The 41,006-nt window shown below is 72.1% G+C and carries 37 protein-coding genes, 1 tRNA gene and 1 pseudogene (1 of these 39 only partly in view); 21 read left to right on the forward strand and 18 right to left on the reverse strand.

The annotated features are described in order from the left end of the window. The 3 genes from Q4A22_RS07435 to Q4A22_RS07445 all read left to right on the forward strand — a co-directional run. Positions 1–385 carry the 3' end of an NAD(P)/FAD-dependent oxidoreductase gene (locus Q4A22_RS07435; protein ID WP_303178198.1) on the forward strand. 1,001 nt of this gene lie to the left of the window's left edge, so the window shows 385 of its 1,386 coding nt (coding positions 1,002–1,386); the start codon falls outside the window, past its left edge; it ends in the stop codon at positions 383–385. A gap of 67 nt (positions 386–452) precedes the next feature. After that, positions 453–529, forward strand: a tRNA-Leu gene (locus Q4A22_RS07440). Between the two features lie 151 nt (positions 530–680). Beyond that, positions 681–1,481, forward strand: a complete 801-nt coding sequence (locus tag Q4A22_RS07445) for a Bax inhibitor-1/YccA family protein (RefSeq protein ID WP_303178199.1) — start codon at positions 681–683, stop codon at positions 1,479–1,481. A 107-nt stretch (positions 1,482–1,588) separates the two neighbouring features. Here Q4A22_RS07445 and Q4A22_RS07450 read toward each other — a convergent pair whose 3' ends face one another. After that, positions 1,589–2,242, reverse strand: coding sequence for a hypothetical protein (locus Q4A22_RS07450; RefSeq protein ID WP_303178201.1), 654 nt, complete (start codon positions 2,240–2,242; stop codon positions 1,589–1,591). A gap of 23 nt (positions 2,243–2,265) precedes the next feature. Here Q4A22_RS07450 and Q4A22_RS07455 point away from each other — a divergent pair, with 23 nt between their 5' ends. Both Q4A22_RS07455 and ilvA read left to right on the forward strand, forming a co-directional pair. After that, positions 2,266–3,648 carry an AI-2E family transporter gene (locus Q4A22_RS07455; RefSeq protein WP_303178203.1) on the forward strand — a complete coding sequence of 461 codons (1,383 nt, stop codon included), beginning with the start codon at positions 2,266–2,268 and terminating at the stop codon, positions 3,646–3,648. 140 nt (positions 3,649–3,788) lie between these two features. Then, complete coding sequence (gene ilvA, locus Q4A22_RS07460; protein WP_303178204.1) at positions 3,789–5,054, forward strand: threonine ammonia-lyase; 1,266 nt, start codon at positions 3,789–3,791, stop codon at positions 5,052–5,054. A gap of 16 nt (positions 5,055–5,070) precedes the next feature. Here the strand turns inward: ilvA and Q4A22_RS07465 are convergent, their stop codons facing one another. From Q4A22_RS07465 to Q4A22_RS07475, 3 genes are all read right to left on the reverse strand, one after another. Then, positions 5,071–5,286: a hypothetical protein gene (locus Q4A22_RS07465; RefSeq protein ID WP_303178205.1), complete on the reverse strand. Its 216-nt coding sequence runs from the start codon at positions 5,284–5,286 to the stop codon at positions 5,071–5,073. A gap of 106 nt (positions 5,287–5,392) precedes the next feature. Next, a complete protein-coding gene (gene greA, locus Q4A22_RS07470; RefSeq protein ID WP_303178207.1) occupies positions 5,393–5,890 on the reverse strand; it encodes a transcription elongation factor GreA in 498 nt (165 codons plus the stop codon). Positions 5,891–6,055: 165 nt separating this feature from the next. Beyond that, positions 6,056–6,538 carry a DUF4307 domain-containing protein gene (locus Q4A22_RS07475; RefSeq protein ID WP_303178209.1) on the reverse strand — a complete coding sequence of 161 codons (483 nt, stop codon included), beginning with the start codon at positions 6,536–6,538 and terminating at the stop codon, positions 6,056–6,058. A gap of 82 nt (positions 6,539–6,620) precedes the next feature. On the opposite strand from Q4A22_RS07475, the gene mca reads away from it, so the two are divergent. The 3 genes from mca (at position 6,621) to Q4A22_RS07490 (ending at position 10,154) form a co-directional block, all read left to right on the forward strand. Beyond that, complete coding sequence (gene mca / locus Q4A22_RS07480; protein ID WP_303178210.1) at positions 6,621–7,583, forward strand: mycothiol conjugate amidase Mca; 963 nt, start codon at positions 6,621–6,623, stop codon at positions 7,581–7,583. Positions 7,584–7,590: 7 nt separating this feature from the next. Further along, positions 7,591–8,019, forward strand: coding sequence for a hypothetical protein (locus tag Q4A22_RS07485; protein WP_303178212.1), 429 nt, complete (start codon positions 7,591–7,593; stop codon positions 8,017–8,019). A gap of 89 nt (positions 8,020–8,108) precedes the next feature. After that, the gene (locus Q4A22_RS07490) at positions 8,109–10,154 is read left to right on the forward strand and encodes a thioredoxin domain-containing protein (RefSeq protein ID WP_303178214.1); all 2,046 of its coding nucleotides are present in this window, start codon (positions 8,109–8,111) and stop codon (positions 10,152–10,154) included. Between the two features lies 1 nt (position 10,155). On the opposite strand, the gene Q4A22_RS07495 is transcribed toward Q4A22_RS07490, so the two are convergent. Next, positions 10,156–10,866 carry a hemolysin III family protein gene (locus Q4A22_RS07495; protein WP_303178216.1) on the reverse strand — a complete coding sequence of 237 codons (711 nt, stop codon included), beginning with the start codon at positions 10,864–10,866 and terminating at the stop codon, positions 10,156–10,158. Positions 10,867–11,001: 135 nt separating this feature from the next. On the opposite strand from Q4A22_RS07495, the gene Q4A22_RS07500 reads away from it, so the two are divergent. From Q4A22_RS07500 to Q4A22_RS07515, 4 genes are all read left to right on the forward strand, one after another. Continuing rightward, positions 11,002–11,763, forward strand: coding sequence for an isoprenyl transferase (locus Q4A22_RS07500; RefSeq protein ID WP_303178259.1), 762 nt, complete (start codon positions 11,002–11,004; stop codon positions 11,761–11,763). A 142-nt stretch (positions 11,764–11,905) separates the two neighbouring features. Continuing rightward, positions 11,906–12,445 carry an A24 family peptidase gene (locus tag Q4A22_RS07505; RefSeq protein WP_303178218.1) on the forward strand — a complete coding sequence of 180 codons (540 nt, stop codon included), beginning with the start codon at positions 11,906–11,908 and terminating at the stop codon, positions 12,443–12,445. A gap of 131 nt (positions 12,446–12,576) precedes the next feature. Continuing rightward, positions 12,577–13,044, forward strand: a complete 468-nt coding sequence (locus Q4A22_RS07510; RefSeq protein WP_303178219.1) for an NUDIX domain-containing protein — start codon at positions 12,577–12,579, stop codon at positions 13,042–13,044. A 62-nt stretch (positions 13,045–13,106) separates the two neighbouring features. After that, a complete protein-coding gene (locus Q4A22_RS07515) occupies positions 13,107–14,639 on the forward strand; it encodes an FGGY-family carbohydrate kinase (RefSeq protein WP_303178220.1) in 1,533 nt (510 codons plus the stop codon). Here Q4A22_RS07515 and Q4A22_RS07520 read toward each other — a convergent pair. After that, positions 14,630–15,610: a sugar-binding transcriptional regulator gene (locus tag Q4A22_RS07520; RefSeq protein ID WP_303178222.1), complete on the reverse strand. Its 981-nt coding sequence runs from the start codon at positions 15,608–15,610 to the stop codon at positions 14,630–14,632. The genes Q4A22_RS07515 and Q4A22_RS07520 overlap by 10 nt on opposite strands. Before the next feature lie 200 nt (positions 15,611–15,810). Here Q4A22_RS07520 and Q4A22_RS07525 point away from each other — a divergent pair, with 200 nt between their 5' ends. The 6 genes from Q4A22_RS07525 to Q4A22_RS07550 all read left to right on the forward strand — a co-directional run bounded on the left by Q4A22_RS07525 (position 15,811) and on the right by Q4A22_RS07550 (position 22,962). Then, the gene (locus Q4A22_RS07525; protein WP_303178224.1) at positions 15,811–16,935 is read left to right on the forward strand and encodes an alcohol dehydrogenase catalytic domain-containing protein; all 1,125 of its coding nucleotides are present in this window, start codon (positions 15,811–15,813) and stop codon (positions 16,933–16,935) included. Next, entirely contained in the window at positions 16,932–18,266 is a 1,335-nt protein-coding gene (locus Q4A22_RS07530; protein WP_303178225.1) for an RbtT/DalT/CsbX family MFS transporter, read from the forward strand. Before Q4A22_RS07525 ends, Q4A22_RS07530 begins: the two co-directional genes overlap by 4 nt. Before the next feature lie 49 nt (positions 18,267–18,315). Continuing rightward, positions 18,316–20,043 (forward strand): dihydroxyacetone kinase family protein, encoded by a 1,728-nt coding sequence (locus tag Q4A22_RS07535; protein WP_303178227.1) that lies wholly within the window; start codon positions 18,316–18,318, stop codon positions 20,041–20,043. Between the two features lie 8 nt (positions 20,044–20,051). Continuing rightward, positions 20,052–20,543 (forward strand): ribose-5-phosphate isomerase, encoded by a 492-nt coding sequence (locus Q4A22_RS07540; protein ID WP_303178228.1) that lies wholly within the window; start codon positions 20,052–20,054, stop codon positions 20,541–20,543. A gap of 2 nt (positions 20,544–20,545) precedes the next feature. Next, positions 20,546–21,310: a GolD/DthD family dehydrogenase gene (locus Q4A22_RS07545; RefSeq protein WP_303178230.1), complete on the forward strand. Its 765-nt coding sequence runs from the start codon at positions 20,546–20,548 to the stop codon at positions 21,308–21,310. A gap of 119 nt (positions 21,311–21,429) precedes the next feature. Then, a complete protein-coding gene (locus tag Q4A22_RS07550) occupies positions 21,430–22,962 on the forward strand; it encodes a mannitol dehydrogenase family protein (protein ID WP_303178232.1) in 1,533 nt (510 codons plus the stop codon). A 121-nt stretch (positions 22,963–23,083) separates the two neighbouring features. Here Q4A22_RS07550 and xylB read toward each other — a convergent pair whose 3' ends face one another. The 7 genes from xylB to Q4A22_RS07585 all read right to left on the reverse strand — a co-directional run bounded on the left by xylB (position 23,084) and on the right by Q4A22_RS07585 (position 31,905). After that, complete coding sequence (gene xylB, locus Q4A22_RS07555) at positions 23,084–24,493, reverse strand: xylulokinase (protein WP_303178234.1); 1,410 nt, start codon at positions 24,491–24,493, stop codon at positions 23,084–23,086. 98 nt (positions 24,494–24,591) lie between these two features. Further along, positions 24,592–25,545, reverse strand: a complete 954-nt coding sequence (locus Q4A22_RS07560; protein ID WP_303178236.1) for a sugar-binding domain-containing protein — start codon at positions 25,543–25,545, stop codon at positions 24,592–24,594. Between the two features lie 85 nt (positions 25,546–25,630). Beyond that, the gene (locus Q4A22_RS07565; RefSeq protein WP_303178238.1) at positions 25,631–26,788 is read right to left on the reverse strand and encodes an ABC transporter ATP-binding protein; all 1,158 of its coding nucleotides are present in this window, start codon (positions 26,786–26,788) and stop codon (positions 25,631–25,633) included. Between the two features lie 205 nt (positions 26,789–26,993). Beyond that, positions 26,994–28,736, reverse strand: a complete 1,743-nt coding sequence (locus Q4A22_RS07570) for a pyruvate dehydrogenase (protein WP_303178240.1) — start codon at positions 28,734–28,736, stop codon at positions 26,994–26,996. A gap of 235 nt (positions 28,737–28,971) precedes the next feature. After that, positions 28,972–30,378, reverse strand: coding sequence for a class II fumarate hydratase (locus tag Q4A22_RS07575; protein WP_303178242.1), 1,407 nt, complete (start codon positions 30,376–30,378; stop codon positions 28,972–28,974). A 112-nt stretch (positions 30,379–30,490) separates the two neighbouring features. Beyond that, positions 30,491–31,141: a carbonic anhydrase gene (locus Q4A22_RS07580; RefSeq protein WP_303178244.1), complete on the reverse strand. Its 651-nt coding sequence runs from the start codon at positions 31,139–31,141 to the stop codon at positions 30,491–30,493. 92 nt (positions 31,142–31,233) lie between these two features. Beyond that, positions 31,234–31,905: a DUF4245 domain-containing protein gene (locus tag Q4A22_RS07585; RefSeq protein ID WP_303178246.1), complete on the reverse strand. Its 672-nt coding sequence runs from the start codon at positions 31,903–31,905 to the stop codon at positions 31,234–31,236. 137 nt (positions 31,906–32,042) lie between these two features. On the opposite strand from Q4A22_RS07585, the gene glpX reads away from it, so the two are divergent. After that, entirely contained in the window at positions 32,043–33,053 is a 1,011-nt protein-coding gene (gene glpX, locus Q4A22_RS07590) for a class II fructose-bisphosphatase (protein WP_303178247.1), read from the forward strand. A 115-nt stretch (positions 33,054–33,168) separates the two neighbouring features. After that, positions 33,169–34,707 (forward strand): hypothetical protein, encoded by a 1,539-nt coding sequence (locus Q4A22_RS07595; RefSeq protein ID WP_303178248.1) that lies wholly within the window; start codon positions 33,169–33,171, stop codon positions 34,705–34,707. 64 nt (positions 34,708–34,771) lie between these two features. Here Q4A22_RS07595 and Q4A22_RS07600 read toward each other — a convergent pair whose 3' ends face one another. The 5 genes and pseudogenes from Q4A22_RS07600 to Q4A22_RS07615 form a co-directional block, all read right to left on the reverse strand. Beyond that, positions 34,772–35,527 carry an SDR family oxidoreductase gene (locus tag Q4A22_RS07600; RefSeq protein WP_303178250.1) on the reverse strand — a complete coding sequence of 252 codons (756 nt, stop codon included), beginning with the start codon at positions 35,525–35,527 and terminating at the stop codon, positions 34,772–34,774. Further along, positions 35,524–36,516 (reverse strand): peptidoglycan bridge formation glycyltransferase FemA/FemB family protein, encoded by a 993-nt coding sequence (locus tag Q4A22_RS07605; protein ID WP_303178252.1) that lies wholly within the window; start codon positions 36,514–36,516, stop codon positions 35,524–35,526. Before Q4A22_RS07605 ends, Q4A22_RS07600 begins: the two co-directional genes overlap by 4 nt. An 89-nt stretch (positions 36,517–36,605) precedes the next feature. After that, a complete protein-coding gene (locus Q4A22_RS07610; protein WP_303178253.1) occupies positions 36,606–38,309 on the reverse strand; it encodes an LCP family protein in 1,704 nt (567 codons plus the stop codon). Positions 38,310–38,493: 184 nt separating this feature from the next. Beyond that, positions 38,494–38,997, reverse strand: coding sequence for a 5-(carboxyamino)imidazole ribonucleotide mutase (purE, locus tag Q4A22_RS11845; RefSeq protein WP_368410622.1), 504 nt, complete (start codon positions 38,995–38,997; stop codon positions 38,494–38,496). 96 nt (positions 38,998–39,093) lie between these two features. After that, positions 39,094–40,275: pseudogene (locus tag Q4A22_RS07615) on the reverse strand (5-(carboxyamino)imidazole ribonucleotide synthase); the annotation flags it as partial. A gap of 174 nt (positions 40,276–40,449) precedes the next feature. On the opposite strand from Q4A22_RS07615, the gene Q4A22_RS07620 reads away from it, so the two are divergent. Then, positions 40,450–41,006 (forward strand): GtrA family protein (locus Q4A22_RS07620; RefSeq protein ID WP_303178256.1); only part of this gene is annotated, 557 nt, incomplete at its 3' end.

Consider the following 41,006-nt stretch of genomic DNA (forward strand, 5'->3'; position numbering starts at 1 on the left):
CGGTGGCTTCTGCGTCCCCAACGCCCAGCACGCGGTGCGCCAGGCCGCCACCATGGCCAAGAACATCATGGCCGCCCACCAGGGCGCGCCCCTGGAGGACTACTACCACGAGGGCCTCGGCTCCGTGGCGGGCCTGGGCCTCTACAAGGGTGCGGCCACCATCCGCGGCGTGGACCTGGGCGGGCTGCCCGCCTGGGCCATGCACCGGCTCTACCACGGCTACGCGATCCCCACGGTGGAGCGGAAGGTGCGCGTGTTCACGGAGTGGGGCATCAACATGCTCTTCGGCCGGGACACCACTCCGCTGCGCCACCTGCACGACCCGCGTCTCGCGTTCCGCAAGGCCGCGGGGGAGAACGTGCCGGCGGCCCGCGCCCGCCTGTGACGCACTCCTGACCTGACACGCCCACGGTGGGGCCGCGCGACGTCGCGGCCCCACCGTGGGCGTGTGGGCCCCCATAGCCCAATCGGCAGAGGCAGCGGACTTAAAATCCGCTCAGTGTGGGTTCGAGTCCCACTGGGGGCACCATCCCGGGCGTCGCACCCCCGGCACGCGCACCGAGCCCCTGACTGGCAGGTGGCCGGGAGTCCGTTCGCTCTGCAGGAACCAGCCCGCCGCCGCGGGGTGCCACTGCTAGCCTGGAGGAACAGCTCGACTACGCCCTCGAAAGGACGTCACATTGGCCGGCGGAAATCCCCTCCTCAACGACTTCGGTAAGAAGAACGCCAGCACCGCCCCGGGTTCCCTGCAGGACTCCCGGTACTCGCCCGAGCAGCTCGAGCGCATGTACAGCGCTCCCGCGGCCGGACCCGCCCAGACGGGGCGCATGAGCTACGACGACGTCGTGGTGCGCACCTCGCTGGTCCTGGGCTGCGTGGTCGTGGCCGCCGCCGCCGGGTGGTTCGTGCCCGTCCTGGCCGTGCCCGGTGCGCTCGTGGGCCTGGTGCTGGGACTCGTGAACTCCTTCAAGCGCGAGCCGAGCCCCGTGCTCATCATCCTGTACGCCCTGGCCGAGGGGCTGTTCCTGGGCGGCATCTCCGGCTTGTTCGAGGCCAGCTACCCCGGCGTGGTGGTCCAGGCGGTCATCGGCACCCTCGCGGTGTTCGTCTCCGTCCTGGTGCTCTACAAAGTGGGAGTCCTGCGCTCCTCGCCGCGCGTGACCAAGTTCTTCATGGTGGCCCTGATGGCGTACGCGATCTTCGCGCTGGTCAACTTCGGCACCAGCCTCATCGGGGGCTTCGACATGCGCACCGAGGTCTCGGTGGCCGGCATCCCGCTGGGGCTCGTGGTGGGCGCGATCGCCATCCTGCTGGCCGTCTACAGCTTCGTGCTGGACTTCGAGAACATCACCGACGGCGTTCGGCGCGGCCTCCCGCGCCGGGCGGCCTGGTCCGCGGCGTTCGGCCTGACCGTGACCCTGATCTGGACCTACGTGGAGATTCTGCGGCTGCTCTCCATCATCCGCTCCATGAGCGAGTGATCCGCGGCCGTCCCGGGGGACCTCCCCGGCGCGGCACTCGACGACGGCCCGGTGCGCTCTCGCACCGGGCCGTCGTCGTGCGTGGGTCCCACCCCACAGACCCCGCCTCACAGGTAGCGGATCTCCAGGTCCCGCGGTGGGAGGTTGATGGCCCGGGCGGGCACGCTCTCGCTCGCCGCGCGGCCCACGAACAGCCACCCGAGGATCTCCTCGTGCTCGTCCAGGTCGTAGAACGCGCTGACGAGCTCGCGGTCGGAGGGTTCCCGGCGGGACCAGATGGTGGCCCACCCCTGGGCGTAGAAGGCCGCCTCCAGCACCCCGCGGGCCGCGTGGACGTCCCCGCGCTGCTCCTTCTTCGGCTCGGGAAGCTCCGGGTGGTGGCGGAAGATCAGTGCCAGGGCCACACCGCCGCGGGACGCCCACTGCAGCGTTCCACGGTAGGCGGCGAGCACCCGGATCTTCTTCCCCTTCAGCCGGGGCAACGGCCCGTCCAGGCTGGGCACGGAGGTCAGCCCCGCCATGGCCGCGGCGAGCTCGGGGGCGGCGCCGCGTCCGGTCACGCTCACGCGCCACCCCACGGGGCGGTCGTCGTACCTGGCGCCGGCGGCGGTGCGCAGCACATGCTCCAGGTCCTCCTTCCGAGGGCTCTCCTGCGTGAGCAGGCTCGCGGGACGGCGCTGGGAGAGGACACGCAGCAGTGTGGTGGACATGCACGCCATCTTGTCATCCCGGCGGCCCGAGAACTGGTCCGTGCGCGTCATTCTTTGATGCGATGATAGGAAGCATGTCTTCCAGTGTTTCGACGTCGCGCGCGGGCTCGCCCCCGGATCGCGCCCGAGACGTCCCCCAGACCAATTCCCGTCCCATCGACGACGCGCAGGACCTGGTCACGGCCCCGGTGCGGATCGCCGCGGCGTGGTCCTGGCGCGTGCTCCTCGTCATCGCGGCCGTGGGTGTGGTGGGCTGGCTGCTCAGCCACGTCACCACCGTCCTGATCCCCGTCCTGCTGGCGGCGCTGCTCGCGGGTCTGCTGAGCCCTGCCGTGCGGTGGCTGCGCTCCAAGCACTTCCCCTCTGCGCTGGCGGCCATCACCGTGGAGCTCGGTCTGATCGTGGTGGTCCTGGGGCTGCTCGCCCTGGCCGGCCAGCAGATGATCGTGGGCTTCGCGCAGCTCTCCACCAGCGCGGTGGCCGGTTTCCAGCAGCTCGTGGGCATGCTCGAGGACAGCCCGCTGCACCTGAACATGGACCAGATCCCGCAGTACATCTCCGAGCTGGGCAACACCCTGCAGCAGAACACGGGCACCATCCTCTCCAGCGCCATGACGTTCGGCTCCACCGCGGGCAACATTGCCACCGGCGCCATCATCATGCTGTTCGTGCTGCTGTTCTTCCTCATGGACGGCGAGAACATCTGGCTGTTCCTGGTCAAGCTGTTCCCCAGCCGGGCGCGTCCCGCTGTGAACGGGGCGGGCCGCAAGGGCTGGATCTCCCTGGCCCAGTACGTGCGGATCCAGGTCTTCGTGGCGTTCGTGGACGCCGTGGGCATCGGCCTGGGCGCATTCCTGCTGGGTGTGCCGCTGGCGCTGCCCATCGGCGTGCTCGTGTTCCTGGCCTCGTTCATCCCCATCGTGGGTGCCGTGCTCACCGGTGCAGTGGCGGTGCTGGTGGCGCTCGTGGCCGTGAGCCCGCTGGTCGCCCTGGCCATGCTGGGCGTGGTGCTGCTCGTCCAGCAAGTGGAGTCAAACGTCCTGCAGCCCCTGGTCATGGGCAAGGCCGTGTCCCTGCACCCCGTGGCCGTGTTCCTGGCCGTGGCCTCGGGCAGCGTGCTCTTCGGCATTGCCGGCGCGCTGTTCGCCGTGCCGCTGATGGCGGTACTCAACACCATCATCCGCTACCTGGCGAGCCGTTCGTGGGAGCACGACGCGGAGATCGCCTGGCAGCCGTTCCTCTACCCGTGGGAGATCAAGAAGGCCGCCAAGAAGGACGACCTCACCCGTGAGCAGGTCATGGCGCAGCTGCAGCGCTTCCGCGGCAAGCGCCAGCGTGAGCGTGAGGACGAGGAGCGCAAGCGCGAGGAGAAGCGGGAGGAGAAGCACAAGAAGGAGCTCCGTCACGAGGCCGCCGGCCTCTCCGGTGCGATCGGTTCGGAGGACTCCCACCGCTAGGTCGAGAGGTGTGATCCCCTCGTCATAGGATGGAACGCGGTGCCCCCACCCCGGGCACCGCGTTCCTTCCATCTGCGGAGAACCCCTCGGTCGTGATCCCGCCGGGGCCGGCACGAGTCGAGGAGCCGCCCCGAGCGGCGATGACGAAAGAAGTTCCTGTGGGCCACACTGCACTGTCCGTCTCGGTGGACGACGTCCGCGACGCCGCCCGGCTGCTGGACGGGGTGATCGAGCGGACGCCCCTGGCGCACTCCCGGGCGCTGTCCCGCATGCTGGGCTCCGAGGTGTACCTCAAGTGCGAGAACCTCCAACGCGCGGGCTCCTTCAAGGCCCGCGGCGCGTACGTGCGCATGGCCCAGCTCACCGAGGCCGAGAAGAGCCGGGGGGTGGTGGCGGCGTCGGCGGGCAACCACGCCCAGGGAGTGGCGCTCGCGGCCGCGAAGCTCGGCATCACCGCACGGATCTACATGCCGCGAGGCGCGGCCCTGCCCAAGATCGCGGCCACCCAGGACCACGGCGCGGAGGTGGTGCTCCACGGCTCCACCGTGGACGAGGCGCTGACGGAGGCGCAGCGCTACGCGGACCAGACCGGGGCGGTGTTCGTGCACCCGTTCGACCACCGGGACATCGTGGCCGGGCAGGGGACCATCGGCCTGGAGATCCTCGAGCAGCTGCCCACCGTGGACACCGTGATCGCCGGCGTGGGCGGCGGCGGGCTGCTCGCGGGCGTCTCCGTGGCGGTCAAGGCCAAGGCCGCGGAGCAGGGTCGGGACATCCGCGTGATCGGGGTGCAGGCGGAGAACGCCGCCGCCTACCCGCCGTCTCTGGCGGGGGACGCCATCGTGACCCTCTCCAAGGTCTCCACGATCGCAGACGGCATCGCCGTGGGGCGGCCCGGGCAGCTGCCCTTCAGCATCATCCGGGAGCTCGCGGACGACGTCGTCACAGTGTCCGAGGACGCCCTGGCCCAGGCGCTGATCTTCATGCTGGAGCGCAACAAGATGGTGGTGGAGCCCGCCGGTGCGGTGGGCGTGGCCGCCGTCCTGGAGGGTGAGCTGCGCCAGACCCACCCGGACCTGGGCACCACGGTGATCCTGCTCTCGGGCGGGAACATCGACCCCATGCTCATGCTCAAGGTGATCCAGCGGGGTCTCTCGGCGGCGGGGCGCTACATGACCATCAAGATGATGCTCACGGACCGCCCGGGCGAGCTGGCGCAGATCTCCCAGCTCATCGCGGGGATGGACGCGAACGTCACGGGCGTGAACCACACCCGGATCGGCGGCTCGCTGTCCATGGGGGACGTCTCCATCACCATCGACATGGAGACCAAGGGCCACGCGCACTGCGACCAGGTGCTCGCCGCGCTGGAGTCGGACGGCTACCACCCCGTGGTGGTGCACTGACCCGCCCGGGTGGGCATCAGCGGCGGCGCCGCCCGCGGGCCGAGAGGTAGGTGACGAAGCCCGCGACGAACGTGGCGAACCACAGGATGTTGCGGGGGCCGCCGGTCGCGTTCAGTGCGGGGTCGCGCTGACCCAGCAGGTGCACCGCGATCGCGGCCACCGCCAGCAGTGCCGTGAGCACCAGCAGGGGCACGGTCCAGCGCCCGGGCGTTCGGTGCCAGTGGGTGACCACGGCCCCTCCTCTCGACGAAGGCCGCCCCGCGCGTGCGGAGCGGCCTGCGGGGACGACGCCGCCGGGGCGCCCGGGCTCGTGGCCCGCGCCCCGGCGTGGTCCGGAATCAGCGGCTGAAGGGCTTGGCCTTCAGGATCTTCACGGTGATGTCCTTGCCGTTGGGGGCCTTGTAGCTCACCGTCTCGCCCACCTTGTGGCCGTTGATCGCGGCACCCATGGGGGAGCGCTCGGAGAAGACCTCCAGGTCCTCGCCACCGGTGAGGTCCTCGGCGACCTCGCGGTTGCCCATGAGGAACGTCATCTCGTCCCCGGCGATCTCCGCGGTGACCACCATGCCGGCCTCGATCACGCCGTCGTCCGCGGGAGCCTCGCCCACCTGGGCGCTGTCGAGCAGCTGGGTGAGCTGCTGGATGCGGCCCTCGTTCTTGCCCTGCTCCTCGCGGGCGGCGTGGTAGCCGCCGTTCTCCTTGAGGTCGCCCTCGGAGCGGGCCTGCTCGATGCGGTCCACGATCTCCTGGCGGTAGGGTCCGGCGAGGTAGTCGAGCTCCTTCTTGAGCCGGTCGTACGCTTCCTGGGTGAGCCAGGCTCCCTCGTGAGTGGCCACGGTGCCTCCGTTCTGAGGTGCCCGCCTCCCTGGCGGACACGTGTGAAAAACCCCGCCCCGGCGCGGGCCGTGCAGCCCAGTGCGTCCGGGTCGGGGATCTGATCTCCGCAGAAGTCTAGAGGACGCGCAGGGCGCTCCCCAAAGTGGTGCGCAACACGGGTGGCGTCAGCCGGACACGTTCCAGCAGGACTCCACCCCCGCAGTGGTGGCCGCGTTCGTGGTGCGCACCGCCACGCGGTGGGTGCTGGTGCGCCCGTTGAGCTCCTCGGGGGCCACCCGCCCGATGGTGACCTCGTTCCACCCCACCACGGCGTACTGCTCGTTCAGCGCCTGCACCGCGCACGTGACCGTCTGGTCCGGGTCCTTGGTGAGGTCGAAGTCCGCGTACACGTGGCCGGCGTCCGTGATGCCGAAGCTCACGTCCTTGAACACGGGCCGCTGGGAGTCCCCCCACACGATCCACACCACGAACAGGGCGGCCACCAGGGTGGCGGCCACCGCAATGGCGATCCAGCCGCGCTGCCCCGGACCCCGTCGCGGGGCGCGGGTGACGGTCCGGTGTCCCGCGCCGTAGCGCTGCGAGAGCACCCGGTGCGCCCCGGTCTCCTCGGATCCGCCGCGGGCCGGGTGGGGGGTCGCAGAACTCATGGTGCCCACTGTACTCAGCGCGGACGGGTGCCTGCTGGGGCGCGGCGGGTGGCCCGTCCGCCCGGGGGGGAGTCGGCGTAGGATGTGCGGGATTGCACTGTTCTCGACGACGTCTTGGAGGATCCGTTCGGTGACGGACTATTCGCAGCTTCGATTGTTGGCCGTTCACGCGCACCCGGACGACGAGTCCAGCAAGGGTGCCGCGACCATGGCCCACTACGCGCGCCTGGGTGCGCGGGTCATGGTGGCCACCTGCACCGGCGGCGAGCGGGGCTCGATCCTCAACGCCGAGATGGCGGGCGACGTCCGCGCGGAGCGGGACCTGCCGGGTCTGCGGCGCCACGAGATGGCGCAGGCCGCCGCGGCACTGGGCGTGGAGCACCGCTGGATCGGGTTCATGGACTCCGGTCTGCCGGAGGGTGACCCCCTTCCGCCGCTGCCGTGGGGCTGCTTCGCCCTGCAGCCGCTCGAGCGTGCGGCCGCGCCCCTGGTGCAGCTGGTGCGCGAGTTCCGTCCGCACGTGGTCCTCGGCTACGACGAGAACGGCGGCTACCCGCACCCGGACCACATCCAGGCCCACAACGTGGCCATGGAGGCGTACCGGCGCGCCGGGGACCCGCAGGCGTACCCGGGCACCGGCGAGGCCTGGGTCCCGCTGAAGCTCTACTACGACCGCGCGTTCAACCCGGAGCGCTTCATGGCCCTGCACGAGGCGCTCGAGGCCAAGGGCCTGAAGTCCCCGTACGCCGAGCGCATCGCCGCCATCCAGGAGTCCGACCCCGAGGGCCACCAGCCGCCCGTGCCGCGCCACGAGACCACCACCCGGGTGCAGTGCCCGGAGCAGTTCCCGGTCAGGGACCGCGCTCTGCTGAGCCACCGCACGCAGGTGGACCCCAAGGGCCTGTTCTTCGCGGTCTCCACCGAGACCCAGGCCGAGGTGTGGCCCTGGGAGGACTACACGCTGGCGGAGTCCCGCGTGGAGACCTCCCTGCCGGAGACCGACCTCTTCGCGGGGATCGACCCCTCCGCGACCCCGGGGGAGTGAGCAGCCCGTGCCCACCGTGCTGAGCGTCCTGACGGCCGCGACCCCCGCCCCGAGTCCCGAGAACACCCTGCGTCCCGGGCTGGACCCCAGTCAGGTGTCCCCGGGGCTCATCGGCTTCCTCATGACGTTCGTCCTGACCGCGGCCGTGGTCCTGCTCGTGATCGACTTCAACCGCCGCAACCGGCGGCTGCGCTACCGCGCGCAGTACGCCGAGCAGCGGGTTGCGCAGGAGCAGCAGGGTGGCCCCGGCACTCAGTCCCCGGGGTCGGAGCCTTCCGGCCGGTCGGAGCGTGGAACGGGACAGGGCGCCACGAGCGCGCGTCCCACCGCCGCGCCCCGCGGGAACGCGAGCACCGCGCAGGACGGGCCGGACGACGTCGTCCGCCCACCGCGCGCGGGTCGGGAACCCGGTGAACCGGGAGACACCGCCCGCTGACCGTCCGTGTCACGGGCGCACCGGGGCGGCGGGAGGCGACCGGACCCGTGCACACTGTGCCCGTCGGAGCGCCGTGAGACGGTAGGGGCATGACGAACCGTCTGGTCCACGCCACGAGCCCGTACCTGCTGCAGCACGCGGAGAACCCGGTGCAGTGGTGGGAGTTCACCCCGGAGGCGTTCGACTCCGCCCGCCAGCGGGACGTGCCCGTGCTGCTGTCCGTGGGATACGCCGCGTGCCACTGGTGCCACGTGATGGCCCACGAGTCCTTCGAGGACCCGGAGACCGCGCGGCAGATGAACGAGCAGTTCGTGTCCGTGAAGGTGGACCGCGAGCAGCGCCCGGACGTGGACGCCACCTACATGGCCGCCACGCAGCTGCTCACCGGTCAGGGCGGCTGGCCCATGACCGTGTTCCTCACCCCGGAGGGCAGGGTGTTCCACGCCGGGACCTACTACCCGCCGCGTCCCGTGCAGGGCCGCCCCTCGTTCCGGCAGGTCATGACGGCCGTCACCGAGGCGTGGACGCAGCGCCGGGACGAGGTGCTGCGCGGCGCCCAGGAGGTCTCCGAGGCGCTGTCCCGGCACCCGGACCTCGTGGAGCGTATGCTCGCGGACGCGGGCCCCTCCCTCGTCACCGAACCGGGCGCCGGATCCGCCACGGATCCCGTGGGGGACCTGGTGGGTGCCTGGCTCGACGGGCTGGAGGTCGCGCGCGACGCCGCCCACGAGGGCTTCGGGACCGGCGCCAAGTTCCCGCCCTCCCCGGCGCTCGACGCCCTGGTGCGCATCGCGGCCGGTCAGGGGGAGCGGGAGCAGCCGCGCGCCGCCCGCGAGCTGCTGTGCGCGACCCTCGACGCCATGGTCACCGGTGCGCTGCAGGACCACGTGGGCGGGGGTTTCTTCCGCTACTCGGTGACCCCGGACTGGTCCCTGCCGCACTACGAGAAGATGCTCTACGACAACGCCCAGCTGCTGGGGGTCCTGGCGCGCACGGCGCACCTGCTGGAGGAGCGCGGCATCGACCCCGCCCGCGCCGCGCGGTACCGGCACGCGGCCACCGCCCTGGTGGACTGGCTGCTCCGCGAGATGGTCACCCCCGAGGGGGCCCTCGCGGCGTCCCTGGACGCGGACAGCGACCCCGCTCCGGACGAGCCGCACGCCGAGCGGGAGGGCGCCTACTACACCTTCTCCCGGGCCGACGGGGGTGCGGCGGGCTCCCGCCCCGCCCCGGTCACCGCCGCGTGGGGCGAGGCGGGTGCCGTCACGGGCATCCTGGACGAGAGCCTGCGCTCCGCCCTGTGGGAGCGGCGCACCAGCCGGGCCGCCCCGCACCGGGACGACAAGGTGGTCACCGCCTGGAACGGCATGGCCCTCACCGCGCTCGCGGAGGCGGCAGTGCTGCTGGACCGGCCGGAGTGGCTGGAGCCCGCGGTTGCCGCGGCGGGGTTCCTGTGGGAGCACCACCGCCAGGCGGACACCGGCACCGTGGCGCGGACCTCGCGCGGCGGCGTCGTGGACCCGCACGAGGGCCAGCTCGAGGACTACGCGTGCCTGGGGGCGGGTCTGCTCGCCCTGTACCGCGCCAGCGGGGACACGCTCTGGTACGAGCGCAGCCTGGCGCTCGCCGGGGCCACCGTGGAGCGCTTCGTCAGGGGCGAGGCGGTGGTCGGGTCCGCTCGGGTGGACCCCGCGCTCGCGGCCGCGGGGGCCACGGGGCGCGCGGAGCCGTTCGACGACGTCGCCGCGGCGGCTCCCGCGGTCCTCGCGCGGTGGCTCGTGGAGCTCGCCCAGCCCGAGGTGGCGGGCCGGCGCCCCGGGGACGTGGTGTCCGCGGTGACGGCGCGGGTCACGGGCATGGTGCTCAAGGCCCCCACGGCGGCCGGGGGGACGGTCGCGGCCGTGCTGGCCGAGGCGCGCCCTCCGGAGGTGCTTCAGGTGGCCCACGCCACCGCCGAGCAGTGGGAGCAGGTGCTGGCTGCGGTGGGTTCGCGGCGCGTGCTGGACAGCCTGATCCTGGACGCCGCGGTGGCCCCGTACGGCACGCCCGCCTCGGAGGGCGGCTTCACGGTGTGGCGGTGCCGGGACGGGCGCTGCGAGCTGCCCGTGCACTCCGCGGCACAGCTGCGGGCGTGAGTCAGGCGGCGAACATCGCGAGCATGATCGAGATGTAGTGGCACACGAAGCCCACGATCGTGCAGGCGTGGAACACCTCGTGGAAGCTGAACGTGGCGGGCAGCAGGCGGGGCCGCTTGAGGGCGTAGCACACGGCCCCGGCGATGTACGCCGCACCGCCGCAGATCAGCAGTACGGTGGCGGGGACGTTCACGGCGAAGAACGCGGGCAGGTACAGCAGCGCGATGCACCCCATCACCACGTACAGGGGGGTGTAGAGCCAGCGGGGTGCACCCAGCCAGAACACCCGGAAGGCCACGAGCAGCGCGCCCAGGACCCAGATGACGGTGAGCAGCAGGGTGGCGCGGTCCTGCGGCAGGAAGCTGACCGCCAGGGGCGTGTAGGTGCCGGCGATGATCAGCGCGATGTTCGAGTGGTCCAGCCGCCGCAGCACGGCGTTCATGCGGGCGCCCCAGTAGAAGCGGTGGTACACGGCGGAGGTCCCGAACAGCATCGCCGCGGTGATCGTGTAGACCACGCACGCCAGGCGCAGGGCCGTGGTGGGCGCCGCCACGATCGCCACCAGGCCCATGGCGATGGCCAGCGGACTGAACCCCGCGTGGATCCAGCCGCGCCACGCGGGCTTCTTCTCCACGGTCACGGGCCCGTGGCGCGTGGTGCGCACCACGGTCACCGGGCCGGTGGTGGGCCTGCTCGCGCGGTCGTCTCGCATGGGGCTGCACCTGCCTTCCCTGACCGGCCCCGGGCGACGGGGGCCACGGACGCGTCTGGACCGCGCCCTGCCTGCGAGTAGTTTAGGGGGTGTGGATCCGCGTTGGCCGAGACGAACCAGGAGGACGGCAGCCCCATGAAGCTCCGCCGCTTGCTGTACTCCTTCTACGAGCACCGGCTGGCACGCAGGCTGCCCCCGGACGAGCTGCCGCACCACGTGGGCGTGCTCGTGGACGGCAACCGGCGGTGGGCCAAACAGTTCGGCGCCACCACCGAGGAGGGGCACCGGGCCGGTGCCCGCAAGATCGTGGAGTTCCTGCGCTGGTGCCAGGAGCTCGACATCCGCGTGGTCACCCTGTACATCCTCTCCACGGAGAACCTCAACCGGCCGCCGGAGGAGCTCGCCGCGCTGCTGGACATCATCACCAGGCTCATGGCGGAGCTGCAGGATGAGGGCATCTGCCGCATCCAGCCCGTGGGCGCCCTGTCCACGCTCCCGGAGGACCTCCAGGAGCAGCTCGCGTCCAGCGCCCGGCGCACCGCGTCCAACCCCGGCCCGCACCTGAACATCGCGGTGGGCTACGGCGGCCGCCAGGAGATCGTGGACGCGGTACGCGAGGTGTTCCTGGACGCCGACGCCCGCGGGGAGTCCCTCGCGCGCACGGCGGCGGCCCTGAGCGTCGAGGACATCTCCGACCACCTCTACACGCGCGGGCAGCCGGACCCCGACCTGCTGATCCGCACCTCCGGCGAGCAGCGGCTCTCAGGGTTCCTCATGTGGCAGTCCGCCTACAGCGAGTTCTACTTCTGCGAGGCCCTGTGGCCGGACTTCCGCCGGGTGGACTTCCTCCGCGCCCTGCGGGACTACGCGCGCCGCCAGCGCCGCTTCGGCGGCTGAGCACGGCCCGGGCCGCAGCGGTTCGGGGGACCGGGTGGCGGAACGAGCTGGGGAACGGGTAGCAGAACGCGCTGCGGGACGGAACTGCACAACCCCGCTGCAACACGGCGGGCGGTGCGCGGGGCGTGGCTACGATGACCCCATGATGCAGTCCAGTGCGGCGGGCATCGGGGGATTCGTGGGGGACAACCTGCAGGCCGGCACGCCCGGTGCGCTCGTGGCCGCGGTGCTGTGCGCCTTGGCGGTGCTTGTGCTCGCGTGCGCCGGTGTCTGGCTCGCGGCCACCGACATCCGCGAACACCGCCTCCCCGGTGCCGTGGTGCGCCCGCTCTACCCCGTCACCGCGGTCCTCCTGGGCGCCGCGGCGCTGCTCGCGCAGGACACCGACCGGCTGTGGTGGATGCTGTGGGGCCTGGGGATCATGGGTGGGATCTTCCTGGCGCTGCGGCTGCTCAACCCCGCCGGGATGGGCATGGGGGACGTGCGCCTGGCCGGGGTGTTGGGCCTCGTCACGGGATTCGCCTCCGTGACCCACACCGTGCTGGCCCTGGGCCTCACGTTCGTGCTGGCCGGGGTGTTCTGCGCAGCGCTCATCCTGCTGCGGCGCGCCGGTGCCAGCAGCCGGATTCCCCTGGGGCCCTTCATGATCGTGGGAAGCTTGGGGGTCGTGGCCTTCGGGTGATCCCGCCGTGCCACCCGGTCCGCCGCCCGCGCACCACCCCTGGGCGCTGCCCGTGGCGCATCCCCGCGCCACCCGGCCCGCCGGCGGGGACGCCAGTGGACCGCACCCACCCCGAGCCAGGAGACGAGAGCATGGCCACCCCTGAATTCATCCAGCACCTGCGACGCAGCATCGGCCACGAGCTGCTGTGGCTGCCCGGCTGCACCGCCGTGGTGGTGCACGAGGGCAGGGTGCTGCTCGGCAGGCGCGCGGACAACGGCGCCTGGGGTCTGATCACGGGGATCGTGGAGCCCGGGGAGGACCCTGGGGTGGCCGCCCGTCGCGAGTGCCTCGAGGAGACCGGGGTGGAGGTCACCGTGGATGCCCTCGTGCGGGTGCGGGCCGGGGGTGTGGTGGAGTTTCCCAACGGGGACCGCTGCCAGTTCCTGGACCACACGTTCCTGTGCAGCTACGTCTCCGGTGACGCGCGGGTCGCTGACGACGAGTCCCTCGAGGTCGGGTGGTACCCGCTGGAGGAGCTGCCGCCCCTGCCGGAGCACCAGGCGCAGCGGCTCCGCGCGGCCCTGGAGTTCACGGGGCGGACGGACTTCCTCGGCTGAGGAGGGCGCGGGGTAGTTTGGGCGGGCGCACCACGTTCGCGTTCCACAGAAGGAGTTTCCGGATGACACAGGCGTACATCGGGATGGACATCGGGACCGGCAGCACCAAGGCGGTGCTCTGCTCGACCGAGGGCCAGATCCTGCACTCGGCCACCCGCGGCCACGAGATGCTGATCCCCCGCCCCGGGTGGGCGGAGTTCGATCCGCAGGGCGTGTGGTGGGAGGAGATCTGCTCCCTGGGCCGGGAGCTCATGGCCCACGCCGAGGGCACCGAGATCCTGGGGATGTGCGTCAGCGGGATGGGGCCCTGCGTGGTGCTCACCGACGACCGGCTGGAGCCGGTGCGTCCCGCGATCCTCTACGGCATCGACATGCGGGCCCATCGCGAGATCCTGGAGCAGACCCGGCGCTACGGCGAGGAGACCATCCTGGCTGACTGCGGGACCGCACTGTCCTCGCAGGCGGTCGGGCCCAAGATCGAGTGGGTCCGCAACCACGAGCCGGAGGTCTTCGCCCGCGCCACGCGCGTCTTCGGCGTGAACTCCTACATCGCGGCGAAGCTCACCGGGGCGTACGTCCAGGACCACCACTCCGCGAGCCAGTCCGACCCCCTGTACTCCATGCCGCGGGGTGCCTCGGAGGGGGACACCGCGGACGGCGACGCCGATCGGGCGGGTCACTGGGACGCCGCGCGGTGGCAGGACATCTGCGGGCCCCTCGCGCAGCCCGAGCTCGTCTGGCCCCACGAGGTGGTGGGCACCGTCCACGAGGCCGCCGCCGAGGCCACCGGCATCCCTCGGGGGACGCCCGTCAGCGCGGGCAGCGTGGACGCCTGGGTCGAGGCCCTGAGTGCGGGGGTGCGGGCACCGGGCGAGCTGATGATGATGTACGGCTCCACCATGTTCCTCACCCACACCGTGTCCGAGGTCAGCGCCCACCCCCAGCTGTGGTCCACGAACGGCATCTTCCCGGGGACCCTCACCCTCGCGGCGGGCATGGCCACCTCCGGCTCGCTGCTCGGGTGGTGGCAGAAGCAGCTGGGGGACCTGTCCTTCCCGGAGCTCGACGCGCTGGCCCGTGAGGTCCCGCCGGGCGCGGACGGGCTGCTGTCGCTGCCGTACTACGCGGGGGAGCGGACCCCGATCTTCGATCCCAGGGCCCGCGGCGCCCTGGTGGGGCTCACGCTCTCCCACGGGCGGGGGCACATGATCAGGGCCCAGTACGAGGGCATCGGATTCGCGGTGCGCCAGGTGCTGGCGCTGCTGGAGTCCCAGACCGAGCCTGTGACCCGGATCGTGGCGGTGGGTGGCGGTGCGCAGTCCCCGGTGTGGACGCAGGCCGTCAGCGACATCACCGGGCGCGAGCAGGAGGTGCCCGAGCAGACGATCGGGGCGAGCTACGGGGACGCGCTGCTCGCGGCGATCGGCACGGGGCACGAGGATCCGGGCACCTCCTGGGCACGCACGGCGGACGTGGTGCGCCCGCGCGAGGAGCACCGGGAGCTCTACAACCGCCTCTTCCACGACTACGAGGCCCTCTACCCGGCGCTGAAGGACGTGATGCACGACCTCGCGGACGTCCAGGGTCAGAGCTGAGGCGCGCCGTCCGTGGTGGTGGGAAGCTCCAGCACGGCGCGGGCGGTCTCCTCGTCGGTGACGAGCCGGTTGAAGAACCCCAGACCGGCCCCTGCGACGATGCTGCGGGCCTTCTGGACGCCCGCCGCCACGGCCACGCGCCGGGGGATGGCGCGCAGCGCGTCGGTGCCGATGCTGATCATGCGGTCGCTGCCGGGGAACTCCACGAGGTTCCCCGCGGTGTCGTAGAAGTGCAGGCAGATGTCGCCCACGGCGCTGTGCAGGGACGGGTGGCGGTGGGGGACCGAGGACGCGAGTGAGGTGCGGGTGGCCGTGGGAGCCCCCACCCCCACGAGGCACGCGGAGGCGCGCTCCCACAGCTGCCTGATGCCGAGGAAGTCGGGGTCCTCCTGCAGCGCCCGGTAGACCCCGGCGGAGGGCATCGCCTGGGCGAACAGGAACCGGGGGGCGGCCCCGAGCTCAGAGGCCGCGAGGCGCAGGATCTCGTTCGTCTGGTGCCACGGCTCCGGCTCCGACTGCCCGCCGACCCCCGGCACCACCGTGACCGAGGAGAGGTCGTTGCCCGCCGTCTGCACCACCTGGTAGACGGACTGCCCGGACGAGAGGACCAGGATCTGCCCGGGCTGCAGGGCCATGTCCTGGATGGCTTCCCGCGCCGGGGCGGCGAGGCCCGTGCCGATGTGCTCCGACTGGGACCCGGGGCCCAGGTAGACGCGCTCCAGACCGAGGTGGGACTCCAGTGCGCGGGCGAGGTCCCCCAGGGGTGGGGAGGAGGGACGGACCACCGAGATGCGCACGATGCCCCGCCGGCGCGCCTCGGCCAGCAGCCGGGAGACCGTGGGGCGGGACACCTCGAGGTCCGCCGCGACCTGCGCCTGGGTGGCGCCCTCCTCGTAGTACAGCCAGGCCGCGCGGAAGAGCTCCTCCTGCGGGCGTTCGCCGCCGCGGGGTGTGAGTGGTGTCTGCGTCATGCCGGGGGTCCCATCGTGAACATATGTTCAGGGCAAACTAGCACGCCCCCGGGTGCCCGCCCGTGACATGGCGGCGGTGTCGCGCGCTGGGAGGCGAGGGGCGGCATCATTCTGAAAATGTGTTCTTGACATGTGTTCACGGGGTAGTAGTGTGCATCACATATTTCGCCTATGACGTGTGACACGAAGGAGTGGCCATCATGAGCCTGCCCGAAACCATGACCGCGGTGGTGTGCAACGGTCCCGAGGACTACACCCTGGAGGAGCGGGCCGTTCCGACCCCCGGGGCCGACGACCTCATCATCAGGGTGGAGGCGGTGGGGGTCTGCGCGAGCGACCTGAAGTGCTACCACGGCGCCGCCAAGTTCTGGGGGGACGAGAACCGCCCGGCGTGGGCCCAGAAGGGCGTGACCCCGGGCCACGAGCTCGTGGGCGAGATCGTGGCGGGCTCCGACAAGGCCCTCGCGCACCACGGCGTGTCTATGGGGGACCGCATCGTGTGCGAGCAGATCGTGCCCTGCGGCGAGTGCCTCTACTGCCGCCGTGGCCAGTACTGGATGTGCGGTCCGCACGACATGTTCGGCTTCCGCAACTTCGACGGCGCCATGGCGCAGTACATGCTCGTCCCGCGGATCGCGCGCGTCCACCGGGTCTCCAAGGACGTGGCCCCCGAGCACGCGGCGTTCGCCGAGCCGCTGTCCTGCTCGCTGCACGCCGTGGAGCGGGCGAACATCACGTTCAACGACGTGGTGGTCATCGCTGGCTGCGGGCCCATCGGCCTGGGGATGATCGCCGGGGCCAAGGCCAAGAGCCCGCTGAAGGTGATCGCGCTGGACATGTCCGACGACAAGCTCGCGCTCGCCGAGAAGTGCGGCGCGGACATGACCATCAACATCGCGCGCGAGGACGCCGTGGCCGTGGTCAAGGACCTCACCGAGGGCTACGGGGCGGACGTCTACATCGAGGGCACCGGTCACCCGTCGGCCGTGCCCCAGGGGCTCAACCTGCTGCGCAAGCTGGGCACCTACGTGGAGTACTCCGTGTTCGGCTCGGACGTGACCGTGGACTGGTCCATCATCTCGGACGACAAGGAGCTCAACGTGCTGGGCGCCCACCTGGGCCCCAACTGCTGGCCCGCCGCCATCCGCATGGTGGAGTCCGGCGACCTGCCCCTGGACGAGATCTGCACCGACCAGTTCCCCCTGGAGCAGTTCCAGGAGGCGCTGGACATGGTGGCGGACTCCGCGGGCTCCTCCGTGAAGGTCAGCATCCTCCCCGGTCTCGCGGCGCCCCGGCACCGCTCCGAGCAGGGACTGAACGCGTGAGCGCGGCAGCCTCCACGCCCGGGACCCCGGTGCGCGAGAACTTCCTGGACCGGATCGGCATCCCCTCCGTCCTGAAGTGGGGCTTCCTGGGTGTCCTGGTCTTCATGACAGGTCTGGGCGTCGAGTCGAACTTCCTCACGCCCCACCTGGTGAACATGCTGGGCTCCACCGAGGCCACCGTGGCGGTGGTCATCGGCTTCTACTCCGTGGCGGTGCTGATCGCCAGCTACCTCTCGGGGGCGCTCAGCGACCTGTGGGGCCCCCGCAGGGTCATGCTGCTGGGCTTCCTGATCTGGGTGGTCTTCGAGGTCGCCTTCCTGCTGGCCATCCAGACCGGCAGCCTGTGGCTCACCGGCATCAGCTACTTCCTGCGCGGCTTCGGCTTCCCGCTGTTCTCCTTCTCCTTCCTGGTGTGGATCAACATCACCACCCCGGTGGAGCGCAACGGCACCGCGGTGGGCTGGTTCTACGTGATGTTCACGGGTGGTCTGCCCACCCTCGGCTCGCTGGTGGCGATCGGTGCGATTCCCGCCTTCGGCGGGGGCACCGCCGGTGAGACGGGCGCCATGTGGCTGTCCATCGCGCTGGTCGTGGCGGGCTTCTGCATCGCCTGGTTCGGCGTGAAGGCCGAGAACGGCAACTCCCGGATCGCTCCGGCCGGGGAGAGCGCGGGCCGGGTCATCTCCTCCGGGCTGCGCCTGACCTTCACGAACCGGAAGGTCCTCCAGGGCTTCCTGGTCCGTCTGATCAACACGGCCCCCGAGTTCGGGATGTTCATCATCCTCCCCGCCGTCATCTCCACCACCCTCGAGTGGGGACTGGCGCGCTGGCTCACCATGACGGTGTGCGTCTACGCGGGCAACATCCTCTTCAATGCCATGTTCGGCGCCATCGGGGACAGGTTCGGCTGGCGCAAGACCGTGCAGTGGTGCGGCATCGTGGGATCGGCCCTCGGCCTGCTCCTGTGGTGGTACGTGCCGCACTGGGTGGAGCCCGGCTCCACCTGGGGCTTCGTGGTCTCCACGATCGCCGGCATGGTCTTCGGCATCATGCTTGCTGGGTTCGTGCCGATGGGCGCGATCATGCCGGCGCTGGTGCCCGAGCACAAGGGCGCGGCCATGGCCATGTACACCACCGCCGCGGGCGGCGCGTACTTCCTGGGCTCTGCCGTGGTGGCGGTCGTGCTCAACATCTGCAACGCGCTGGGCATGTCCTCGTTCGCGGCGAACTCCGCCGTGGTGTGGACCTTCGTGGCCCTCTACGCCTGCGCCTTCGTGATGGTGGACCACCTCCGCGTCCCCCAGGACGAGAAGGGCGCCCGCCACCACTGAGGCGGTGCCCGCACTGCCCACCACCCGACTCACAAGGAAGTGACTCCTCATGACAACGCTGTACGACGCACCCGAGGACTTCGCCGACGACCAGCTCGAGGGATTCCTGCAGCTCTACGCCGACCGCCTCCGCGGGGTCCCGGGCGGCGTGGTGGCACTGCCCCAGGGAGAGCCCACCGTGGCCGTGGTGGTGGGCGGCGGCTCCGGGCACTACCCGGCGTTCGCCGGCCTCGTGGGCCCTGGGTTCGCCTCGGGTGCGGTGGTGGGCAACATCTTCACGTCCCCGTCCGCGGCACACGTCTACTCCGTGGCCAAGGCCGCTCACCGCGGACGGGGCGTGGTCCTCACGTTCGGCAAGTACGCCGGGGACGTGATGAACTTCGGGATCGCGGCCGAGCGGCTCAACGCGGAGGGCATCGACACCCGGATCGTGCACGTTACGGACGACGTCGCCTCCGCCGAAGACCCCTCCCAGCGGCGCGGGATCGCCGGTGACTTCGTGGTCTTCAAGGCCATGGGCGCGGCCGCGGCCAGGGGCGACTCCCTGGACGAGGTCGAGCGGATCGGACGCGCGGTCAACGAGCACACCCGCACCATGGGCGTGGCCTTCAGCGGCTGCACCATGCCGGGTGCGGACAGCCCGCTGTTCACGGTGCCGGAGGGTCACCTGGGTCTGGGCCTGGGGATCCACGGCGAACCCGGGATCAGGGACGTGGCCATGCCGCGGGCGCGGGAGCTCGCGGACATGCTGGTGGAACCGCTGCTGGCGGACGCCGCCGCGGAGACGTCCCGCCGCGTGGGCGTGATCGTCAACGGGCTCGGGACCACCAAGTACGAGGAGCTTTTCCTGCTGTTCCGCCACGTCTCCGGGCTGCTCGCGGAAGCGGGCTACAGCCTGGTGGAGCCCGAGGTCGGCGAGCTCGTCACGAGCCTGGACATGGGCGGCTGCTCCGTGACCCTCGTGTGGCTCGACGACGAGTCGGAGCCGCTGTGGCGCGCGGACGCCTACACACCCGCCTACCGCAAGCACTCCGCCGCGCTCACGGGCATCGACCCCGCTGCGGCGGCCGCCCTGGAGGACGGCGGGGAGAACGAGGACGTGCCCGTGTACGGGGAGGCCTCGGCGGCGCTCGCGGAGAAGGTGCGCGCCGCCGTCGTGGCCGTGGCCGAGCTGATCGCCCGCGAGGAGACCACGCTCGGGGAGATCGACGCCGTGGCGGGGGACGGCGACCACGGCCGGGGCATGCGCAAGGGCACCACGGCGGCCTGGGACGCCGTCGAGTCGCTGGCGGGGCGTGCCGGGGCGTCCTTCGCGCTGCGGCGCGCGGGCCAGCAGTGGGCCGAGCGCGCCGGCGGCACCTCCGGCGTGCTGTGGGGCGCCGCGCTGGAAGCGGCGTCCCGCACCCTGGACGACTCCGCGACGGACTACGACGACGCGTCGCTGCGCCGCGGCGTCGTCGCCTTCACCGAGACCATCCAGGAGCTGGGCGGGGCGCAGAAGGGCGACAAGACCATGCTCGACGCGCTGCTGCCGTTCGTGGAGCGGCTCACGCGCGACGACTCCGAGCCCGTGGGCCGCGCGTGGGCGGAGGCCGCTGCCACGGCGGTGGCCGCCGCTCGGGACACGGCGCAGCTGCGGCCCCGCGTGGGGCGGGCGCGCCCGCTCGCCGAGAAGAGCCTCGGACACCCCGACGCCGGGGCCACGTCCATGGGGATGATCCTGCAGGAACTCACCGGCCTGGTGGCAGGTGGCCAGAACGAGACGAACGGGAAGTGAGCGCGGAGATGAATGACAAGCTGCGGGTCGTTGTCGGCAGCGACGACGCCGGGTACGAGTACAAGGAGGCCATCAAGCGGGACCTCCAGGCGGACGAGCGCGTGGCGGAGGTCATCGACGTGGGGGTGGGCCAGGACGGCCACACCCCGTACCCCACGGTGGCCATCGGCGCGGCCGAGAAGATCCGGGACGGTGAGGCGGACCGCGCCCTGCTGATCTGCGGGACCGGGCTCGGGGTGGCGATCAGCGCCAACAAGGTCTCCGGGATCCGTGCGGTCACGGCCCACGACCCGTTCTCCGTGGAGCGTTCCATCCTGTCCAACAACGCGCAGATCCTGTGCATGGGCCAGCGGGTGGTGGGCCTGGAGCTCGCCCGCCGGCTCGCCCGCGAGTGGCTCGGCTACCGCTTCGACCCGCAGTCCTCCTCCGCGGAGAAGGTGCGTGTCCTGGAGGACTACGAGGCGCAGCACCGGGTGGCCCCCGAGAGCCAGGGTTGCTGAGCGTGGCTGAAGCCGGGGAGGCGTCTTCGGTGCCGGAGCCGCGCGTCGTCGTCGTGACGGGTGGCGCCGCGGGCATCGGCTGGGAGTGCGCCCGGTACTTCGCCGAGCACGGTGACAGGGTGGTCGTGGTGGATCGGGCCGACGGCGCGGAGGCCGCGGCGCGGCTGCCGCACCCGGAACGGCACCAGGCCGTGACGGTGGACGTCACGGACCGTGCGGCCGTTGCCGTCCTGGCGGGCACGCTGCGCGCGGAGGCCGCTGGGCGGGTGGACGTGCTCGTCAACTGTGCGGGGATCGCCCTGCTGGCCCCCGCGGAGGAGCTCACGCCCGAGCAGTGGGACGCCACCCTGGCGGTGAACCTCACGGGCACCTTCACCGTGTGCCAGGCGCTCGGGTCCCTCATGCTCGAACGCGGCTCCGGCCGGATTGTGAACCTTGCCTCCCAGGCCGCCGCGGTGGCGCTGGAGCGCCACGTGGCGTACTGCGCCTCGAAGGCTGCGGTCGTGGGGATGACTCGTGTGCTCGCGGCCGAGTGGGCCTCGCGCGGGGTGACGGTGAACGCGGTGTCGCCCACGGTGGTCAACACGGCTCTGGGACGCGCGGCGTGGGAGGGCGCTCCCGGCGAGCGGATGCGCGCCGCCATCCCGGCGGGCCGATTCGCGGAGACGCACGAGGTGGCGGCGCTGGTGGGCTACCTCACCTCGCCGGAGGCCGCCATGGTCACCGGGCAGAACATCCTGATCGACGGCGGCTACACCGTCGTGTGACCGGGTCCGGAACTCGGGCCCCCGGGGTCTTGCGGGGTCCCGGCGGCCACGCATTCCACACCTGATATTTTGACGCGGTGCGGCCCAGACCGGGTTTCGCACCGATGATGGGAGCAGTCATGACGGAGAATCAGCCGGCCTCGAAGGCCACGGCGCTTTCCCAGGCCGCACTGGGGGACCTCGACGTCCCGGTCCCCGGGTACGACCGGGAGAAGGTCTCGGTGGGGATCGTCCACTTCGGGGTGGGGGGCTTCCACCGCGCGCACCAGGCCATGTACCTGGACCGTCTGATGAACGAGGGCAGGAACCTGGACTGGGGCATCTGCGGCATGGGAGTGCTGCCCGGGGACGCCACCATGAAGAAGGTCATGGACGAGCAGGACAACCTGTACACGCTCGTGCTGAAGCACCCGGACGGCACGCTGGAGCCGCGGGTCGTCGGCTCGATCGTGGACTACGTCTTCGCGCCGGACCAGCCGGAGGAGGCCATGGCCCGCCTCACGGATCCCGCGACTCGGATCGTGTCCCTCACCATCACCGAGGGTGGCTACAACTTCAGCCAGGCCACTGGCCTCTTCGACGACACGAACCCGGCGGTGGCCCGCGACCTCGACCAGGCGCGGGCCGCGGCCCGTGGCGAGCAGGCGGAGCCCCCGAGCACCGTCTTCGGCCTGGTGGTCGAGGCCCTTGCGCGCAGGCGGGCGGCCGGCACCGCCCCGTTCACCGTGATGTCCTGCGACAACATCCAGGGCAACGGCCACATGGCGCACCAGCAGTTCACGGCGTACGCGCGCCTGCGGGACCCGGAACTCGCGGACTGGATCGAGGCGAACGTCCCGTTCCCCAACTCCATGGTGGACCGCATCACCCCCGTGACCACGGACGCTGACCGGCAGCTGGTCACGGAGCGCTTCGGTGTGGCGGACCAGTGGCCCGTGGTCGCGGAGCCCTTCGCGCAGTGGGCGCTCGAGGACTCCTTCGTCAGCGGCCGCCCCGAGTTCGAGGACGTGGGGGTGCAGGTGGTCCCCGACGTGGAGCCCTACGAGCTCATGAAGCTGCGGCTGCTCAACGCGAGCCACCAGGCCCTGTGCTACCCGGGGTTCCTGGCGGGCTACGAGTACGCGCACGAGGTGTGCCAGGACCCCACGTTCGTGGCCTACCTGCTGGGGTACATGAACCGCGAGGCCTCCCCCACGCTGCGCCCGGTGGAGGGTGTGGACCTGGACGCCTACAAGCACATGCTGATCGAGCGCTTCGCGAACCCGCACGTCCGGGACACCCTCGCGCGGCTGTGCGCGGAGTCCTCGGACCGGATCCCCACGTGGCTGGTGCCGGTGGTCCGGGAGAACCTCGCCCACGGCCGCCCCGTGGAGCTCAGTGCGACCATCGTGGCGTCCTGGGCACGGTACGCGGAGGGCACGGACGAGAAGGGTGCCCCGATCACGGTCGTGGATCAGCGCCGGGACCGCGTGATGGCGGCCGCGGCGCGCCAGGGGGAGGACGAGCTCGCGTTCCTGCGTGACGAGGACCTCTTCGGCGACCTCGCCCACCACGAGGCGTTCACCCGGCCCTACGTCGCCGCGCTGCGCAGCTTCCACGAGCGCGGGGCGCGGGCCACCATCGAGGACGCGGTGGCGCGCTTCGCGCAGTAGCACCCCTCGCACCCGTTCCCTCGGCGCCGCCCCGTCCACACCGGACGGGGCGGCGCCGTGGCATCCGGGTCCCGGGGTGGCCCCGCCGAGAGGAGGCGCCCCGCGGGACCCGGCCCGGGTGTCAGAGCATCTCGGACTCGAGGTTTCCCCGCGCCACGCCGTACCGGCTCCGGAAGGCCCGCACCCCCTCATCGGTGCGCGGCGCAAGCTCCCGGTCCACGGTCCGGCTCCACCGGGGCAGCGCGCCCGTTGCGGCCCACGCCGCCTGCCGGGCGGCACCGAGGGCCACGTACTCGTCGGAGCGGGGAACCGTCACGGGCATCCCGAGGGTGTCCGGCAGGACGCTGCACAGCGCCTCGGAGCGGGCGCCCCCGCCGATCAGCAGGACCCGTTCCACGTCCACGCCCGCGGCACGCAGGACGTCCAGGCAGTCCGCCAGCGAGTTGGCCACGGACAGCACCGCCGCCCGTGCCAGGTTCTCCCGTGTGAGGGAGGCGCGCGTCATCCCGTCCAGCCGCCCGGTGGCCCGGGGCAGGTTGGGGGTGCGCTCGCCGTCGAGGTAGGGCAGCAGGGTGAGGCCCCCAGCGTCGGACGCCCCGCTCGTGGCCAGGCGTGTGAACTCGTCCAGGTCCACTCCCAGCAGGGCCGCGGTGCTCGTCATCACCCGTGCGGCGTTGATGGTGCACAGCAGCGGCAGGAACCGCCCGGTGGCGTCCGCGAAACCGGCCGTCGTGCCCGTGGGGTCGTGCGGCTGCTCGGCGCTGCACGCGAACACGGTCCCGGAGGTCCCCACCGAGACCACCACCTCGCCCTCGCCCAGGCCCAGCCCCAGCGCCGCCGCGGCGTTGTCCCCGGCACCGGCTCCCACGACGACGCCGTCCCCGCCGCCCCACTCGGACAGCAGGGTTCCAGCGGCGTCGCCCGGGCCCAGGACGCGGGGCAGCTGCGGCACCGCGCCGAAGTACTCCCGCAGCAGCTCCGGGCGGTACTCGCCGTGGACGGCGTCGAAGTACCCGGTGCCCGAGGCGTCCGAGCGGTCGGTGACGAACTCCCCGCACAGCTGCAGCGTGAGCCAGTCGTGGGGGAGCATGACCCGCGCCACCCGTTCCGCGGTCTCCGGCTCGTTCTCGCGCAGCCACGCCAGCTTGGACAGCGTCATGGAGGCCACCGGGGCCATGCCCACACGCTCCATCCACCACGCGGTGCCGTGCTCCTGGACCATGCGGGCGGCCTGGGGCTCGCTGCGGACGTCGTTCCACAGCAGGGCGTCGCGCACCGGGGTGCCCTCGGCGTCCACCGCGACCAGGCCGTGCTGCTGACCGCCCACGGCCACCCCGACCACGTCATCGCGCTCAGTCACCCCGGCCTCCGCCCAGGCCCGGCGCAGGGCCTCAACCCACACGCGCGGGTCCACGCTGGTGCCGTCCGGGTGGGGCGCGGTGGCCCCGGCGACGGTCTCGCCGGTGGTCGTCTCGACGAGCACGACCTTGCAGGACTGTGTGGATGAATCAATGCCGACGACGATGCTCATGGTGTCCTTTCACGGAGCGGAGATGGTGGAGCTCGGGTGCACGTGAGCCGCCCGAGACCGGTGGGACAGGGCGGGCAGTGCCCGCGGGGTCGCGCACCTCATGGCCCGGCGGGCGCAGGCGGCAGGGCGCGCAGGGCGTCCCGCAGGGCGGCGTCGCAGACCAGGTGGTCCACCAGTCCGGACCGGACGGCGGCCAGCACCGCGGCGGCGCGGTCCGCGCCCGAGGCCACGGCCAGTTTGTCCCGGGTACTGCGCAGCGGGGCGAGGTCCGCGGCCACGACCATCCCCGCGAGGGGAGTCCGCACCTCCCCGCCCTGCGCGTCCAGCAGGTGCCCGGACACCTCGGCCACGGCACCCGCGCGCTGCGCCGCGAGGGCGGTCCGGGGGTCCACGCGCGACCACACCGTGGAGCCCTCCGGGGTCCAGCTGCCCACGGCCAGCACGGCGACGTCCAGCGAACAGGCCTTCTTCAGGGTGGCGGCGATCTCCGGGGCCCTGCGCAGGAATTCCGCCTGGTCGACCACCAGCGGGGCCCACAGGGGCCACGCCGAACGGCACTGGAGACCGGCCAGCAGGCGGGGCGCCTCGGGCTCCCCGCCGTGGGGCGTGTTCAGGGCGCCCGCGAGCTGGACGATGTCGTTGTCCGGCAGCGGTGGGAGGTGCTTCACCACGCGCTGCAGGGTGCGGGACCAGGAGATCCCCAGGACCTCGTCCTCCCGGAGGCGTGCCGTGATCTCCCGCGCCGTGGCACGTGCCAGGGCATCCCGGTCCGCGGGCCACTGCACGGTGCCCACGGTGGTGAGGCTCCGCAGCCCTACGGCGCGGGCCAGGGCGTCGTCCGCGTCCTCCGCGGGCACGGTGATCTCGATCCGGACCACCCCCGTCTCCTGGGCCTCCCGGAGCAGGGCGGCCACCTGGAAGCGGGAGAGCCCCGACTTCTCCGCGAGGGAGACCTTCGAGAGCCCGTCCACGTAGTGGCCGTGGGCCAGGTGGGCCAGCAGGTGCTGCCGCCGCACCGGGTCCGTGGGCGGCCACGGATCCTCGTCGGGCACGGGGGTCACCTCCTGGAACGGGCGGTCTGGTGCGGGAGACGGCGGCACGGTGCCGCGCTCCGGGCTCGGGTTCTGGGTCCTGCGCTCAGTCCGGCAGGCGGAGGCCCGTGGCGGCGTCGAACAGGTGGGCGCGCTCGGGGCTCGGCGCCACCCAGATGGTGGATCCCGCCCGCGGTGGGTGGCGGCCGTCCACGCGGATGACCAGCGGGTCGGAGCCGTCGCCCATGGCGGCGGGGTCCTCGTCCTCGCTCGCCTCGTGGGTGGTGGAAACGGGGGCGACGCCCTGGCTCGCCCGGGGGCTGAGATGCCCGTAGACGTAGGCGTCCGCGCCGAGCTCCTCCACGACGTCGGCCACGACCTCCAGGCCCTCACCGTCGCGGGAGGCCACCAGGTCCTCGGGGCGCACCCCCACCGTGACCTCGGAACCCGTGAGCGCCTCGCGCGCCGCGGGGCTCAGCCGCCAGGTGAGGGTGCCCAGCTCCACGGCGCCCTCACCGGAGACGGGGGAGCGGAAGAGGTTCATGGCGGGAGAGCCGATGAACCCGGCCACGAACTCGTTGGCGGGGCGGTCGTAGAGCTCGCGCGGGGTGTCCACCTGCATGAGGCGCCCGTCCTTGAGCACGGCCACGCGGTCGCCCATGGTCATGGCCTCGGTCTGGTCGTGGGTCACGTACACGGTGGTGACGCCAAGCCTGCGGGTGAGGGAGGCGATCTGCGTGCGCGTCTGCACCCGCAGCTTGGCGTCCAGGTTGGACAGGGGCTCGTCCATGAGGAACACCTGGGGGGAGCGCACGATGGCGCGGCCCATGGCCACGCGCTGGCGCTGGCCACCCGAGAGGGCCTTGGGCTTGCGGTCCAGGTACTCGGTGAGGTCCAGGATCCTGGCCGCCTCCTCGATGCGCCGGGTGCGCTCGGTCTCGCCCACCTTCGCGATCTTCAGTGCGAAGCCCATGTTGTCGCGCACGCTCATGTGCGGGTACAGGGCGTAGTTCTGGAACACCATGGCGATGTCCCGGTCCCGGGAGGCGGTGTGGGTGACGTCCTCGCCGCCGATCCTGATGGCTCCCTCCGTGACCTCCTCGAGCCCGGCGAGCATCCGCAGGGTGGTGGACTTCCCGCAGCCGGAGGGGCCCACGAGCACTAGGAACTCGCCGTGGGCGATGTCCAGGCTGAGGTCGGAGACGGAGTCCCGGTCCGCGCCGGGGTAACGGCAGGTCACGTGGTCGTACTGCACGCTCGACATGGTGGTCCTCTTTCCCGGCAGGCACGTGCCGGACGATCCGTAGGAGAAAAGGCGCAGACCTGAGAGCGCGAACCCTCAGGTGTGTGAGCATATCCGTCCCGTGTGACCCCCACCACCGGCGCCGCGTCCACCCGGGCCACCGTGGACCGCGGACACGGCAGAGCGGCCCGGTGCGGGTGCACCGGGCCGCTCTGGGGAACGCGGGTCAGCCGCGGGGGATGTTGCGCAGGTTGGAGCGGGCCATGGAGACGGCCTCACCCGCGCCGCGGTTGAGCACGATGCGGGACATCGCCGTGGCGAAGCCGAACACCTGGGAGCTCTTGATCTCCGGCGGGATGGACAGCGCGTTCGGGTCCGTGATGACCTCCACCAGGGACGGGCCCTGGTGCGCGAGCGCCTCGGTGAACGCGGACTCCAGGTCCTTGGGCTTCTCCACGCGGATCCCCTGGATGCCCACGGCGCGGGCGATCGCGGCGTAGTCCGCCTGCGGGACGTCCACCCCGAAGTCCGGCAGCCCGTCCACGAGCATCTCGAGCTTGACCATGCCGAGCGTGGAGTTGTTGAACACCACCACGGTCACGGGGAGGTCGTACGCCGCCAGGGTGAGCAGCTCGCCCATGAGCATGGACAGCCCGCCGTCGCCGGACACGGAGATCACCTGACGCCCGGGGTCGGCCAGCTGCGCGCCGATCGCGTGGGGCAGGGCGTTGGCCATGGACCCGTGGAGGTAGGACCCCAGGATGCGGCGCGTGCCCAGCGGGTTGATGTAGCGGGCGGTCCACACGTTGCACATGCCGGTGTCCGCGGTGAAGACGGCGTCCTTCGCGGCCACCTGGTCCAGGATGGACGCGGCGTACTCCGGGTGGATGGGCGTCATCTTCTCGACCTTGCGGGTGTACGCACCCACGGCCTTGTTCATGAGCTTGTCGTGCTTGGCCAGCGTCTTATCCAGGAACGAGCTGTCCGACTTGACCGTCAGCTCCGGCAGCAGCTTCAGGATGGTGGACTTCACGTCCCCGTAGACCGGGATGCTCACCCCGGTGCGCCGTCCGATCACGGCCGGGTCGGTGTCCACCTGGATGGTCGTGACGTCGGGGAGGAACTGGTCGTACGGGAAGTCCGTGCCCAGCATCACCATGACGTCGGCGTCGTGCAGGCCCTCGGCCGCGGCGCCGTAGCCGAGCAGGCCGGTCATGCCCACGTCGAACGGGTTGTCGTACTGGATCTGGTCCTTGCCGCGCAGGGAGTGGCCCACGGGTGCCTTGAGCGTGTCCGCCAGGGCGATCACCTCGTCGTGCGCGCCGGCCACGCCGATGCCCGCGAAGATCGCGACCTTCTTGGCAGAGTTCAGCGCGTCCGCCATGCGCGCGATGGTCGCGTCCGAGGGGACGACGGCGCTCGCGTCCGGAACCGCGTACGGGCGCGCCTCGGCGGCCACCTCGGAGTCCGCGAGGTCACCGGGCAGGGTGACCACGGAGACGCCCGGGCTGGTCACGGCGAACTGGATCGCGGAGCTGACCACGGCGGGGGACTGCTGCGGCGTGCTCACGAGCTCGGAGTACACCGAGCACTCGTTGAAGATCCGGTCCGGGTGGGTCTCCTGGAAGTACCCGGAGCCGATGTACTGGGAGGGGATGTGGGAGGCGATGGCCAGCACGGGGGCACCCGAGCGGTTGGCGTCGTACAGCCCGTTGATCAGGTGCAGGTTGCCCGGTCCGCAGGACCCGGCGCACACGGCGAGCTTGCCGGTGACCTGGGCCTCGGCGCTCGCCGCGAACGCGCCGGCCTCCTCGTGGCGGACGTGGACCCAGTCGATCCCGCCCTTGGCGGAGCCGCCCGTGCGGCGCACGGCGTCCACGATCGGGTTGAGGCTGTCGCCCACGACGCCGTAGATGCGCTCCACGCCGGCGTCGATGAGCTGCTGGATGATCTGCTCTGCGAGTTTCACGCTGTCTCCTCGAGTGGTGGTCCCGCCACGGACGGTGCTCCGCGCGGGCGCGACGAATGTGCTCGTCCCCAGCCTAGCGGCGGGTGTTTTCGGCAGAAAGAACCTGTGTCCAACGGAACAGTCCTACCGGGCAACGGACGGTGCCGTGCTGACGCGGCGGAAGCGGCGGACCCGGCCACCCCGGGAGGGGTGACCGGGTCCGTCACACGGCGCCGTGCCGGTCAGCGGTGGGTGCTCAGTACTTGCCCGTCATGGTGGTGACGTCCAGCGCGCGGTCCAGCTGCTCCTCGGTGAGCTTCTCGCCGTCCACGTAGCCGAGCTCGATGGTCGCCTCGCGCACGGTGACCTTGTTGGCCACGGCGTGCTTGGCGATCTTCGCGGCGGCCTCGTAGCCGATGGCCTTGTTCAGCGGGGTCACGATCGAGGGGGAGGCCTCGGCGAGGAAGCGGCAGCGCTCCTCGTTGGCCTCCAGCCCGTCCACCATCTTCTCCGCGGCCACGCGGGACACGTTGGCGAGCAGGCGGATGGAGCCCAGCAGGTTCGCGGCCATCACGGGAATGCCCACGTTGAGCTCGAACGCCCCGTTGGTGGCGGACAGGGAGACCGCGGTGTCGTTGCCGATCACCTGGGCGGCCACCTGGATGGTGGCCTCGCAGATCACGGGGTTGACCTTGCCCGGCATGATGGACGAGCCCGGCTGCAGGTCCGGGATGTGGAGCTCGCCCAGGCCGGTGTTGGGCCCGGAACCCATCCAGCGGATGTCGTTCATGATCTTCATGTAGGAGTACGCGATGTTGCGCAGCTGCCCGGAGGCCTCCACGAGACCGTCGCGGTTGGCCTGCGCCTCGAAGTGGTTGCGCGCCTCGGTCAGGGGCAGCCCGGTCTCCTCGGAGAGCAGCTCAATCACGCGGGCGGAGAAGCCGTCCGGGGTGTTGATGCCGGTGCCCACGGCGGTGCCGCCCAGCGGGACCTCGGCCACGCGCGGCAGGGAGGCGTCGATGCGCTCCATGCCGTATCGCACCTGCGCCGCGTAGCCGCCGAACTCCTGGCCCAGGGTCACGGGGGTGGCGTCCATGAGGTGGGTGCGCCCGGACTTCACGATGTCCTTGAACTGCTCCGCCTTCTTCTCCAGGGAGGTGGCGAGCACGTCCATGGCCGGCTTGAGGTCGTTGATGAGCGCGTTGGTGACGGCCACGTGCACGGAGGTGGGGAAGACGTCGTTGGAGGACTGCGAGGCGTTCACGTGGTCGTTCGGGTGCACCTCGATCCCCTCGGACTCCAGCGCGCGGGACGCCAGGGTGGCCAGCACCTCGTTGGTGTTCATGTTCGAGGAGGTGCCGGAGCCGGTCTGGAACACGTCGATCGGGAACTGGTCGTCGTGCTCGCCCGAGGCCACGGCGTCCGCGGCGTCGCGGATGGCCTGTGCACGCTGGGCGTCGAGCACGCCCAGCTCCTCGTTGGCGGTGGCGGCGGCCTTCTTCACCTGGGCGAGCGCCTTGATGTGCTCGCGCTCCAGGGTGCTGCCGGAGATGGGGAAGTTCTCCACGGCGCGCTGCGTCTGCGCACGGTAGAGCGCGTTCTTCGGGACGCGCACCTCGCCCATGGTGTCGTGTTCGATGCGGTACTCGGTGTTTTCAGCCATGGCCCCAGTTTAGGCATCCCGCTCCCGTTCCAGCGGGCTTCCCCCGGGCCGCGGTGGACGACGCCGCCGCGCACCCGGGTGACCCGGCGGCGTCGCCCGCTCCGGCGCGCTCTCAGGCGCCGCGGAACCCGGGGTCCTCGCTGTAGACCAGCTCGGCCTTGCCGTCCGCGAGGTGGTAGAAGACGCCGATCACGGCGGCGTCCCCGCGCGTGACGGCTTGGGAGATGGCCGCGGAGTGGTCCACGAGCCGGGCGGCGGTCTGCCGGGTGTGCTCCACCACCATGTCCTGCAGGTCCGCATCCCCGGCGCGCTTGGCCTCCAGCACCGAGGGGGTGATGCGCTCCACGAGGTCCCGCTGGAAGCCGCGGGGCAGCTGCCCGGACTCCACGGAGTCCCGGGTGGCCGTCACGGCGCCGCACGAGTCGTGGCCGAGCACCATGACCAGGGGTGTGCCCAGCACCTCGATGGCGTACTCCAGGGAGCCCAGCACGGCGTTGTCGATCACCTGTCCGGCGGTGCGGATCACGAACGCGTCCCCCAGGCCCAGGTCGAAGATGATCTCCGCGGCCAGCCGCGAGTCGGAGCAGCCGAAGATCACCGCGAACGGCTTCTGCGACTGGGCCAGGTCCTCGCGGCGCTGCGCGTCCTGGTGGGGGTGCAGGGTGTCCCCGGAGATGAAGCGGGCGTTGCCCTCCTGCAGGGCCCGCCAGGCCTCGGCCGGGGTGTGTGGGGTGTGCTCCACGCTGGCTGTCTCAGTGCTCACGGTCGGACTCCATGACTCGTCGGGGGCGGTGCGGCACGAGGCTGCGCGCCGCTGGTACAGGGTAGACCCGTGCCGTGCGGGCCACGGCCCCGTCAGGACCCGGACAGCGCCCGGGCCACGTGCTCGAAGTCGGCGTCCGGCGCCGTGCCGCTGAGCACCACGGTGGAGCCCTTGAGGTCCCCGACCCACGCGGTGAACTCCTCGTCCTTGCCGCTGGCGTCCCGGTGGTGCTGGTGCCACGTGACGCCGTCCAGCTGCTTCTCCCCGGTCTGGGGGACCAGCTGGGTGCGCTGGGCGAGCCACGTGGGGTTCGACTTGGCGGTCTGGACCATGTCCACCAGGTGGTAGTCGGGGGAGAGGTACCCCACGTCCCACAGGGGGACGCCGTCCTGGGACTGGGCGGTCCAGCGGGCGTAGTTCGCGCTCCACCCGTCCCCGAGCTGCGGTGCCGCGGGTGTGAAGGACGCCTGGTCCGCCGCGAACTTCGCCTCCTGCGCCACGTCCACCTGCGCCCGGTAGGGCTGGGCGTCCGGTTTGGGCTGCAGCCACAGGAACGGCAGCAGCATCAGGATCAGCACCACCATGGAGATCACCATGCCCCGGATGGGGGCGTTGAGCCGCTTGGCCTGCTTGCTGGTGAGCTGCGGGACGGGCCGCTCGGCGGCGTCGTCGGACGTGGCCTCGGCGGAGCCGGGGGCGGGGGAGACGGGTGCGGGGCGGGAACCGTCGGAAGCGGCGCGCGGTCCGGAAGCAGAGGAACTCACGGACCCATTGTGCCGTGCTCGCGCGAACCGGCCCAACAGGGGCGGGCCGGGGATATGCTGGGCCCACCCGTGGCGGTGCCCGGGCCCCGGTGCGCGGCGGCCCCCGGCACGGCCGAAACTCGAAGGTGAGGAACAACGTGGCAGAGACGACCCCGCAGGCTGGCTCCGGAAATGTGGCGGACCGGAACTTGGCACTGGAACTGGTGCGTGTCACCGAGGCCGCCGCGATCGCGGGCGGCCACTGGGTGGGCGCCGGGGACAAGAACAGCGCGGACGGCGCGGCCGTGGACGCCATGCGCTCCTTCCTCTCCACCGTGGACTTCAACGGCACCGTGGTGATCGGCGAGGGCGAGAAGGACGAGGCCCCCATGCTGTTCAACGGCGAGCAGGTGGGCAGCGGCGCGGGCCCCGCCTCGGACGTGGCGGTGGACCCCATCGACGGCACCCGGCTCACGGCGCTGGGCATGAACAACGCGCTCGCGGTGATCGCGGTGGCGGACGGCGGGTCCATGTTCGACCCCTCGGCCGTGTTCTACATGGACAAGCTCGTGGTGGGTCCGGAGGCCGCGGACATGGTGGACCTGCGCCTGCCCGTGAAGCAGAACATCCACCTGGTGGCCAAGGCCAAGGGCGTGAAGCCCAACCAGGTCACGGTGTGCGTCCTGGACCGCCCGCGGCACCAGGGGCTCGTGGAGGAGATCCGTGCCACGGGCGCCCGCACCCGCATGATCCTGGACGGTGACGTGGCGGGCGCGATCGCCGCGTGCCGCGAGGGCACCGGGGTGGACATCATGATGGGCATCGGCGGCACTCCGGAGGGCATCGTGACCGCGTGCGCCGTGAAGGCCACCGGCGGTGTGATCCAGGGCCGCCTGGCCCCCACGGACGACGCCGAGCGCGAGAAGGCCGCCGCGGCGGGGCTGGACGTGGACCGGATCCTCACCACGGACGAGCTGGTCACCTCCGACAACTGCTTCTTCGCCGCCACCGGCATCACGGACGGGGACCTGCTGCGCGGTGTGCGCTACCGCGGCCGCACCATCACCACCCAGTCCATCGTGATGCGCTCCCGCTCCGGGACGGTGCGCATGGTGGAGGCCGAGCACCTGGCCAAGAAGTGGGAGAAGTACGAGCGCAGCCACGGCTGAGCCGCTCCCCGCGCCGTCGAACGCGCGTGCCCGCCCCGTCAAGGGTGGGCACGCGCGTTCTTCTTTCGCCGCTAAGCTGGGGCGCTGTGTGCTGGGCCCGAGGAGAGGAAGAACCGTGGCGTTGAGCGTGTCCCCGTGCGGCAACAGGAAGACCTGGGACGCCCGGGTCCGGGTCACGGGCGGGCATCCCGAACTGCTGTGGGGCATCGGTGACGCCGAGGCCCTCACGCGCGAGGGCGTGGGCGTGGAGCGCGTGGCCGTGGACCGCGGCGAACAGACCGTGGGCTACGGGCAGCTGCTGGTGCTCGCCGAGGACCGGCACACCGTGGTGGACGCCAAGTCCATGCACGTGAAGAACCCCCGCGACCTGCTGGACGTGCTGGCCGCCCTGCAGGACCACGCGCGCACCGCCCACGGGGCCGCCGTGCTGCGGGTGAGCCCCGACACCCCCGCCACCACGGACCTCGCGGCGAGTCTCACCGAGGCCGGGTATCGGCGCCGGGACCGGATCCGCCGAGGGGAGGCCGGCCCCCGTCACCTCGTGGTGCGCCTGGGGGAGACCGAGGGCGAGCTCTCCCGGCGGCTCTCCAGCGAGACCCTGCAGCGCTGCCGCGCGGGACTGCGCGACTCCGGGGTGCGCGTGCGCCGGGTGGAGGCCGCGGACCGGGACCTCTCCCACGTGGGTCTGCGCACCCAGCACATCCGCGAGCTGCTGCGCGCCGTGGGCCAGAACTCCGTGTTCCTGGTGGCCACCGAGCGGGACGAGGCCGGTGCGGAGGCCGCCCTGGGCTACCTCTGGTTCGTGCACACCGGTGAGGCCGCGATCGTCTACCGGCTGGGCTTCACGGACCGCGCCCGGGACCTGGGTGTGGACGACGCGCTGCTGCTCACGGGTCTCGTGCAGCTGCAGCAGCGCCAGGTGCACCGGGTGCTCGCCGGGGATCCCGACCAGCCGGGCCACCCCATGGTGCTGCGCGAGCTCGCCACGGAGGAGCACGAGGTCCTGGGCACCTGGGAGTACCCCCTGGTGGGCGAGTTCCAGGTGGCCGGGCGCGCGGAGAAGGCCCGCCGCCGCCTCTTCGGCCGCCGCGCCAAGCGTCCCGCCTCGCAGCAGGACCTGCTGCCGGAGGACGCCGTCTCGGACGGTCCCTCTCCCGCGACCACCGGGTCCACGCCGGACGCGCCCGCCCCCGGGGCCCGGTCCGTCGCGACCTCGCCCGACTCCGGCGAGTCCGCCGAGTCCCGGGCCGTGGGCGGCACCGCCTCGCCCGAGCCCGCTGCAGACGCCACCGAAAGGAAGCACACCCGCCCGACGACGCCGCCGCGCCGCCACCGGGGGGACCGCACCACCCCGGGCGGGCGTCGTCGCGCGCGCGTCCGCGGGGCCGGGACGGCGCCCGAGGAGACCGGATCGACGAAAACCGGATCGTTGGAGACCGGATCGGTCGACGCCGGATCCGGGAGGAGCGGTCTCCCCGAGAGCGCCGCCGGGGCAGGCACCCGTCAGGACGCAACCCTGGAGCAGGAAGCCCCGGAGCAGAGCACTCCACAGGCGGCCGCCCGGCCGACCGGGGACGAGCAGGTCAGGGGCTCCCTGTTCGGACGTGTGCTCGCCGAGAGCCGCGCGGCCGTGCGGGACGCCGCCCGCTGGTGAGTCCGCGGAGCGCGGGCCCGCCTCCGTGGCGGGCCCGCGGGGGACGCGGTGGGAGTGCCGAGCGCTAGGAGCGCCCGGACACCATGTTCGCCGCGCGCGCCACCAGTGGCTGCGGCAGGAGCCGGGTGAGTCCCTCCAGGAGCCGGTACGCGCGGGGGAACACCACGCGGGACCGGCCGTGGTCCAGTGCCGAGAGCACCGCGGCCACGAGGTCCGCGGGGCGCGCCGAGCGCCCCACCTCGATCGCCGCGGCGTCGGCCACGCGGAAGAAGTCCGTGTCCACGGGCCCCGGGCACACGCTCAGCACGCGCACACCGTGCCTGCGGGCCTCCACGTCCACGGCCACGCTGAACCGGTCCACGAACGCCTTGCTGGCGCCGTACGTGGCCATGGACGGCAGGGGCTGGAACGCGGCCACGGAGGCGATGTTGACCACGGTCCCGCGCCCGGCGGCCGTCATGGGGCCGAGCGCCGCGTGGGTGAGGGTCATCAGGGCCCGCACGTTCACGGTGAGCTGCTCGAGCTCGCGGTCCAGGTCCAGCCGGGCGAACTCCCCGTGGGTGCCGAAGCCGGCGTTGTTCACCAGCAGGTCCACGGGCTCGGTCCGCAGCACGGCCGCCACGGCGTCGATGCCCTCCTGCGTGCCCAGGTCCGCGGCCACGGTGCGGGCCGTGCCGCCCGTGACGGCCTCGGACAGCGCCGTGAGCTTCTCGCTGCTGCGGCCCGTGAGCACCAGCCGGTACCCGCGTTCGTGCAGCGCCTCGGTGAAAGCCCGGCCGATCCCGCCGGTGGCGCCCGTGATCAGTGCTGCGGGACTCATGCGTCCGCCTTTCGGGTCAGGTGCTCGCGCAGGGCTGCGCGCGTTCGGGACAGGCCCTCGCGGGTGGCGCGGACACCGCTGTAGGCGGCGTAGCCCGCGCGGGAGACCGGCAGGTCCCACGTGCCGGGATGGCTCACGGGCTCACCGCCGAAGGACTTCTTGAAGGACGTGAAGCCGTACCACTCGTGCTCCGGTCCCGCGCCCTCGGGGGCGGTGCCGAAGAGGTCGAACCGGGTGAGCCCCTTCTCCCGGGCGTCCATGACCATGGTGACCACCAGGGGAATGCCCGCGGAGAGCTTGCGGTGCTCCTGGTCCATGGCCGCGTGGGCGTAGGTGCGGGTGTCGTCGGAGTCGTAGACCAGGGACGCCGCGATGGGCTGTCCCTCGAGCTCCGCGAGGTAGAGGCTCGCGGCGCCCACCGGCATGAGGGAGCTGGCCGCGGCCCGCAGGTAGTCGTCCTGCTGCCGGTTGAAGTTCCGGCGCCTGGCGGTGTCCTCCAGGAAGCGCAGCAGGTGCTCCACGTCCCGCGGGTCCTCGGAGCGGCGGATGCTCACGCCCTTCTTGTGGATGTTGCGGTACAGGTTGCGGTTCGTGGACTTCATGTCCTTGAGCAGGTCCTTGGGGTCCCTGCGCAGGTCGATGACCTGGGTGTGCCCGGGCTGCACCTGCCGCGGGGACCGGCGCATGCCGCGCCGCCGCAGCGCGGCCTCGGGGCTCTCCCCGGGCTCGGCCACGTGGCCGTCGACGGGCTCCACGCGCACGAACCAGCAGCGCTGCTCCCGGGCCTTGGCCACGAGGTCCGACAGGGCGGCGTCGAACGCCCGCGGGGACTCGGCCTCCGGGCCGTAGGGGCAGTACAGGTACCGCCCGCCGCGCCCGCCCTCGACCGTGGCGAGGTAGCGCCACCCGGACCCCTCCGCCCGGATGACGCGGTGTCCGATGCTCTGCTGGAACTGTGCCCACTCGGGGGACTGCAGGATGTTTGCCACGCCCCCACTGTACCGAGACCGCGCGGGGGAGGTCCCCGTCTCCGGGGCCGGCCGGAGTGCACCCCCGGTCCCGTCCGGGCCGGTTCCGGTCAGGGCAGCGAGCACGTCCCGTTCGGGGAGAGCTGCTCCTCGGCGGGGACCTGCAGCGCCGCAGGCACCACGGCGGCCGTCCCGATCCCCGGGCCCCCGCCGATCACGGACACCCCGCTCGCGCCCACCGCGCCACCGTTGGCGGTGTCCCGGGCGGACGACGCCGCCGCGGTGCCGCTGGGCGCGCCCGCCGCCTGGGCGTCGTCGCCGTTCGCGCGGGAGAGGACGCCCGCGAGGTCGGAGTGGAACCGGTCGAAGTCCGGGTACGTGGGGAAGGACTGGTCGTAGTAGGGCGGTCCCGCGGCGTAGGAGAGAAGCTCGTGCTTCTGGGCCTTGGTGGCCACCGAGACCATGGAGCCGATCGAGGACCGGGGGATGTCCGTCTCCAGGATCTGCTCGCCCGAGCTGGCGAGGTCGTCGAACTTGGTGACCACCGTGACGGGATCCAGCTGCGAGAGCATGGCCGCCTGCACGCACCGCTGGCGGGCCTGGCGGTCGTAGTCCGTGGCACCTTCGCGGGAACGGGCGTACCAGAGGGCGTGGTAGCCGTCCATGTGCTGGGTGCCCGGTTCGATCCACCCCAGGATGGGGTTCTTCTGGCCGGTGTCCAGGTTGGTGCCACCCCCCATGGGCACCCGCCCGCCCACGTTCAGGTCGATCCCGCCCAGAGCGTCCACCAGGGAGGCGAAGCCGTCCATGTCGATCAGGGCGTAGGCCTGGATGCTCAGCCCGGTCACGCCCTCGGCGGCCTCCTTGGTGGCCTGCGCCCCGGGGTCCGCGACGTCCGGGTAGAGGTCCTTGTGGTTCTGCATCACGTCCGTGTAGATGGCGTTCATGATGCACTCGTCCCCGCAGTTGAAGCCGTCCGGGTACACGCCGTGCATGGGCGAGTCCGAGGGGAACGGGACGTTCTGCAGGTTGCGGGGGATGGACACCGTGACGGTCTGTCCGGAGGAGGCGTCGATGCTCAGCACGGTCATGGAGTCCGGGCGCCTGCCCTCGCGGTCCTCCCCGGCGTCCCCGCCCATGAGCAGGATGTTGTACCGCCCGTCCACGGCGGCGAAGGGCATGCCCCCGCCGAAGATTCCGGACATCGCCTGGCGCGCGGTGGAGACCAGGTGGGCGGCGTAGCCCAGTCCGCCACCGGTCACGAGCATGCCCAGCACGGTGGCGATGACCACTCCCCGGCGCACCCCCGTGCGCAGCAGCCCCGGGCGGATGATCCGCAGCGTGTCGAACCACAGCAGCACCCAGCCGACCGCCAGGGTGACGAGCCCGTACATGAGCAGCGCGGAGGTCACCGAGTTGGTCAGCAGCCACACCAGCGCGGTGCGCCACACGAACCACAGCAGCAGTGCGGCCACCAGCAGGGCCCACACCACGGCGGTGATCCGCACCGCGATGCGGCCCACCACTCGCCGGCCGGCCACCAGCTGCGCCGAGCCCGGGACCAGGAGGGTGGCTCCCAGCAGCCACCAGGCCCGCCTGCTTCGGGTGGCAGGGGCCGCGAAGCGGGGGCTGCGCAGGGGATCTCCCACGCGGGAGCGCGTGCGGCGGGGTCCCTCGTCCGGGTGGCGGGCGGCGGAGGCGCCGGCGGAGCCGTCCTCGTGACCGTGCCGCGGGGGAGTGTTCTCCGTCACCCGCTCGTAGGCCCTGGTGGTGGTGTGGGCGTCACCGCGGGGGCGGTCGGTGGATCCGTTCACGTGCAACTCCGTGCGGCAGGGGAAGTCGGTGCTGCGACGGGCCGCGGCTGCGGTCCCGCCGGGTCGGGGGACGGGTGTGGCACCCGGCCCGTCCATTGTGCCCCCTCCACCTGGGACCGCGCCGAGGGCCCAGGCGGTGAACCACCAGGTCACGGGGGTCTTCGCGGCTCGTGCCGCCCCGGGCTCAGTCCTGGCTGGTGGCTCCGCGGGCCACGGTCTCGCGCAGCGCGGCGCCCTTGCGGTGCGCGGCCTCGGAGAGCTCCGCGGCGGCGTCGAGCAGCCTGGCCCGCAGCTGCGTGCCCGAGGCGTCCGGGGCGGAGCCCAGCACGCGGGCGGCGAGCAGGCCGGCGTTGCGGGCGCCGTTGATGGACACCGTGGCCACGGGGACACCGGCGGGCATCTGCACGATCGACAGCAGCGAGTCCATGCCGTCCAGGGTCTTCAGGGCCACGGGCACCCCGATCACCGGCAGCGGCGTCACGGAGGCCAGCATCCCGGGCAGGTGCGCGGCACCACCGGCCCCGGCGATCACCACGCGCAGTCCGCGCTCGTGGGCGGTGCGGCCGTACTCGAGCATCTCGGCGGGCATCCGGTGCGCCGAGACCACGTCCGCCTCGTAGGGGATGCCGAGCTCCTCGAGCGCCTCGGCGGCGGCACGCATGGTGGCCCAGTCCGAGTCGGAGCCCATCACGAGACCCACGAGCGGGGCCTCGGACTGGCTCCGCGGCACGGCACCCCACGGTGCGTTCCCGCGGCGTTCGTTCAGCGGCTGCCCGCGGTCCCCGCCGTCGCGCAGGACGAGCGCGGCTCGCGTGGCGATCCGGCGCAGCCGCTCCACCTCGTGGGCGCCACCCACCGCGTTCACGTGCCCCACCTTGCGCCCGGGGCGCACGGCCTTGCCGTAGGTGTGGATCTTGGCGCGGGGCTCGGCCGCCATGGCCAGGGGGTAGGCGGAGAACAGGTCCTCGTTCTCCCCGCCCAGCACGTTCTTCATCACGGCCGCGCCCGCCAACACCTCCGTGCGGCCCAGGGGCCAGTCCAGGACCGCCCGCAGGTGCTGCTCGAACTGCCCGGTCACCGAGCCGTCCATGCTCCAGTGCCCGGAGTTGTGGGGGCGCATGGCCAGCTCGTTGACCGCGAAACCGGTCTCCGTGCCCGGGGTCTCGAACAGCTCCACGGCCATCACGCCGGTGACACCGAGCTCCTGCGCGAGGCGCACGGCGGCGTCCTGTGCGGCGCGGGCCACCTCCGGGTCCAGGCCGGGGGCCGGGGCGATCACCTCGTCGCACACGCCCGCCACCTGGATGGACTCCACCACCGGCCACGCCACGGTCTCCCCGGAGGGACGGCGGGCCACCATGGCGGAGAGCTCCCGGCTGAAGGGCACGGCCTCCTCCGCGAGCAGACCCTGCCCGGACCCGGCGGCGGCGGCGCGCTCGAACCACTCGGCGGCGGTGCCGCCGCCGGCCTCCTGCGGGCCGTCCAGCTTGAGCACGCCCTTGCCGTCGTAGCCGCCCCGGGGGGTCTTCAGGATCAGCGGCCACCCCACGCGCTCGCCGAAGGCCACCAGCTGCTCGGGGGAGTGGACCTCCTCCCAGCGGGGGTTGGGCAGTCCCAGCTCCGCCACGGCCCGGCGCATCACGAGCTTGTCCTGCGCGTGCTCCAGGGCGTCCGGGCCGGGGCGCACGGCCACACCGTGGGCCTCGAGGGCCCGCAGGTGCTCGGTGGGCACGTGCTCGTGGTCGAACGTGAGGACGTCCACCTCCGCGGCGAAGCGCCGGAGGGTGTCCAGGTCCGTGTAGTCGCCCACGGGTGCGGTGGGCACGGCCGCGACCGCGCTGACCTCCGGGGACTCCGCGAGGACGCGCAGCTCCACGCCGAGGGCGGTGGCGGCGGGGGCCATCATGCGGGCGAGCTGCCCGCCGCCCACGACGCCGATGACAGGACCGGTAACGGGAGAATTCACCGCTCCAGGCTATCGTCACAGCGGACGTCCAGTCATGTCGGAGTACGATGCACTCCAGCATCCTGCAACCACTCCGCACCGCCGCGGTCCGGCTGGCCGCGGCGCGGTTCCGGGACCCGGGGCGCCACCGCCCCGCCCGGCAGCCCACCCGATCAGCAGATGGAGAGCGAATCCTTGAACAACCTGATGGATCGCGCGCACGCCCTCTGGGAACTGTTCGTCAAAGAACTCGCCAAGTTCGGGGTGGTGGGCGCGGCGGCGTTCGCCATCAACGCCTCCCTGGTGCTGCTGCTCATGCACACCCGCTACTTCGCGGACAGCCACATCAAGGCGAAGGTCGTGGCCACGATCGTGGCCATCATCTTCTCGTGGCTCGCCAACAGGCTGTGGACCTTCCGCGACAAGCGCCAGGACGACAAGAAGAAGGAGCTCGTGCAGTTCCTGGTGGCCAACGGCATCGGCATGGCCATCGAACTCGGGTGCCTCGGGGTGAGCTACTACGTCCTGGGGCTGACCTCGGCCACGGCGTCCTTCATCTCCGGCACGGTCATCGGCACCATCCTGGGCACCGTCTTCCGCTACTTCGCGTACCGCTTCTGGGTGTTCAGCACCGAGCTGGACCAGGACCCGGAGTTCGCGGACAGCGCCGAGGAGGAGCTCGCCTTCGTCACGGGCCAGTTGCCGGTGGTTCCCCACCACACCGAGCCGCGCACGGACTCCGACGACGACGT

Source organism: Kocuria sp. (genome assembly GCF_030530945.1).
Taxonomy (GTDB): domain Bacteria; phylum Actinomycetota; class Actinomycetes; order Actinomycetales; family Micrococcaceae; genus Kocuria.

Bases quoted from the DNA above. Each gene is read 5' to 3' on its own strand.
- Q4A22_RS07450 (WP_303178201.1), bottom strand. From the start codon at position 2,242: ATGACGCGCACGGACCAGTTCTCGGGCCGCCGGGATGACAAGATGGCG.
- Q4A22_RS07455 (WP_303178203.1), top strand. From the start codon at position 2,266: ATGTCTTCCAGTGTTTCGACGTCGCGCGCGGGCTCGCCCCCGGATCGC.
- ilvA (WP_303178204.1), top strand. From the start codon at position 3,789: ATGACGAAAGAAGTTCCTGTGGGCCACACTGCACTGTCCGTCTCGGTG.
- Q4A22_RS07475 (WP_303178209.1), bottom strand. From the start codon at position 6,538: ATGAGTTCTGCGACCCCCCACCCGGCCCGCGGCGGATCCGAGGAGACC.
- mca (WP_303178210.1), top strand. From the start codon at position 6,621: ATGTGCGGGATTGCACTGTTCTCGACGACGTCTTGGAGGATCCGTTCG.
- Q4A22_RS07490 (WP_303178214.1), top strand. From the start codon at position 8,109: ATGACGAACCGTCTGGTCCACGCCACGAGCCCGTACCTGCTGCAGCAC.
- Q4A22_RS07495 (WP_303178216.1), bottom strand. From the start codon at position 10,866: ATGCGAGACGACCGCGCGAGCAGGCCCACCACCGGCCCGGTGACCGTG.
- Q4A22_RS07500 (WP_303178259.1), top strand. From the start codon at position 11,002: ATGAAGCTCCGCCGCTTGCTGTACTCCTTCTACGAGCACCGGCTGGCA.
- Q4A22_RS07505 (WP_303178218.1), top strand. From the start codon at position 11,906: ATGATGCAGTCCAGTGCGGCGGGCATCGGGGGATTCGTGGGGGACAAC.
- Q4A22_RS07510 (WP_303178219.1), top strand. From the start codon at position 12,577: ATGGCCACCCCTGAATTCATCCAGCACCTGCGACGCAGCATCGGCCAC.
- Q4A22_RS07515 (WP_303178220.1), top strand. From the start codon at position 13,107: ATGACACAGGCGTACATCGGGATGGACATCGGGACCGGCAGCACCAAG.
- Q4A22_RS07520 (WP_303178222.1), bottom strand. From the start codon at position 15,610: ATGACGCAGACACCACTCACACCCCGCGGCGGCGAACGCCCGCAGGAG.
- Q4A22_RS07525 (WP_303178224.1), top strand. From the start codon at position 15,811: ATGAGCCTGCCCGAAACCATGACCGCGGTGGTGTGCAACGGTCCCGAG.
- Q4A22_RS07535 (WP_303178227.1), top strand. From the start codon at position 18,316: ATGACAACGCTGTACGACGCACCCGAGGACTTCGCCGACGACCAGCTC.
- Q4A22_RS07540 (WP_303178228.1), top strand. From the start codon at position 20,052: ATGAATGACAAGCTGCGGGTCGTTGTCGGCAGCGACGACGCCGGGTAC.
- Q4A22_RS07550 (WP_303178232.1), top strand. From the start codon at position 21,430: ATGACGGAGAATCAGCCGGCCTCGAAGGCCACGGCGCTTTCCCAGGCC.
- xylB (WP_303178234.1), bottom strand. From the start codon at position 24,493: ATGAGCATCGTCGTCGGCATTGATTCATCCACACAGTCCTGCAAGGTC.
- Q4A22_RS07565 (WP_303178238.1), bottom strand. From the start codon at position 26,788: ATGTCGAGCGTGCAGTACGACCACGTGACCTGCCGTTACCCCGGCGCG.
- Q4A22_RS07575 (WP_303178242.1), bottom strand. From the start codon at position 30,378: ATGGCTGAAAACACCGAGTACCGCATCGAACACGACACCATGGGCGAG.
- Q4A22_RS07600 (WP_303178250.1), bottom strand. From the start codon at position 35,527: ATGAGTCCCGCAGCACTGATCACGGGCGCCACCGGCGGGATCGGCCGG.
- purE (WP_368410622.1), bottom strand. From the start codon at position 38,997: ATGGGCTCCGACTCGGACTGGGCCACCATGCGTGCCGCCGCCGAGGCG.